41 protein-coding genes and 1 pseudogene (1 of these 42 cut by a window edge) are annotated in these 45,784 nt (G+C 72.8%); 28 read left to right on the top strand and 14 right to left on the bottom strand.

The annotated features are described in order from the left end of the window. Positions 1–297 (top strand): annotated as a pseudogene (locus DMB66_RS12840) (glutamate--tRNA ligase); the annotation flags it as partial. Between the two features lie 400 nt (positions 298–697). Next, positions 698–1,393 carry a hypothetical protein gene (locus DMB66_RS12835; RefSeq protein ID WP_370318365.1) on the top strand — a complete coding sequence of 232 codons (696 nt, stop codon included), beginning with the start codon at positions 698–700 and terminating at the stop codon, positions 1,391–1,393. A 50-nt stretch (positions 1,394–1,443) separates the two neighbouring features. Here DMB66_RS12835 and DMB66_RS12830 read toward each other — a convergent pair whose 3' ends face one another. The 4 genes from DMB66_RS12830 to DMB66_RS12815 all read right to left on the bottom strand — a co-directional run bounded on the left by DMB66_RS12830 (position 1,444) and on the right by DMB66_RS12815 (position 3,648). Then, complete coding sequence (locus DMB66_RS12830) at positions 1,444–2,208, bottom strand: hypothetical protein (protein WP_125804280.1); 765 nt, start codon at positions 2,206–2,208, stop codon at positions 1,444–1,446. Continuing rightward, a complete protein-coding gene (locus DMB66_RS12825; protein WP_125804279.1) occupies positions 2,205–2,729 on the bottom strand; it encodes a hypothetical protein in 525 nt (174 codons plus the stop codon). The genes DMB66_RS12830 and DMB66_RS12825 overlap by 4 nt, the downstream gene beginning before the upstream one ends. 47 nt (positions 2,730–2,776) lie before the next feature. Next, positions 2,777–3,337 (bottom strand): TetR/AcrR family transcriptional regulator, encoded by a 561-nt coding sequence (locus tag DMB66_RS12820; protein WP_125804278.1) that lies wholly within the window; start codon positions 3,335–3,337, stop codon positions 2,777–2,779. Positions 3,338–3,429: 92 nt separating this feature from the next. Next, positions 3,430–3,648, bottom strand: coding sequence for a hypothetical protein (locus tag DMB66_RS12815; protein WP_233624503.1), 219 nt, complete (start codon positions 3,646–3,648; stop codon positions 3,430–3,432). A gap of 409 nt (positions 3,649–4,057) precedes the next feature. Between DMB66_RS12815 and DMB66_RS12810 the strand changes: the two genes are divergently transcribed. The 6 genes from DMB66_RS12810 (at position 4,058) to DMB66_RS12785 (ending at position 10,427) form a co-directional block, all read left to right on the top strand. Next, positions 4,058–5,143 carry a CdaR family transcriptional regulator gene (locus DMB66_RS12810; RefSeq protein ID WP_199752285.1) on the top strand — a complete coding sequence of 362 codons (1,086 nt, stop codon included), beginning with the start codon at positions 4,058–4,060 and terminating at the stop codon, positions 5,141–5,143. Between the two features lie 165 nt (positions 5,144–5,308). Further along, positions 5,309–6,481, top strand: a complete 1,173-nt coding sequence (locus tag DMB66_RS12805) for an acyltransferase domain-containing protein (protein ID WP_125804277.1) — start codon at positions 5,309–5,311, stop codon at positions 6,479–6,481. Positions 6,482–6,512: 31 nt separating this feature from the next. Continuing rightward, positions 6,513–7,463 carry a beta-ketoacyl-ACP synthase III gene (locus DMB66_RS12800; RefSeq protein WP_125804276.1) on the top strand — a complete coding sequence of 317 codons (951 nt, stop codon included), beginning with the start codon at positions 6,513–6,515 and terminating at the stop codon, positions 7,461–7,463. Between the two features lie 57 nt (positions 7,464–7,520). Then, positions 7,521–7,763, top strand: coding sequence for an acyl carrier protein (locus DMB66_RS12795; RefSeq protein WP_023359558.1), 243 nt, complete (start codon positions 7,521–7,523; stop codon positions 7,761–7,763). 1 nt (position 7,764) lies between these two features. Next, positions 7,765–8,991, top strand: coding sequence for a beta-ketoacyl-ACP synthase II (gene fabF, locus DMB66_RS12790; RefSeq protein ID WP_125804275.1), 1,227 nt, complete (start codon positions 7,765–7,767; stop codon positions 8,989–8,991). 26 nt (positions 8,992–9,017) lie between these two features. Then, a complete protein-coding gene (locus tag DMB66_RS12785; protein WP_125804274.1) occupies positions 9,018–10,427 on the top strand; it encodes an acyl-CoA carboxylase subunit beta in 1,410 nt (469 codons plus the stop codon). 212 nt (positions 10,428–10,639) lie between these two features. Here the strand turns inward: DMB66_RS12785 and DMB66_RS12780 are convergent, their stop codons facing one another. Further along, positions 10,640–11,521, bottom strand: coding sequence for an NADP-dependent oxidoreductase (locus DMB66_RS12780; protein WP_125804273.1), 882 nt, complete (start codon positions 11,519–11,521; stop codon positions 10,640–10,642). 84 nt (positions 11,522–11,605) lie between these two features. On the opposite strand from DMB66_RS12780, the gene DMB66_RS12775 reads away from it, so the two are divergent. Continuing rightward, the gene (locus DMB66_RS12775; RefSeq protein WP_125804272.1) at positions 11,606–12,484 is read left to right on the top strand and encodes an AraC family transcriptional regulator; all 879 of its coding nucleotides are present in this window, start codon (positions 11,606–11,608) and stop codon (positions 12,482–12,484) included. 52 nt (positions 12,485–12,536) lie between these two features. On the opposite strand, the gene DMB66_RS12770 is transcribed toward DMB66_RS12775, so the two are convergent. After that, a complete protein-coding gene (locus tag DMB66_RS12770; RefSeq protein WP_125804271.1) occupies positions 12,537–14,264 on the bottom strand; it encodes a glycoside hydrolase family 3 protein in 1,728 nt (575 codons plus the stop codon). Positions 14,265–14,306: 42 nt separating this feature from the next. Further along, positions 14,307–14,798, bottom strand: a complete 492-nt coding sequence (locus tag DMB66_RS12765; protein WP_125804270.1) for a DUF3145 domain-containing protein — start codon at positions 14,796–14,798, stop codon at positions 14,307–14,309. 252 nt (positions 14,799–15,050) lie between these two features. Here DMB66_RS12765 and DMB66_RS12760 point away from each other — a divergent pair, with 252 nt between their 5' ends. After that, on the top strand, positions 15,051–15,380 hold the full coding sequence (locus DMB66_RS12760; protein ID WP_125804269.1) for a hypothetical protein: 330 nt from the start codon (positions 15,051–15,053) through the stop codon (positions 15,378–15,380). Between the two features lie 158 nt (positions 15,381–15,538). On the opposite strand, the gene DMB66_RS12755 is transcribed toward DMB66_RS12760, so the two are convergent. After that, positions 15,539–16,279: a carbonic anhydrase gene (locus DMB66_RS12755; RefSeq protein ID WP_125804268.1), complete on the bottom strand. Its 741-nt coding sequence runs from the start codon at positions 16,277–16,279 to the stop codon at positions 15,539–15,541. Between the two features lie 186 nt (positions 16,280–16,465). Between DMB66_RS12755 and DMB66_RS12750 the strand changes: the two genes are divergently transcribed. Both DMB66_RS12750 and DMB66_RS12745 read left to right on the top strand, forming a co-directional pair. Next, complete coding sequence (locus DMB66_RS12750; RefSeq protein WP_125804267.1) at positions 16,466–17,407, top strand: alpha/beta fold hydrolase; 942 nt, start codon at positions 16,466–16,468, stop codon at positions 17,405–17,407. A gap of 375 nt (positions 17,408–17,782) precedes the next feature. Next, on the top strand, positions 17,783–19,906 hold the full coding sequence (locus tag DMB66_RS12745; RefSeq protein WP_125804266.1) for an AAA family ATPase: 2,124 nt from the start codon (positions 17,783–17,785) through the stop codon (positions 19,904–19,906). On the opposite strand, the gene DMB66_RS12740 is transcribed toward DMB66_RS12745, so the two are convergent. Next, the gene (locus DMB66_RS12740; protein ID WP_125804265.1) at positions 19,903–20,823 is read right to left on the bottom strand and encodes a superoxide dismutase; all 921 of its coding nucleotides are present in this window, start codon (positions 20,821–20,823) and stop codon (positions 19,903–19,905) included. The genes DMB66_RS12745 and DMB66_RS12740 overlap by 4 nt on opposite strands. Positions 20,824–20,957: 134 nt before the next feature. Here DMB66_RS12740 and DMB66_RS12735 point away from each other — a divergent pair, with 134 nt between their 5' ends. The 5 genes from DMB66_RS12735 (at position 20,958) to surE (ending at position 25,163) form a co-directional block, all read left to right on the top strand. Beyond that, on the top strand, positions 20,958–21,872 hold the full coding sequence (locus DMB66_RS12735; protein WP_125804264.1) for a cation diffusion facilitator family transporter: 915 nt from the start codon (positions 20,958–20,960) through the stop codon (positions 21,870–21,872). Between the two features lie 74 nt (positions 21,873–21,946). Beyond that, entirely contained in the window at positions 21,947–22,258 is a 312-nt protein-coding gene (locus DMB66_RS12730) for a hypothetical protein (protein ID WP_125804263.1), read from the top strand. 43 nt (positions 22,259–22,301) lie between these two features. Then, positions 22,302–23,318, top strand: coding sequence for a methyltransferase (locus tag DMB66_RS12725; RefSeq protein WP_125804262.1), 1,017 nt, complete (start codon positions 22,302–22,304; stop codon positions 23,316–23,318). A 64-nt stretch (positions 23,319–23,382) separates the two neighbouring features. Then, positions 23,383–24,324, top strand: a complete 942-nt coding sequence (locus DMB66_RS12720) for a 1-phosphofructokinase family hexose kinase (RefSeq protein WP_233624502.1) — start codon at positions 23,383–23,385, stop codon at positions 24,322–24,324. After that, on the top strand, positions 24,321–25,163 hold the full coding sequence (surE, locus tag DMB66_RS12715) for a 5'/3'-nucleotidase SurE (protein ID WP_125804261.1): 843 nt from the start codon (positions 24,321–24,323) through the stop codon (positions 25,161–25,163). The genes DMB66_RS12720 and surE overlap by 4 nt, the downstream gene beginning before the upstream one ends. Positions 25,164–25,170: 7 nt before the next feature. On the opposite strand, the gene DMB66_RS12710 is transcribed toward surE, so the two are convergent. Together DMB66_RS12710 and DMB66_RS12705 are read right to left on the bottom strand one after the other, a co-directional pair. Then, a complete protein-coding gene (locus tag DMB66_RS12710) occupies positions 25,171–26,136 on the bottom strand; it encodes a serine/threonine-protein kinase (RefSeq protein ID WP_125804260.1) in 966 nt (321 codons plus the stop codon). Positions 26,137–26,213: 77 nt separating this feature from the next. Continuing rightward, positions 26,214–26,582: an STAS domain-containing protein gene (locus tag DMB66_RS12705; protein ID WP_125804259.1), complete on the bottom strand. Its 369-nt coding sequence runs from the start codon at positions 26,580–26,582 to the stop codon at positions 26,214–26,216. A 338-nt stretch (positions 26,583–26,920) separates the two neighbouring features. Here DMB66_RS12705 and DMB66_RS12700 point away from each other — a divergent pair, with 338 nt between their 5' ends. The 4 genes from DMB66_RS12700 (at position 26,921) to DMB66_RS12685 (ending at position 31,010) form a co-directional block, all read left to right on the top strand. Beyond that, a complete protein-coding gene (locus DMB66_RS12700; protein WP_125804258.1) occupies positions 26,921–27,400 on the top strand; it encodes a hypothetical protein in 480 nt (159 codons plus the stop codon). Between the two features lie 56 nt (positions 27,401–27,456). Then, a complete protein-coding gene (locus tag DMB66_RS12695; RefSeq protein WP_125804257.1) occupies positions 27,457–28,077 on the top strand; it encodes a YdeI family protein in 621 nt (206 codons plus the stop codon). Between the two features lie 138 nt (positions 28,078–28,215). Next, positions 28,216–29,793: a serine/threonine-protein kinase gene (locus tag DMB66_RS12690; RefSeq protein WP_125804256.1), complete on the top strand. Its 1,578-nt coding sequence runs from the start codon at positions 28,216–28,218 to the stop codon at positions 29,791–29,793. A 209-nt stretch (positions 29,794–30,002) separates the two neighbouring features. Then, positions 30,003–31,010, top strand: coding sequence for a hypothetical protein (locus tag DMB66_RS12685; RefSeq protein WP_125804255.1), 1,008 nt, complete (start codon positions 30,003–30,005; stop codon positions 31,008–31,010). A gap of 215 nt (positions 31,011–31,225) precedes the next feature. Here the strand turns inward: DMB66_RS12685 and DMB66_RS12680 are convergent, their stop codons facing one another. The 3 genes from DMB66_RS12680 to DMB66_RS12670 form a co-directional block, all read right to left on the bottom strand. Next, on the bottom strand, positions 31,226–33,028 hold the full coding sequence (locus DMB66_RS12680; protein ID WP_125804254.1) for a bifunctional UDP-sugar hydrolase/5'-nucleotidase: 1,803 nt from the start codon (positions 33,026–33,028) through the stop codon (positions 31,226–31,228). 99 nt (positions 33,029–33,127) lie between these two features. Then, positions 33,128–37,099, bottom strand: a complete 3,972-nt coding sequence (locus DMB66_RS12675; RefSeq protein ID WP_125804253.1) for a trypsin-like peptidase domain-containing protein — start codon at positions 37,097–37,099, stop codon at positions 33,128–33,130. A gap of 10 nt (positions 37,100–37,109) precedes the next feature. After that, positions 37,110–37,424, bottom strand: a complete 315-nt coding sequence (locus tag DMB66_RS12670; protein WP_125804252.1) for a CU044_2847 family protein — start codon at positions 37,422–37,424, stop codon at positions 37,110–37,112. Between the two features lie 320 nt (positions 37,425–37,744). On the opposite strand from DMB66_RS12670, the gene DMB66_RS12665 reads away from it, so the two are divergent. The 7 genes from DMB66_RS12665 to DMB66_RS12635 all read left to right on the top strand — a co-directional run. After that, a complete protein-coding gene (locus DMB66_RS12665) occupies positions 37,745–38,398 on the top strand; it encodes a hypothetical protein (RefSeq protein WP_125804251.1) in 654 nt (217 codons plus the stop codon). Between the two features lie 119 nt (positions 38,399–38,517). Beyond that, the gene (locus tag DMB66_RS12660; protein WP_370318364.1) at positions 38,518–41,511 is read left to right on the top strand and encodes a helicase HerA domain-containing protein; all 2,994 of its coding nucleotides are present in this window, start codon (positions 38,518–38,520) and stop codon (positions 41,509–41,511) included. A gap of 57 nt (positions 41,512–41,568) precedes the next feature. Next, positions 41,569–42,405, top strand: coding sequence for a hypothetical protein (locus DMB66_RS12655; protein ID WP_125804249.1), 837 nt, complete (start codon positions 41,569–41,571; stop codon positions 42,403–42,405). After that, a complete protein-coding gene (locus DMB66_RS12650; protein ID WP_125804248.1) occupies positions 42,402–42,989 on the top strand; it encodes a DUF4129 domain-containing protein in 588 nt (195 codons plus the stop codon). The genes DMB66_RS12655 and DMB66_RS12650 overlap by 4 nt, the downstream gene beginning before the upstream one ends. Then, the gene (locus DMB66_RS12645) at positions 42,986–44,338 is read left to right on the top strand and encodes a DUF4350 domain-containing protein (protein WP_125804247.1); all 1,353 of its coding nucleotides are present in this window, start codon (positions 42,986–42,988) and stop codon (positions 44,336–44,338) included. The genes DMB66_RS12650 and DMB66_RS12645 overlap by 4 nt, the downstream gene beginning before the upstream one ends. Then, positions 44,335–45,309 carry a MoxR family ATPase gene (locus DMB66_RS12640; protein WP_125804246.1) on the top strand — a complete coding sequence of 325 codons (975 nt, stop codon included), beginning with the start codon at positions 44,335–44,337 and terminating at the stop codon, positions 45,307–45,309. Before DMB66_RS12645 ends, DMB66_RS12640 begins: the two co-directional genes overlap by 4 nt. 7 nt (positions 45,310–45,316) lie before the next feature. Next, on the top strand, positions 45,317–45,784 hold the beginning of the coding sequence (locus DMB66_RS12635) for a DUF58 domain-containing protein (protein ID WP_199752278.1). The gene runs 852 nt beyond the window's last position; 468 of the gene's 1,320 nt are visible here — the first part of the coding sequence; its start codon is at positions 45,317–45,319; the stop codon falls past the right edge of the window.

The following is a 45,784-nucleotide window of genomic DNA, read 5'->3' as shown; positions in this document are numbered from 1 at the left end:
GAGCCGGTCAGCGACGAGCAGTCGTGGAACAAGGCGATGAAGGAAGGCGCCGGCGAGATCCTGGAGGCCACCATCGCGGCGTTCGGCGCGCTGGAGGAATGGTCCGCCGAGCCGCTGAAGGCCGCCCTCGAGCGGGTCGGCGAGGAGCGCGGGCTCAAGCTGGGCAAGACCCAGGCACCGGTGCGCGTCGCGGCCACCGGCCGCACGGTGGGCCTGCCGCTGTTCGAGTCGCTGGAGGTGCTGGGCCGCGAGCGGACCCTGGCCCGGCTCACCACCGCGCGGGGCCGGCTCGGCTGAGCCGACCCGCGGCGGAAGCCCAGGCGAGTTCGGTCATGAGGTTTCGTGACCATTTCGGTACGCGCGCGGCGGGATTACGGCGCGCGCGTACCGCATCGGGCAGGAATCCGGCCAGCACCACCCGTCCAAATGGGTACGAACGTCAGCTGCACGAGTGACCGCGGCACCCCCGACTTGCCTGCCGTGGGTACTATTCGCCCGCTGATCAGCGGCCATCGTTCGCCACCGCAGTCGATCCCAGATAGCTCCAATTCGTCCCGGTCCGAGATGCGGCCGGGACCATCTGCGGGCAGGCTGAGCAAACGATGCCGCGCCGGCGCCGGACCGACCTGGGCCCGCCGGCACGACCAGCGCACGGATGTCATTCACGGGGCGGGGAGGCCGGACGGTGGTTCAAGGGGTGATCGCCCGATTGCTGTCGGCGACCGGTGTGCTCGCGGTAGGTGCCGTGCTCAGCGCGGGGCTGGCTCCGGCCGGCGTCGCTCAGGCGGCCACTCCGGCCGGCCTGGTGACCGCCGGTTCCGCGTTGGCCGCGCCCAAGGCGCCGCCGAAGCCCACCGGCGTGCAGATCGCCGGCAAGTTCCCGGGCGGCAAGCTGACCGTGCAGGCCGCCGAGCGCCCCGAGCTGTTCAAGCGCCTGCTCAACGAGGTGAGCTGGCTGGCGACCACGACGCCGACCACCTCGAAACCCGCGGCCGACAAGCTCGGTCCGAAGTTCACGGTCACCGTCCTGATCAAGGACAAGGCAAACCAGACCTACGACCTCTACCCGAACGCCGCCGGCGGCCCGCGGGCCTACCGTCCGGCGAAGCAGCCGGCCGGCAAGAAGACGGCCGGCTGGTTCTACGGGCGACTGACCATGTCGGAGTCGCTACGGGTGAGCGGCGTGCCGCTCAAGGAGAAGCCGGACGTGGTCACCGGCGGCATCGGCGGCGGCATCGGCGAGGACGTCGCGGCCGAGGAGCTGGACCCGGTCGAGGGTGTCAACAGCGTGCTCGCCGACATGCGCCGGCTGTTCCTGCTCAACGGCGCGGTCCTGCTCACCATCCTGCTCGGCCTCGGTGGCATCGCGTTCCTGATCCGCCGCCGGGTCTGATCCACCCGATCCGCCGCCGGGGCCGAGCCACCGGCGGCGGGTCGCACCGGTCAGCCGGCCGGGCGCACCGGCACCCGCAGGATCGGGCAGGCCGGCGCGGGCACGTTGCACCGCTCGCCCAGCCCGAAGCCGTCCGGCAGCTTGGTGTTCGTGGCCGCCTCCGCGACCTCCGCCGTGGTCAGCGGCGGCTCGCCCCGCTCGGCGCTGCCGGTGCCCCGCTCGCCCGTGGCCATGACCGCCACCGTGCGGCCGTCGACCGCCCGGCGGGCGATCACCTCGTGCACCTGCCAGTCGACGTCGGCGATCTCGGCATAGCGGGAGTATTCGACCCCCGCCCCGGTCCGGTCCGGCAGGGCACAGGCGTCCGGCGCGGCCAGCACGGGCAGGCACAGCCCGGCCGGCGCGTCGTAGACGGCCACCTCCACCAGGCCCCGCGGCTCCCCTTCCGCGTTCAGCACCGCGTACCGCCGCCAGCCGGCTCCGGAGGCGGGCGGGCGCGGCTCGATCCGGTAGCCCTTCGCGTCGACCGGCGGCGCCAGCACGGCCAGCACCGGGTCCAGCACCGCCGACGGGCGTGGCTGGGGCACGGGCACGGCGGCGGTCGAGCGGGGCTTGGGGCCGGGCAGCAGGACGGTCGTGAGGGCGTACCCGAGCAGCACGACCAGCGCCACCACGACCAGGCCGGTCAGTACCACGCCGCGGGCGCGGCGACGGCGTAGCCGGTCGGCGCGGCGCACGATGTCGGGAACCGCGTCGCCCGGCGGCGGTTCGCTCTCGCAGGCCCGTTCCAGCACCGCGGTGAGCAGCGCGCTCATCGCACTCCCGCCAGCAACCCCGCGAACGCGCCCAGGCCCGTCGCCTCGAAGGCGAGCACCCGGCTGTCGTCCAGGTCGAGCGCGTTCGCGGTCTCGTCGATGGCCAGGCCGCAGAAGTGCCGCAGCACCAGCACGGCCCGGCAGCGCGGGGACAGGCCGTGCAGCGCGTCCAGCACCAGCACGGTGTGCACGGAGGCGCCGACGGGCGGTGCCGCGATCCGGGCGGGCGCGGCGGCGAGTTGCAGCCGGCCACCGCCGGAGATGTCGCCCGCCGCGACGGCGGCGGCTCGCGCCGGTTGGTCCGGGGCGACGAAGACGTGCTCCCGCCGGCCGCGGGGCTTCTTGAAGGCGGCCATCAGGTCGGCGAACGCCCACAGGTCCGGCTCGGGGATGTCGGGGTCGGCGAGCACGCGGGCGATGGTGGTGCGGGCGAGTTCGTCGGCGTGCCCCCAGTCGCCGCACATCAGGAACGCGGCACGGCGCAGCAGGATGTACCGCTCCAGAACGTACCCGTCGGACATAAGCCTCTTTATAGGGCACGACGCGCCGGCGGCGACGCGGAACGGCTTCACGCGACGCTAACGGTGACCTCCACGAGCCGCACCAGGTCGTCCAGATCGGCGTCGAACTCCGCCGCGTCGTCGTGGGCCGCCGCCTCGTCGACGGGCAGGCCGCCGGTGACCTCGCCGACCGTGTAGCCGAGCAGGAACGCGCAGATCATCCGGGTCAGTCGCGGCACCTGCCCGTCCGGCACGCCCGCGTCGTGCAGGCAGCCGCGCAGCGCGGCCGTCAGCCAGGACGCGGAGGCGCCGGCGGAGGGCCGGTTCAACAGCAGCGGGTACGCGCCGGGGTGCGCCCGGGACAAGGCCCGAACCGCGCGGCCCAGGGCACAGAGGCGCTGCCGCCAGTCGATGTCACCGGGGTCCTCGCCGTACCCGGTGCCCAGCTCCAGGTGCAGGAGGTCGACGAGCCCGTCGAGCAGGGCATCCTTGCCGCCGACGTACGGATAGAGCGCCATCGAGGTGAGCCCGACCCGCTCGGCGACGGCGCGCATGGACATGGCGCCGAGGCCGTGTTCGTCGACGAGAGCCAAGGCCTGGTCGAGGATGAGTCGTCTCTTGTCGTCCACCGGCACACCGTGACGAGGCCGGCTGGGAGATGGGACGGAACGAGCCCGCCACACCGCAGCCAGTCACCCGCGAGGGTGAGCGGGGCCGCCGATCAGCACCAGCGACCGGGCGGCCGGCCGCGGCTCACGGCCCGGCGCCGGGGGCGGACCGCGCCGTGCAGGTGGGCACCGGCCCAGCCGCGCAGCTCGGTGCGGCAACCGACCCGGTGTGGGACGTCGTCGACCGGCTCCTCGGTGGCCGGGGGGAACGGCTCCTCCGCGGCGGTCTGCTCCGCGTCGGCGTACAGCTGGCCGTCCTCGCGCTCCGTCATCCCTGCCTCCCCTCCTGCCCGCCATCCGGACTACCGGCTCTCATCGGCACCGCGCCGCCTGTCATTAACGCCGCCCACGGACCAGTCCGTTGCGGTGCTAGGACGACACCCTGCCAGGTCACCGACCGAAGTCGCGGTGAAGGCGCACCGCTATTTCGGACAAATAACCCAAAGTGTGCAGATGAAGAAAGCTCGGCAACGGGCGGAACGCTACAACCACCAGGCCAGCCGCTGCCATCAAAAGACGTGCCGCGGCACCGGCGACCGCCCGCGTGCCCGGCCGTGACAGGCTGGCCGGGTGGCGACGGAGGCGAAATCCGGGGGTACGGCGAAGCGGCCCCCGCTGGCCGCCACCCTGCGCCGGGTCGAACGCCGCGCCGGGGCCCTGGCCAGCGCCAGCGTCGCCCGGATGGACGAGACCCTGCCCTGGTTCCGGGCCCTGCCCGCCGACCAGCGCTCCTGGGTCATGCTGGTGGCCCAGGCCGGGGTCCGGTCCCTGGTGGAGTGGCTGCGCTCCGGCGGCACCGCGGCCGGCACCCAGGAGATCTCCGACGAGGTCTTCGCCGCCGCCCCCCGCGCGCTGGCCCGCTCGATCACGCTGACCCAGACCGTCGCCCTCGTCAAGGTCACCATCGACGTGGCCGAGGCCGAGGTCAGCAGCCTGGCCGCGGCCGGCGAGGAGGAGGCCCTCGCGCTGGCCATCCTCAAGTTCTCCCGGGAGATCGCCTTCTCGGCCGCCCGGGTCTACGCCCGCGCCGCCGAGTCGCGCGGCGCCTGGGACGCCCGGCTGCAGGCACTGCTGGTCGACGCCCTGCTGCGCGGCGACTCCTCCGACGTGCTCGCCAGCCGCGCCGCGGCACTGGGCTGGGCGGACGCCCCGCCGGTGGCCGTCGTCGTGGGCCGCTCCCCGGGTGGGGACATCACCGCGGTGCTGCACTCGGTCTACCGCGCCGCCCGCCGGGCCCGGGTCGAGGTCATCGGCGGGGTGCACGGCGACCGGCTCGTGGTCGTGGTCGGCGGCGCCGCCGACCCGCTGGCGGTGGCCGGGCACCTGGCGGCGAGCTTCGGCGAGGGCCCGATCGTGGTGGGCCCGGCCGTCCCCTCGCTGGACCAGGCCACCGAGTCGGCCCGGGCCGCGCTGGCCGGCTTCCGGGCGGCGCCCGCCTGGCCCGGCGCCCCGATCCCGGTGGGCGCCGACGATCTGCTCCCGGAGCGGGCGCTGGCCGGGGATTCCGAGGCCAGGCGCGCCCTCCGGCACGACGTCTACGGCGCCCTGTCCCGCGCGGGCGGCGGACTGCTCAAGACGCTGGACGCCTTCTTCGCGGCCGGCGGGGTGCTGGAAAGTGCCGCCCGGGAGCTGTTCGTGCATCCGAACACCGTGCGATATCGCCTCAAGAGGGTGGCGGAGGTGACCGGCTTGTCGCCGCTGGACGGGCGGGACGCGTTCGCCCTGCGGATGGCCCTGACCATCGGGCGCCTCGATCCTGCGAGCTAAATCACGGCCCGACCGGGAGCATCTTCACCAGCCACCAGACCCCCGATACCATGACCAATCTGGACGAAACATCGGGGTGTTTGTAGGAAAGCTACAACGCCGGTCGTAGGGTTTGGTCCCGTGCAGCAACCCCGGAACGAGCCCGCATCCGGAAGAGTCGAGTCCGTGCTCGCCGTACTCTCTCCTGGCCAGGGTTCCCAGAAGCCCGGCTTCCTCTCTGGATGGCTCGATCTTCCCGGCGCCGAGGCGCGCCTCACGTGGTGGTCCGCGCTCGCCGGCGTCGATCTGATCCATCTCGGCACCCGGGCCGACGCCGAGGCGATCAAGGACACCGCGCGCACCCAGCCGCTGCTCGTCGCCGCGGCCCTGCTCGCCGCCGAGCACCTGCCGATGTACGACGTCGGCCTGGTCGCCGGGCACAGCGTCGGTGAGCTCGGTGCCGCCGCCCTCGCCGGGGTGCTGCCCGCCGAGTCCGCCATCACGCTCGCCGGGGTCCGCGGTCGCGAGATGGCCGCCGCCTGCGCCCTGGAGCCCACCGGCATGAGCGCCGTGCTGGGCGGCGACGCCGACGAGGTGGTCGCCGCGATCGAACGCCACGGGCTGTATCCGGCCAACCGCAACGGCGCAGGCCAGATCGTCGCCGCCGGCGCGCTGGACGCGCTCGCCAAGTTCGCCGCCGAGCCGCCGGCCCGGGCCCGGGTCATCGCGCTGCAGGTCGCCGGGGCGTTCCACACGCCGTTCATGGCGCCCGCCGAGCGGGCCCTCGGCGCCGTCGCCGCCGGCGTCCCGGTGACCGACCCGGCCCGCATCCTGCTGTCGAACCTGGACGGCTCCGCGGTGATCCACGGCCGCGAGCTGCTGCAGCGCCTGGTCCGCCAGGTCACCGCCCCGGTCCGCTGGGACCTGGTCATGCGCAACCTGCGCGACCTGGGCGTCACCGGCATCATCGAGCTGCCCCCGGCCGGCACCCTGGCCGGCCTGGTCAAGCGCGAGCTCAAGGGCGACAACGCCCCCGAGATCGTCACCCTCAACACCCCCGACGACCTGCCCGCGGCCCGCGACCTGATCGCCCGGCACGGCACCGTGTCGACCCACGAGCCGATGCCGTTGTTCCGGGTGGTGGTGGCGCCCAGCGCGGGGCTGTTCCAGCCCGCCGAGGGGCTGGCCGAGGGCGCCGACGTGCGCACCGGGCAGGCCATCGGCCAGGTGGTCACCCGGCAGGGCCCGGTCGAGATCACCGCGCACGCGGCCGGCCTGCTGACCGAGTGGCTGGCCCATCACGACGACCCGGTGGCTCCCGGCCAGCCGGTGGCCCGCATCGGTGGGCAACAGCAGTGACCGTGTCCGTCGCGATCGAAGGAGCAACACGATGACCGCGGGTTCCCGCATCGTCGCGATGGGGCACTACCAGCCCTCGCGCATTGTCACCAACGACGATCTCGCCAAGATCGTCGACACCAACGACGCGTGGATCAAGGACCGGGTCGGCATCGCCGAGCGGCGCCTCGCGGAGACCGAGTCGGTCGCCGACATGGCCACGTTCGCCGCGGAGAAGGCCCTGGCCGGCTCCGGGCTCACCGCCGCCGACATCGACATGGTCGTCGTGGCCACCTGCTCCTCCATCGACCGCTGCCCGAACGTGGCGACCCGCGTCGCCGCCCGGCTGGGCATCAGCGCCCCGGCGGCGATGGACGTCAACACCGCCTGCTCCGGCTTCTCCTACGCCCTGGGCACCGCCGACCACGCGATCCGGGCCGGTGCCAGCCGCAACGCCATCGTCATCGGCGCGGAGAAGCTCTCCGACGTCACCGACTGGACCGACCGCACCACCGCCGTGCTCTTCGGCGACGGCGCGGGCGCGGCCGTGGTCTCCGCGGTCCCCGACGGCGAGCAGGCCGGCGTCGGCCCGGTGCTCTGGGGCTCGGCCCCGGAGAAGGGCGACGTGCTGCGGATCGAGGGCTGGCAGCCGTACATCCAGCAGCAGGGCCAGGCCGTCTTCCGCTGGGCGACCACCGCCCTGGCCCCGTTCGCGCTGCAGGCCTGCGAGCGGGCCGGCGTCCGCCCGGAGGAGCTGGCCGCCTTCGTGCCGCACCAGGCCAACACCCGCATCATCGACGGCATCGTCAAGCGCCTGGGCCTGGGCCCGGACGTGGTCGTCGCCAAGGACCTGGTCGAGTCCGGCAACACCTCCGCGGCAAGTGTGCCGCTGGCCCTGTCCAAGCTGGTCGAGCGCCGCGAGGTGCCCTCGGGTGCCCCGGTCCTGCTCTTCGGCTTCGGCGGCGGCCTCACGTACGCGGGCCAGGTCATCCGCTGCCCGTAGGGTTTCGCAGCGGTCCTGCCCGCGAGTTTTCCCCACCATCGAGAGGAACCACCGAACATGGCTACCCGCGCTGAGATCACTTCCGGCCTCGCCGAGATCCTCGAGGAGGTCGCCGGGGTGAACCCGGACGACGTCGCCGAGGAGAAGTCCTTCACCGACGACCTGGACGTCGACTCGCTGTCCATGGTCGAGGTCGTGGTGGCCGCCGAGGAGAAGTTCGGCGTCAAGATCCCCGACAACGAGGTGCAGAACCTCAAGACCGTCGGCGACGCCGTCTCCTTCATCGAGGCGAACCACTGACATGAGCTCGACAGACGTCGTCGTCACCGGGCTCGGCGCGACGACCCCGCTTGGCGGGGACGTCGCGTCCACCTGGGACGCCATGCTCGCCGGCCGCTCCGGGGTGAGTGCGCTCACCCAGGAGTGGGCCGCGCAGTTGCCCGTCCGCATCGCCGCCCAGCTCGCCGTGGAACCGTCCGAGATCATCGACCGGGTCAAGCTGCGCCGGCTCGACCGTTCCGAGGCGATCGCGCTGATCGCCGCCCACCAGGCCTGGGCCGACGCCGGCCTGAAGGACTCCGGCCTCGACCCGGAGCGCCTCGCGGTCAGCTTCGGCAGCGGCATCGGTGGCGCGCAGACCCTGCTCAACCAGGACGACATCCTGGAGGCCTCCGGGCCGCGCCGGGTCAGCCCGCACACCGTGCCGATGCTCATGCCCAACGGGCCGGCCGCCTGGGTCGGCCTCGAACTCGGCGCCCAGGCCGGCGTCCACGCGATGGCCAGCGCCTGCGCGACCGGCGCCGAGGCCCTCTCGCTCGGCCTGGACCTCATCCGGGCCGGCCGGGCCGACGTGGTCATGACCGGCGGCACCGAGGCGGTGATCCACCCGCTGCCGATCGCCGGCTTCGCCGCGATGCGGGCCATGTCGACCCGCAACGACGACCCGGAGCGGGCCTCACGGCCCTGGGACAAGGGCCGGGACGGCTTCGTGCTCGGCGAGGGCGCGGGTGCGCTCGTCCTCGAGCGCGCCGACCACGCCATCGCCCGCGGCGCGACGATCTACGCCCGGCTGGCCGGCGCCGGCATCACCTCGGACGGCTACGACATCGTCCAGCCGCACCCCGAGGGCGCCGGGGCGATCCGGGCCATCGCGAAGGCGCTGGCCGACGCGGGCGTCGCCAAGTCCGACATCAAGCACGTGAACGCGCACGCCACCTCCACGCCGGTCGGGGACATGGCCGAGATCGCCTCGCTGCTCGCCGCGGTCGGCGACCACCCGGTCCTCACCTCGACCAAGTCGATGTCCGGGCACCTGCTCGGCGCGGCCGGCGCGCTGGAGTCGATCGCCACGATCCTGGCGATCCGGGACAGCATCGTTCCGCCGACCATCAACCTGGACGACCCGGACGACGCGTTGACGCTCGACGTGGCGGCCCACAAGGCCCGCCCGCTCGACATCCCGGCCGCGCTGAACAACTCGTTCGGTTTCGGCGGACACAACGTGGCGCTGGTGTTCACCCGCGCGTGACCCGCACCCCGACCAGGGAGAACGCCGTGACCACGACCTCATCCTCGGCCGATCCGGCCGTCGACCACCGCGATCCGGAGGCGCGCCTGCGGGCGCTCTTCGACCACGGTTCGCTGCGCCTGCTCGCCCCCGCGGACGACTCGGGCGTGGTGTGGGCGCGTGGTGAGGTCGAGGGCACGGCGGCGGTAGCCTTCGCCACCGACGCCACCCGGATGGGCGGCGCGATGGGGCTCGCGGGGTGCCGGCACGTCGTCGACGCCATCGACACCGCCGTCCGTGAGCGGGTGCCGGTGCTCGGCCTCTGGCACTCCGGGGGTGCCCGGCTCGCCGAGGGCGTGGTCGCGCTGGACGGCGTGGGTCAGGTGTTCGCGGCGATGGTGCGCGCGTCGGGGCGCGTACCGCAGATCTCCGTGGTGCTCGGCCCGGCGGCCGGCGGCGCGGCCTACGGGCCGGCGCTGACCGACATCGTGATCATGAGCAAGGCCGGCCGGATCTTCGTGACCGGTCCCGAGGTGGTCCGCAGCGTCACCGGCGAGCAGGTCGACATGGAACGCCTCGGCGGTCCCGAGCCGCACGGCCGCCGCTCCGGCGTGGTGCACATCACCACCAAGGACGACGAGAGCGCGCTGGCCGAGGCCCGCAAGCTCACCGTGCTGCTCGGCCGCCAGGGCCGGCTGGTCCCGGCGGACGTCGCCGCGGATCTTGACCTCTCGCAGAGCATGCCGGCCGAGTTCAACCGGGCCTACGACGTGAAGCCGGTGGTCAGGGCGCTGCTCGACGAGCCCGGCGTGGAGCTGCACGCCAAGTGGGCGCCGAACGTGTCGACGACGCTGGGCCGCTTCGGCGGCCGCACGGTGGGCGTCATCGCCAACAATCCGCTGCGCCTGGGCGGCTGCCTGGACGCGTCCAGCGCGGAGAAGGCCGCCCGCTTCGTGCGGATGTGCGACGCGCTGGGCGTGCCGATGATCGTGCTCGTCGACGTGCCCGGCTACCTCCCCGGCCTCGGCCAGGAATGGGACGGCGTGGTGCGCCGCGGTGCGAAGCTGCTGCACGCGTTCGCGGAGGCGGTCGTGCCCCGGGTGACGCTGGTGACCCGCAAGGCGTACGGCGGCGCGTACATCGCGATGAACTCCCGCTCGCTGGGCGCCACGGCCGTGTTCGCCTGGCCGAACGCCGAGGTCGCGGTCATGGGCGCGAGCGCGGCGGTGAACATCCTGCACCGCAAGAAGCTGGCGTCGACCCCGCACGACCAGCGCGACGCGCTGCGCGAAACGCTGATCCAGCACCAGCTCCGGACGGCCGGCGGGGTCAGCAGGGCGCTGGAGATCGGCGTGGTGGACGACGTGATCACCCCGGAGCAGACCCGCCGCCGCATCGCGGAGGCCCTGGCAGCGGCCCCGGCCGCCCGCGGCGCGCACGGCAACATCCCGCTCTGACCGAGGGCCGGATCCCGCTCTGACTGAGCGCAACAATCCCGCTCTGACCGAGGGCCGGATCCCGCTCGAAGCCCGAGCCGACCGCCCGGCCCGCGCCGCGTAGCTCACCCGGGCGCCACCGGATCGCCATGCCCAGGTCCACCCCGCGCCGCCACCAGATCGCCACGCCCGGGTCCACCCCGCACCGCCACCAGATCGCCGTTCGCGACGCGCTAAAGCGTCACGATGATCTTGCCGCGGGTGGCGCCGGACTCCGCCAGGCGGTGCAGCTCCGGCAGGTCCGCCAGGGTGCGCCGGGCGGTGATGTCCAGGCGCAGGACGCCCGCGTCCACCAGCCGCACCAGCTCCGCCAGGCCGGCCGGATCATTGCGGGTGATCATGTGCTCCACGGTCACGCCGGACTCCGCAGCGGCCTCGATCGGGGTGGCGACCGTGACGATCCGGCCGCCGGGCCGGACCAGGGGCACCAGCGCCGCCGCGGCGGCCGGTGGGATCGACGCGCAGTTGAGCAGCACGTCCACCGGCGCCCCGACCGCCAGCGGCCCGGCGGTGTAGTCGAGCACCTCGTCGGCGCCGAGGCTGCGAACCATCGCGGCGCTGCGCGGGCTCGCGGTGGCCAGCACGTACCCGCCCGCGTGCCGGGCGAGCTGGACCGCGAAGCCGCCGATGCCGCCGCCCGCCCCGTTGATCAGGATGCGCTCGCCGGGCACGATCTTGGCGTGCTCGGTGACGGCCTGCCAGGCGGTCATCCCGGCCAGCGGCAGGGCTGCCGCGTCGGCGAGCGGGACCGTGGCCGGGGCGGGCACCAGGGCCGTGGCCGCAGCCACCGCGAACTCGGCTGCCGCGCCCGAGGCGAGCATCCCGATGACCGGTTCGCCGGCCACGGTGCCCGCGACGTCCCAGCCCAGGGTCAGCGGCAGGGTGATCGGCAGCAGCTCGGCCAGCCGCCCCGAGCGCAGGGCCGTCTCCGTCGGGTTGAACGAGGTGGCGGCGACGTGGATCAGCACCTCGCCGGGTCCCGGGGTCGGGGCCGGGATCTCGTCGAAGCTGATGACGGCCGGGCCGCCGTACCGGTGGATGCGTGCTGCTCTCATGACCACCGACCGTAGGCGGACCGGTGAGGACGCCCTATGCTTTTGAATCCCGGAAACCTTCGCGATCGTCTCGGCGGGTGTGGCATGGATGTGCTCAGTGACGTGCTCGCGGTGCAGCGGACCGGGCGGCCGCGCTCGATGCTGCTCGGCTGGGACGCGCCCTGGGCGCAGGAGTTCGCCGAGGTGCCCGGCGCGATGGGCTTCCAGGTGATCCTGCGCGGGTCGCCCTGGCTGCTCCCGCCGGGCGCCGCCGCGCCCGTCCGGCTCAACGCCGGCGACGTCGTGTTCCGGCCGCACGGTCGGGCGCATGCCCTCGCCGGTACGCCGGACGCCGTGCCCGCCCCGTGCACCGCCCCCGCGCCGGGGTCGCCACCGCGCGGGCAGGAGGTGGTCACGCTCTGCGGCGCGTACGAGATCGACCCCGCCCAGGTGCACCCGCTGGTCCACGACCTGCCGGAGCTGATCCGCCTGACCCCGACCGACGAACTGCGCGCGGCCGTCGGCCTGCTCACCGCCGAGCTGGAGCACCCGCGGCTCGGCACGGACGCCGTCGTGCCCGCCCTGCTGGAGATGCTCCTGCTCTACCTGCTGCGCCGCTGGTACGCCGAACAGCCCGCCGCGCCGACGGGCTGGGCGGCGGCCCTGCGCGACCCGGTGACCGCGGCCGCACTGCACGCCATGCACGGGGACCCGGCCCGGCAGTGGACGGTGGCGTCGCTGGCCGCGCATGCCGGGCTGTCCCGGGCGCCGTTCGCCCGCCGCTTCAGCGCCCTGGTCGGCCGGCCGCCGTTGAGCTATCTGACCTGGTGGCGGATGACCGTGGCGGCCCGGCTGCTGCGCGACTCGGACGCGACCGTGGCCACCGTCGCGCACCGGGTGGGATACACCTCGGAGTTCGCGTTCGCGACGGCGTTCCGGCGCCGGCACGGGTCAGCGCCGGGACGCTACCGGCGCCTCACCTAACGCCGGCACGCTACCGACCACTCACTCCACGCTGCCACGGCGCCGGGGCGGCTTACTTGACGCAGGCGCTGCGGGGCAGCTTGCCGGCCGCCACCGGCGACTTGCCCGGGGCCGCTGCCTTGCCGGCGAGCACCGCGGCCAGCGCGGTCAACGCGAGCGGACTGGACGAATAGGTCGCGAGCAGCGTCGGCGACCGCGACCCGGCCAGCAGGTACGGCGTGTCCATGATCACCGTGACCGCCGCGTCCGGGCTCAGGTCGGTCTGCTTGTCGCCGTACCCGACTAGGTGCACGACCGTGCCGCCCGCGGCCTGGACCTTGACGCCCGCGTCCTGGAGGGCCTTGACCAGGTTGGCCCGGGCCGTCTCGCGGCCGCCGGACGCGCTGACGGTGACCGGCCCGGTCACCAGCGGCCCGGAGCACGGGCCCTTGAGCAGGGTGACGGCGGCCGCGCCGGCGGCACCCACGGCCTTCTGGTGTGCGGCCGAGCCGATCGTGGACAGCTCCGGGCGGGCCTGGCCCGCGCGGAACTTCAGCGTGAGCACCCGGGTGACCGCCTCGACCAGGCGGGCCCGTGGCAGGCTGCCGTCCTTGAGCCCGGCCAGGATGCCGTCCCGGGCACCGGCCAGGTCCGGCGGCATGAGCAGGATGTCGTTGCCGGCGTTGAGCGCGCGGACCGCCGCCTCGCCCGCCGGCCACTTCATCGCCGGCGGCATGTTCATCGCGTCGGTGATCGCCACCCCGGTGAACTTCAGGTCGCCCCGCAGCACGTCCGTCATGATTTTGCGGGAGAACGTCGCCGCGACGCCCTTGTCCAGTCCCTCGACGTCGAGGTGCCCGGACATCACGACACCGGCGCCGGCGGTGATGCCGGCGGCGAACGGCGGCCGGTCCTCGGCGTCCCACTTCGCCCGGCTCTGCGCGACCACCGGGAGACCGTCGTGGCTGTCCCCGGTGGTGTGCCCGTGCCCGGGGAAGTGCTTGAGCGCCGCCGCCACGCCGGCGCCCTGGATGCCCCGCACGGCGGCCTGCACCTGGGCGGCGTTCGCCTTCGGATCGGCGCCGAACGAACGGGAACCGATCACCGAACTGCCCTGCGCTCCCAGCGTGTCGGCGACCGGCGCGAAGTCGAGGTTGATGCCCATCGCGGCCAGCTCCTCGCCCGCCGCCCGCCAGGCGCCCTCGGTGAGCCGCGGCGCGCCCGCCGCGCCGAACGCCATCGCGGACGGCAGCAGGGTCACCCCGTTCTTGACCCGGGTGACCACGCCGTACTCCTGGTCGGTGCCGATCAGCAGCGGCGCGCCGCCGGGCAGCCGGGTCGCGGCCTGCTGCAGGCCGTCGGTCAGCGCCCGGACCTGCTGCGGGCTGTCCACGTTCGTGGCCGGGTTGGTCGCCCCGGTCGGGTCGTCCGGGGCGAACGCGACCAGGATGAGCCCGCCGAGGCCGAACTTCGTGACCATCTCGGCGGGGGTGTCCACGCCGGCGATCCGCTGGTTGCCGGCCGCGGCCGTCCGGTCGACCTTGTCGGCGGCGTCACCGTAGGCGTAGGGCATCAACACCTGGCCGGCCAACTGCGCGTCGGTGAGGCTCCGGACCGCCTCCCGCGCCCGCGCGGCGGGATCGCCGGTCGCCTCGGCGGCGCTCACGGCCGGTGCCGGCCCGGCGGGCGACGCCGAGACCGGGGCCGGCTGCGGCGCCGCATCGCTGCCGCACCCCACCAGCGAGGACAGAGCCAGGGGTACGGTCACAGCCACGCGAAGCGCCCTATTCACGGCCGCCATTGGATCAGCTATCGACCGGGTAGACAAACCTGACCCGCGCGGTCAGCCCACTCGGGTCAGCAGCGTGACCGGCGCTCCGTCCCCGGCATAGCGGTAGGGCTCGAGCTCGGCGTCCCACGCCGTCCCGAGCGCCTTCTCGAGGGCATGCGAAAGCGCCTCGGGAGCCTTGACCTGGGCCATGATGGCCCGCAGCCGGTCCTCACCGATCTGGATGTCACCGGACGCGCCGATAGTGCCCCGGAACAACCCGCGCCCGGGGACATGCATGAAACGCTCCCCGTCAACGCCGGGGCTCGGCTCCTCGGTGACCTCGAAACGGATCATGGGCCACTGCCGGAGGGCAGCAGCCAGCTCCGCACCCGTCCCAGGCCGACCGGTCCAGCTGCACTCGGACCGCCGCATGCCGGAATCAACCGGCTGCTCAGTCCAGTGCAGATTGACCGGCGCGGTCAGGACGCGCGCGATCGCCCACTCGACGTGCTGGCACACGGCGAGTGGGGTCGAGTGGACGTATACGACGCCACACGTTGGCACGGTGACCTCCCGGAGACCGAGGTGCGTCTTCCCCTACGACCTCGACCGCGGTTGATCGTGCTCCATGATGCCGGGTGGTACGGATGGTGCGCCAGAGAAACCGCAATATCGACATGTGAATGGCCGTAGAGGCACACCCGACCTAACGGTCGAACCCCGTCCGGCGGCACGGCCAACGCTGGCTCGTGTAGGCTGGCTGCGGCATTTTCTGCCGACAACTTTGCCGAGGAATACCTAGCTAGGAGTACCGCCGTGGCCAGCAACACCTCAAAGACCGCCCGCGCATCAGTCCGCGCCGGCCAGGCCGGTCAGGGCGGGGCCCTGAGCGTGCTCGGTGAGTTCAAGTACCTCATCCCGCTCGCCGAAGGTCGCTTCGCCTACGTGCGCAATCTGACCAACGGCAAGACCAACCACCTCCGCACCGACTCGGACGCCTTCGTCGAGGAGATCCGTGTGCTGGCGGCCGCGGGCCACGGCGCCAAGATCCGCGCCGAGATCGAGGGCCTGGACGCGTCGTTCCCGAAGCACGGCTGGGCCACGATCGAGAAGCGCCTCGAGGACGCGGGCGTCTTCGCGAGCTGAGTGCTCTCCGCTTCACCGGCGCTCTCCGGCCCCTGCGGGCCGGAGAGCGCTTTTTCGCGCCCACTGAAGATCAAGACAAAGTTGATCAGCAACCGAGCCCGGGGCCGGCCGCCCAACCGCCCAAACCGGCCATCAGGTCGATCAGGTGATCAGGTCGATCAGGTGATCAGGTCGACCCAGCCGGTGTCGAGGTCGTAGACCGCGCCCGCGACCGCCACCTTGCCCGCCGCGATCGCCGCGGGCACCCCGGTGACGTCACCCAACCGGCGCACCGTCCGGGCCACGTGCGCGCGCATCGCCTTGGCCGTCACCTCCGGGTCGTCCAGGCCGATCGCCTGGACCGCCGGGGTGATCTCGTCCACCAGGTAGCCCACGTCGCCGTCCGGGCGGCTGCCCGCGCGCAGCGCCTGCACCGTCGCGTCCACCGCGCCGCACCGGACGTGCCCCAGCACCATGATCAGCGGCACGTTGAGCGCCGAGACCGCGAAGCCGACCGAGCCGAGCACCGCGCGGTCCACCACGTGGCCGCCGGAGCGCACCACGCAGATCGAGCCGAAGGTCTGATCGAAGATCGCCTCCAACGGCACCCGTGAGTCGATGCAGCCGAGCACCACGGCGTGCGGCAACTGCCCGCCGGATGCCGCAGCGGCCGCCGAGACCTCGTGGCCGTGCTGCGGGCGCCCGCTGACGAACCGGCGGTTGCCGGCGATGAGCGCGGCCAGCGCATCGGCCGGCCGCACGATCCGGGCCGCCGGGGCCGCCGGGGCCTCCGCCGCGCCGAGGTCGTGGGCATGCGACACCTGCCCGGGAACCTGGAGCGCGCCGGCCGGGGCCGATGGAACCGTGGCGGCGGCCGAGCGCGTCGGCGCGGCCTGTTCCGCAGGTGAGGAGCCCGTCATGACAGTGATTCTCTACGAGTGACCGGCCGCGAACAGCCTGTGCGAGGCAGATCACGTCCCTCCGCCCACCGACTGGGACGGGCCGCCCGGCGCAAGATCTCCGACAGATATGGCAATTTCCGCGATCACGCGTGATGCTTGCTACCCGTGGGTACGAACGGGGCCGTGCGGATCACGGAGGTGCCCATGCCCGAGCGGTCGGAGCTCACCCTCGCCGATGGCGTACGGCTGCATATCGAGACCAGCGGACCGGTGGACGCGCCGGTGACCGTTGTGCTGTTGCACGGCTGGTGTCTCGACCGGCGCACCTGGCATCACCAGGCGAAGGCGCTGGCGGAGGTCGACGCCCGGGTCGTCGCATACGACGCGCGCGGGCACGGCCGTTCCTCCTCGACCCGGCTGCACTCGGCGACCCTGACCCAGCTCGCTGACGACCTCGCCGAGGTGCTCCGCGAGCACGCCCCGGCCGGACCGATCGTGCTGGCCGGGCATTCCCTGGGCGGCATGACCATCATGGAGTTCGCCGAGGGATATCCGCAGGAGTTCGCCGGGCGGGTGGCCGGCCTGGTCTTCGTCTCGACCACCGCCGAGGGTGCGTCCCACACCCGTTACGGCCTGCCCACCCCGCTGACGCCGGTGCTGCGCGCCGCGGAGCAGGCCGGCGCCGGACTGCTGGCCCGGCTCGGCGCCTGGCGCCCGCACAGCGCGATGCTGCCCATGCTGCGCCCGACCGTGCGCTGGCTGCTCTTCGGCGCCGACTACGAGCCCGGCGATCTCGAGGTGACCATGTCGGCGTTCGGCCGGGCCTCGCTGCGGTCGATCGGCGGTTTCCGGGCCTCGGTCGGCGCCCAGCAGCGGCTGGAAACGCTGGCCGCGCTCGGCGACGTGCCGGCGGCGGCGCTGGTCGGTGACCGGGACAGGCTCACTCCGCCGCCGTGCGCGGAGTCGATCGCCGGCGCGCTGGCGGGCACCGAGCTGACCGTCTGCGCGGGCGCGGGCCACATGCTCATGATGGAACGCCCGGCAGACGTCTCCGCCGCGCTGCTGGCCGTCGTCGACCGCGCCGCGAAGAGCCGGCCGAGCCGCCGCTCCGCCGCTCGCCGCATCGGCTACGACCAAGCCGCCTAGGTCGGCTACGACCAAGCCGCTTAGCTCGGCTACGACCAAGCGCTTAGCTCGGCTACGACCAAGCCGCTAAGTGCGGCGGCGGGGAGCAAAGCAGGTCGCTCGCTGACGGCTTTGCTCTGCTTCCCTTCCCCATGGGAAACACACCAGGTGTCGATGCCGGGCCACGATCGAGGGTGCTTCCGATGGGGAAGCAGAGCAAGGCGGCAGGGTCGGGCGCCGGGCATCCGCGGGTGCCGCGAAAAAGCCCAGGCCAGAGCGGTACGGGCGAGCCGCCGTCGACGCCGGTACCGGAACAGGAGTAAGTTCGATTGCCCCCTGGCACCGGTGCCGGGCGGCGGCAGCACGCACACAGCACCAGCGGGGAGCACAACGGACTTGAGCGACGCCACCGTCCTGCAGCAGGAGATCGCCATCGAGCAGCAGCACGTCGACCGGGTATATGCCCGGCTCGCCGACCTGCGCAAGGACGCCTCCACGGCCGAGAAGGAGGGTTATCAGCTCGCCGGCGTCGGCACCTATGGCGCCCTGGTCGAGCGCGATGCCATGGTCTTCCACCGCGCCCGGCGCCGGCACGCCCTGGACGCCGAGTACGAGGGCCTGGTCTTCGGCCGCCTCGACCTGAACACCGGGGCCTTGCACTACGTGGGCCGGATGGGCATCCGCGACGAGGCCTCGCAGTCGCTGGTCGTGGACTGGCGGGCGCCCGCCGCGGCCGCGTTCTACCGGGCCACGCCGGCCGACCCGCTGGGGGTGGTGCGGCGTCGGATGATCCAGTCGACCCGGGAACGGGTCACCAACATCGAGGACGACCTGCTCGACCCCGAGGCCGCGCCCGCCGACATGCGGGTGGTCGGGGACGGCGCGCTGCTGGCCAGCCTCTCCAAGGCCACCGGCCGCGGCATGCGCGACATTGTGGCCACCATCCAGCGCGAGCAGGACGACGCGATCCGCTCCCCCGCCTCCGGCGTGACGATCGTCACCGGCGGCCCCGGCACCGGCAAGACCGCGGTGGCGCTGCACCGGGCCGCGTACCTGCTCTATTCGGACCGCGGCCGGTTCGCCGGCGGCGGCATCCTGGTGGTCGGCCCGTCCGGGGTGTTCGTCGACTACATCGCCACGGTGCTGCCCTCGCTCGGCGAGGACACGGCGACGCTGCGCTCGCTCGGCTCGCTGGTCGCCGGGTACGACGCCACCCGCACCGACCCGACCGCGGTGGCCACGCTCAAGGGCTCGCTGCGGATGCGCCGGGTGCTGGAGCGCGCCTCGCACGACGCGGTGCCGGGCGCGCCGACCGAGCTGCGGCTGCTCTACCGAGGCGCGCTGCTCCGCCTGGACGCCGCCGACCTGGAGCGGATCCGGCGCAAGGCGCTGCCCCGTGGGGCCCGGCGCAACGAGGTCCGGGGCGTCGGCTTCGACCGGCTCTTCGACGCGCTGTGGGCGCAGGCCAAGGGCTCGGTGAAGAGCCTGCCGGAGAAGCGGGAGTTCGAGTCGGAGTTGGCCGATCGCACCGACTTCCGAGACTTCCTGCGCGCCTGGTGGCCGCGGTTCACCCCGATGCGGGTGCTGCGCTGGCTGGCCGAGCCCGCGCGGCTGCGCGCGTACACCAACGGGGTGCTGTCGCGGGAGGAGATCGCGCTGCTGCAGGGCTCGTTCGACGGCCTCGACGAGCACGGGCCGACGATCGCCGACGTGGCGCTGCTCGACGAGCTGGACGAGCTGATGGGCCGTCCGCGCCAGCCGCAGCGCAAGAAGGGCAACAACCCGTTCCACGTTCGCGACGGCGTGCAGGAGGTCAGCACGTACGCGGACCGGCAGTCGATGGCCCGCGCCCAGGTGATCCGCGACGAGGACTATCGCGACTACGCACACGTGGTGGTCGACGAGGCGCAGGACGTGACGCCGATGCAGTGGCGGATGATCGGCCGGCGGGGCGCGTACGCGTCCTGGACGATCGTCGGCGACCCGGCGCAGACCGCCTGGTCGGGCGACACGGAGGAGCTGGACCGGGCCCGCGACCGGGCGCTGGGCTCGCGGCGCCGCAACACATACTCGCTGACCACGAACTACCGCAACTCGTCGGAGATCTTCGCGGTCGCCGCCCGGGTGATCCGCTCGATCATGCCGGACCTGCCGCTGCCGTCCGCGGTGCGCAGCACCGGCGTGGAGCCGGTGGACCTGATCGTCGGCGCCGCGCAACTGCCGGAGGCCGTACGCGAGGCGGCCGAGAAGCATCTCTCCGACGTCGACGGCACGATCGGCGTGATCACGCCGGTGTCGCGCCGGGACGAGCTGGCCGGGTGGGTGGCCGGGCTGCCCGAGCGGGTCCGGGTGGTCACCGCGCTGCAGGCCAAGGGCATGGAGTACGACGCGGTGGTGCTGGTCGAGCCGGCCGAGATCGCGATCGACACCAGCGGCACCCGGACCCTGTACGTGGCCCTGTCGCGGGCCACCCAGCGCCTGACGACGGTGGGGACCCGCGACTGGAGCGGCGCCCGTTAGGGGCGTCGCACGCCGACCGCGGTGTATTCGGTCTCCGGGGTCGGCGGGGTGGTGAAGCGGGCGTTCGGCAGGTAGAAGCGCTTGCCGTACTCCGCGATGGTGGTGGGCACGTCGAAGCCCGGGTCCGTGGTGCGGCTCACCACCGTGCCCTTGGTGGCGTGCTTGTCGAGCTGGATCCGGGTGATCACGTTGAGCCGGTTCTGCACGACGTACAGCGTGCTGCCGCGCAGCCACAGGCCGTCGCCGCCGGGCACGCTTTCGCCGCCGAGGTCGATCTCGGTCGTCACGCCCGAGTACGACGTCCGGAAGAGCTTGCCGAGATTGGACTGCACGATGATCAGTCCCCGGCCGTCCGGCGACGGCGCGATACCGTTCGCGTTGTTGCCGGTGGTGTAGGCGATCTCCCCGGTCAGCGGCACCCGGACCGCCTCGGCGGGCAGCTTGCCCGAGCGGCCGAGCGGCAGCTTGAACAGCACCGGGTTGGTGGAGTCGGTGTACCAGGCGGCGCCACCGGTCAGCGTCACGTCGTTGATGAACGACGGGACGGTCTGCAGCTGGTAGGACTTCAGCACCGCGCCGGTGGCGGTGTCGAGCACGCGGGCGTTGCCGCCGTTGCCGCCGGAGACGAAGAGCCGGCCCCGGCGGTCGATCTTGAGGCCGAGCGATTGAGTGCCGGGTCCCTGACTGATGACCTCGCCGCGACCCGTACGCAGGCTGGCCCGGTAGATGTCACCGTCGACCCGGGAGCCGAAGTAGGCGTACGGGGACTGGCCGATCGCGATGCCCTCCGGCTGGAAGCCGTTGGGCAGCTGGATGGTCGTCGGCAGGGCGCCGCGGTGGGCGGCCTCGGCGGGAGCCGCGCCGAGCACGACGGCCAACGCGGCCGTGGTGGCTAGCGCGAGAGTACGTCTGGACAAGGGTGTTTCCTTCCCGTAGCGAGCGGTCTGTCCCACCTCTCTACCCCGGGAATGGCAATCGAGTTCAAGTTGCATACATAGCGATGTGAACATATATTGGCCGAGGCTCAGCGCGACGACGGAGGGTAGGGCTCATGGGAGCCGGGCACGACCACGGAGGCCAGGCGTTACGCGCCGGCGAGCGGCATCGCACCCGGCTGTGGTGGGCGGCCGGCCTGCTGGCGGCGTTCATGTTGGTCGAGACCGGCGCCGCGCTGGCCACCGGCTCGCTGGCACTGCTCTCCGACGCCGGGCACATGTTCACCGACGTGCTGGGCATCGCGATGGCGCTGGCCGCGATCCACGCCGCCGGGCGGGCGGCCACCGACTCCCAGCGCACGTTCGGGCTCTACCGGCTCGAGGTGCTGGCCGCGCTGGCCAACGCCCTGCTGCTGACCGGCGTCGCGATCTATGTGCTGATCGAGGCGGTGCGGCGCTTCACCGACCCGCCGCACGTGCCGGCCGGCGCGATGATGCTGGTCGCGGTCGGCGGCCTGTTGATCAACATCGTCGCCTTCCTGCTGCTGCGCTCCGGGGCCAAGGAGAGCCTCAACGTGCGCGGGGCGTACCTCGAGGTGATCGGCGACCTGCTGGGCTCGGTCGGCGTGATCGTCGCGGCCGGGATCATCGCGGTCACCGGCTGGTCCTACGCGGACCCGATCATCGCCGTGGTCGTCGCCCTGATGATCCTGCCCCGCACCTTCGCCCTCGGCCGCGCCGCGGTCCGCATCCTCGTGCAGGCCGCCCCCGAGCGCCTGGACGTGGGCGAGGTGCGCACCCGGCTGGCCGCCGTGCCGGGCGTCTGCGATGTGCACGATCTGCACGTCTGGACGCTGACCTCGGGCATGGACGTGGCCTCGGCGCACCTGAGCCTGGAGCCCTCCGCCGAGTTGGGTGCGGTGCTGGCCACCGCCCGCGAGGCGCTGCACGAGGAGTTCGCCATCGACCACGCGACGCTGCAGGTCGAGCCGGTCGGCGCCGGCGGGCCCTGCACGCCGGCGGGCTGGTAGAAACCCGGCGAAGCGCTCCGGACGGCGGTAAGCTCCATGGACTCTTTGTGACGTCCATCACGGAGGTGACTGTCATGACCCAATCCGTCATCCACCAGCCCCGGGTGGCGTGGGATGCCGCGCGCGCGTTCGTCCGGATGGCCGGTGGCCCCGGCTACGACGCCTACTCCGGCCGGGTGCTCAGCCGGCTCGGCACCGAGGTGTACGGCGAACTGGCGAACACCCGCCGGCGCCTGCTCGAAGGCTCGGTGGAGAGCAGCGACAACGACCGCTTCACCGCCGACGTCGAGGCCGCCAAGTGGCGGGTCCGCATGGAGGACCTGCTGCGGACGAACCCGGCACTGGTCACGTCGGTACGCGAACTGACCGAGGCCGCCGCCCGGTAACCGCCCGGCTGGGCCCCGGGCGCCCTTTGCCATGATCTGCGTCATGTTGACGCCGACACCCCTGATGGACCTCGTCACCGGCTTCTGGAGCTTCAAGACCTTCGCCGCCGCCGTCGAGCTCGACCTGTTCACCCGGCTCGCGGGCGGCCGCACCCTGACCGTCGCCGCCGCCGAGCGGGAGATCGGCCTGCCCGACCGCCCGGCGGACCTGCTGCTCACCGCCTGCGCCTCGCTCGGACTGCTGGAGCGCTCCGGCGACGGCTACCGCAACACCGCGCTGGCCGAGGAGTTCCTGGTCCGCGGCAAGCCCTACTACTTCGGCGGGCAGGTCACCTACTGCGACCGCCGCACCTACCTGCCGTGGCACCGGGTCGGCGAGGCGCTGCGCACCGATCGCCCGCTGACCTGGGATCCGGACACCCAGGAGTCGATGTTCACCACCGCGGACCCGGACCTGCTGGCGACGTTCTGGGAGGCGATGTACTCCACCTCGATCTTCACCGCGCGGGCGCTGGGCGGCGCGGTGGACCTGGGCGGGCGCGGCCGGCTGCTCGACGTGGGCGGTGGCTCCGGGGCGTACGCGATCGAGCTCTGCCGGCAGCAGCCGGAGCTGACCGCGACCGTGCTGGACCTGCCGCACGTCTGCGAAATCGCCGCGGCCAAGGTCGACCTGGCCGGGCTCGGCGACCGGATCGGCACCCGGGCCGGGAACTTCCTGACCGACGCGGCGCTGCCCGGGGGCCACGACGTGCTGCTGTTCAGCATGATCCTGCACGACTGGGACGAGCCGACGAACCGTGAGCTGCTGGCCAAGGCGTATGCGGCCCTGCCCACGGGCGGCCTGGTGATCGTGTCGGAGCTGCTGCTGGACGCCGACCGGACCGGTCCCGCCCCGGCCGCCCTGATGGGGATGAACATGCTGGTCGAGACCGTCGGGGGGCGCAATTACTCCGACGCGGAGTATGCGGACTGGCTGGCCGGCGCCGGCTTCGGCCAGGTCCGGACGGTCCGGTTCGACGCGCCGGGCGCCAACGGGGCGGTGCTCGCCGTCAAGCCCTGAGCGCCGAAGCCGCCTAATTCAGCGATCACGCCCGCGGCGCGGGCCCGTCCGTAAGACTGTGCTCATGAGCCACAACGGCGTCATGGTGTTCGTGCCCGCGCCCCAGCTGACCGTGACGCTCGAGCAGCAGAACGACAAGGCCGAACTGCACGTGCACCCGGGTGGGCAGGGCGTCTGGCAGGCCCGGATGATCACCTTGCTGGGTGCGCGGGTCACGCTCTGCTCCGCGACCGGCGGCGAGGTCGGCCGGGTGCTGGAACCGCTGCTGGAGTTCCACGGCGTGACCCTGAAGACGATCCAGCGCGACTCGGGCACCGGCTGGTACGTGCACGACCGGCGCAGCGGCGAACGCCAGGAACTGGCCGAGGACCCCGGTGATCCGCTGTCGCGGCACGAGATGGACGAGCTGTACAGCCTCGCGCTCGCCGAAGGGCTGCGGGCGGGCATCGCGGTGCTCAGCGGGCCCGCCCACCCGTCCGTCGTGCCGGCCGAGGTCTACCGCCGGCTCGCCACCGATCTCGGCGCCAACGGCTGCAAGGTCATCGTCGACCTGTCGGCGGCGCACCTGGTCGCCGCGCTGGAGGCCCGCCCGCACGTGGTCAAGGTCAGCCACGAGGAGCTGATCCGCGACGGCATGGCCGCGGACGGTTCCACCGAGTCGCTGACCCGGGCGCTGCACAAGCTGCACGACGACGGGGCCGGGACGGCCCTGGTCTCGCGCGCCGACGAGGGCGCGCTCGCCCTGATCGAGGGCCGGGTCTACAAGGTCGACATGCCGCGGATGGTGGCCGCCGAGTCGCGCGGGGCGGGTGACTCGATGACCGCCGGGGTGGCTGCCGTCCTGGCCCAGGGCGGCACGCTGTGTGACGCTGTGCGCACGGGTGCCGCCGCCGGCGCCCTCAACGTCACCCGCCACGGTCTCGGCACCGGACGCGTCGACGCGGTCCAAGTGCTGACAGAGCGGGTGAAACTGACCCCCGTCCTCGACGCGAAAGTACCCGCATGACCCCACGGATCCTGATCACCAACGACGACGGGATCGACGCGCCCGGGCTCCGGCACCTGGCCCGGGCCGCCGCCCGCCAGGGGCTCGACATCGTGATCGCCGCGCCGCTCACCGAGGCGAGCGGCACCAGCGCGGCCATGACCGCGGTGGAGAAGAACGGCAAGATCGTGGTGGAGCAGCGGGAGCTGCCCGGGGTGCGCAACGTGCCCGCGTACGGGGTCGCCGCCTCCCCCGCCTTCATCGTGCTGCTCGCGCTGCGCGGCGCCTTCGGGCCGCCGCCGGAGATCGTGCTCTCCGGGATCAACCGCGGCGCCAACGCGGGCGCGGCCGTCGTGCACTCCGGTACGGTCGGCGCCACCCTGACCGCCTCGCACGCGGGCCTGCACGGCCTCGCGGTCTCCCTGGACGTGCTCTCCCCGGCCAACGGCACCGCGGCCAGCGGCGGCCAGGCCATCGCCGACCTGGAGCACGCCGACGACGAGAACCGGCACTGGGACAGCGCGGCCGGCCTGGCGATGAAGCTGCTGCCCACGCTGACCCACACGCCACCGGGCACGGTGCTCAACCTGAACGTGCCGGACCTGCACGTGGACGGGATCCGCGGACTGCGCCGGGCCACGCTGGCCAAGTTCGGTCAGGTGCAGATGAGCATCGCGGAGGCCGGCGAGGGCTTCGTGCGAACCGCGGTGCAGGCCGCCGACGAAGCGCTCGAGCCGGGCACCGACCTGGCCGCGCTGGCGGAGGGCTTCGCGGTGGTCACCCCGATCCGGTCGCCGGCCGAGGCCACGGACGTGAAGTTCAACCTCGAGTCGATCGTCGTGCAGACGCCCGCGATCTAGGCCGTCCCTAGTTGACCGACGGTTCGGGCAGGCGTACCCCGTCGAGGATCCGCCAGAGACCGAGCGCGACGTCCGCGCTGCGCGGGCGATCCTCGGGCCGCTTCGCCATGCAGGCGCGGACCAGGTCCCGCAGCGGCGGCGGCAGGCCCGGGATGGCCAGGACCGGCGTCGGCGCGAGGTGCCCGACCCGGCCGGCGGCCAGGATCACGGCCGCGATCGCCGGAGGGTACGGCGACCGGCCGGTCAGCATCTCGTAGAGCAGCACCCCGAGCGTGTAGACGTCGTCCGCCGGGCGGGCGAACGCCGTCTTCGGATGCGAGGGCAGCTCGCCGCCTTCTCCACGGGCCAGGCGTCCGTGGGCCGCGCGTGCGTCCTCGCGGGCCAGGCGTCCGCGGGCCGCGGGCCTGTGGAGTGCGCCTTCGCGGGCCAGGTGGCCGCGGGGCGCGGTCGGGTGGGTGCCGGAGTCGTCGGCCTGTAGTGCGGCCGTGGCCAGGCCGAAGTCGATGATCTTGACGCCGGCCGGGCTGACCATGACGTTGCGTGCGGTCAGGTCGCGGTGCACCACGCCGCGGCGGTGCGCCACCGCCAGCACGTCGGCGGCCGTGGCGGCGATCCGGACGGCCTCCGGCCATTCCAGGCGCCCCCGGGCCAGCCGCTCGGTGAGCGGCCGCCCGGCCAGCAGTTCGAGGACCACGTACGGCACCACGCTGCCGTCGGGCAGCGGGGCCTCGCCGTACTCGAAGACCCGCGGCACGCTCGGGTGCCGCAGCCGATCGGTGATCAGCGCCTCGCGCCGGACCTGCTCGCGGGCCTGCGGGTCGTCGGCCAGGCTCGGGGCCAGCACCTTCACCGCGAGCTTGCGGCCCTGGCGGGCGTCGACGGCCGCATAGACGGTCGAGACGCCGCCCTGGCCGATGGCGCCGATCAGCACATATCGCCGGAGGATGGCGGTGCCCATCGGAAGTCGCGCCACGGAAGGGCACTATTCCCTACCGCCGAGCGTCCGGACAAGCCGCCTCAGGAAGGCTTAACCTCGCAGGTCACTCGCGGTCAGGCCCCGGACACGAGCGGCTGATGAGACGGCTCCTCGCAGTCGGTGCAAGGCGCCGGCGCGCCGAAGAGGCCCAGCAGGCCGGTCACCCAGAGCTGGCGGTGGGCGAAACGGCTGGGGCGCGTGACGACCAGCTTGACGTCGCTGACGCTGGCCAACTGGAACGCCGCTACCAGGGCACTGATGCCCACGGAGTCGATAAAGGTCACGCCGTGCATGTCGAGTTCGATGCGCTCGGGGCGTCCGGCGGCGAGCTGGCTCGCCACGGCTTCCTTGATCTCGTACGCGTTCTCGACGTCGATCTCACCCATCGGGGAGAGCTCCACCACCCCTGAGGGGAATGTCGACGTCGTTATCGACAGCGTCACGCCAATACCTCCACCCGCCCGGGATGTCCCAGGCGTCTTCTCCTCTGTACGACTGCGGCCGGACTTGCTGCCGCAGTCGTCGGGGGTGGCGTTGACTACCCCCGTCGGGTTCGGTGAAACTGACCGAACCGTAGTGCGTGAACCTGGTAGGGACCTGTGGGCCCCGTGTGAACCGCAGCAAGAGTACCCAGTGATGTCCACCGTTTTAGCCCACGTGACGCTGTCCACACCCGACCCACCCCGGGTGTTCACCGATACGTTTGCTTTACGTTGCCGTTGGGCACCCTCCCTGGAGTCGACCCACCGCCGGCACCGACGATCGCAGGAGGTACCGAGAAATGCTCTCTCGTAAGAACACAGCCGAGCGCACAGCCGCGCAGGCCTGGGACTACCTGTCGTCCGCGATGGCGGGCGCCGGCGAGAGCGCCAAGGACGCGGGTAGGCACACCGCCGACCTCGCCAGCGCCAAGGCAGCCGTGGCCACCGCCACCGCCGCCAAGCTGGGCAAGCAGAGCGGCAAGCTGGCCGGTAAGGCCGGCAAGCAGAGCGGCAAGCTGGCGGACAAGGCCGGCGCCAAGCTCAACCGGGTCAGCGACGAGGCGCTCGAGCGGGCCACCCTGGCCGCGAACGCGCTGGCCGGCCGCAAGCCCGGCGTGCCCTGGGGCCTGATCGCCGGCGCCGGCCTGTTCGGCATCGCCCTCGGCTGGGTCGCGGCGGCGACGGCCCGGGCCGCGATGGAGCGCCAGGCCGAGAACGAGCAGCTGGAGCTGGCTGAGGCGGACCCGGGAGCGGTGGTCACACCGACCTACGGCAGCTGACCGGCGGCGCCCCTCGGCCCCGATTTCTGTCGTACCGCGCGCCTAGGCTCCTCGGTATGGAGCCCCTGTTCTTCGCCGATGCCGCCGAGCTGCGTGCCTGGTTCGTCGAGCACCACGCCGACGCCCCGGAGCTGCTGGTGGGCTACTTCAAGAAGCACACCGGCAAGCCCACGGTGCGGCACACCGAGGCGATCGAGCAGGCGCTCTGCTTCGGCTGGATCGACAGCATCGGCCGGCGCATCGACGAAGATCGCTACCAGGTCCGGTTCACCCCGCGGCGCGCGGGCAGCGTCTGGAGCGCGATCAACATCGCCAAGGTCGCCGAGCTCACCGCGGCGGGGCTGATGCATCCCGCGGGCCTGCAAGCCTTCGAGTCCTCAGGCCGGTCAAGGGTGGCGGCGGGGAGTTCGGACGGGGAGTTCGGTAAGTCCGAACGGGTGGCTGTGTACTCATACGAGCAGCCCGCTGACGCGGTGCTGAACGACCAGCAGACTGAGCTATTCCGCAGTGAGGAGGCAGCATGGCAATGGTTCTCGGCGCAGTCCGCGTCCTATCGCCGTGCGGCCGTGCACTGGGTGGTCAGTGCCAAACGGGAGGAAACCCGACAGCGCCGGCTCGCCCAGCTGATCACCGACTCGGCGGCGGGCCGCACCGTCCCGCCGCTTACCCGCCGCTGACCGGGCACCGCGCCCGGGCGGCATCCGACCGACCTCGCCGGGAGGTGACGTGAATCTGTACAGTTGGCCCCGGCTCGTCGCCGGGCCGCAGGCCCGCACCGTCCGTCCGTGGCAACACCCGAGTAGATAGGTCCGCTGGTGCTCAGTTCGGGAAGTCTCCTGGACAACCGCTACCGGTTGGACGAGCGTATCGCCACGGGTGGCATGGGTGACGTGTGGCGTGGCACCGATGTGGTGCTCGGCCGCACGATCGCCGTCAAGGTGCTGCGCACCGCCATGCTGGCGGATCCGGAGTTCGCCGCCCGCTTCTACGGCGAGGCGCGGATGATGGCCGCCTTCCGGCACCCCGGCGTCGTCGAGGTCTATGACTACAGCGCCGGCGACCGCAACGACGAGGACAACTGCGCCTACCTGGTAATGGCGTACGTGGACGGCGAGCCGCTCTCGGCCCGGCTCAAGGACCAGGGCCGCCTGGGCGTCGCCGAGACCATGTCGATCGTGTCGCAGGCCGCCGAGGCCCTGCACGCCGCCCACGAGAACGGCACGGTGCACCGCGACGTCAAGCCCGGCAACCTGATCGTCAAGCCCAACGGCACGGTGATCCTGGTCGACTTCGGCGTGGCCCGCTCGGCCGCTGTGACCAGCGTCACCGGCCTCAACGCGATCGTCGGCACCGCCCTCTACATGGCGCCCGAGCAGGTCGCCAAGGGCAACGTCACCCCGGCCACCGACGTGTACGCGCTGGGTGCGGTCGCCTACCACTGCATCGCCGGCAACCCACCGTTCGACGGCGACAACGCCCTGCAGGTGGCGCTGCGCCACCTGGAGGACGAGCCGGAGCCGCTGCCGGAAAACCTCGTGCCGCCGGCCGTCCGCGAGCTGATCAGCCGCGCGATGGCCAAGCAGCCGGAGGACAGGTTCTCCAACGCCGCCGAGTTCGCCGCGGCCGCGCAGATCGCCGCCGGCCCGCTCGACTGGCGTGCACAGACCGGCACGTCGATGACCGGCACGTCGATGCGCCGCCCGTTGAGGAGCCCGGCGACCGGCACCGCGCTGGGCGGCACCACGATGGGTGGCACGACGTTCGGCGGCGCCGGAGTGAGCAGCGCCGGGCTGAGCGGCACGGCGCTGGGTGCCTCCGGCCGGACCGGCACGGGGATGAGCGGGACGTCGCTGACCCGGCCGATGAGCCCGGCCGGACCGCGCCCGCTGCTGCCCGGCCAGCGCAACCTGCTCGAGGCGGCGCCCCCGGCGATGCCGGCCCCGCCCCGCAAGCGCGGCCGGTCCAAGAACGAGATCGTCGTCCTGCTGACCGTGATCGGCCTGTTCATCCTGGCCGGCGGGCTGGCCCTGGCGATCGCGATGCAAAACAGCAGCGCCGACGCGGACGAGCGCCCCAACCCGGTCGTCCCGAACGTGACGGCGGACGCCAGCGAAGAGCCGGATGAGCCCGTCGAGACCACCCGGCCCCCCGCGACGGCTCGAACGAACAACCAGCAGAACAACAACACCCGCAAGCCCACCCCGTCGGCGACCCCCAGCAAGTCGGTCACCCCCTCGGCCACGCCGCCCTCCTCGCCGGCAACAACAAAACCGACGACGACGCCGCCGACCACCGCACCGACCACCGAACCGACCACCACCCCGACCGTCGATCCGACCGAGGGCGGCGGCCCCGGAGACAACGGCGCCATCATCGGCATCGGCACCAACTGAGCCCGAACGGCCGCCCCGGGGCGCGGCGGCGGGCAGAGTAGGTTGCCAGATAAAAGCGATTTATCAGTATCGGTCGACCGCCTGGGCTCCTTGGCCGCAGCTGACCAGCGCCCGCAGTGACCGGGTAATTCTCAGGTCGGTGACGGGCGGGCCGATTTGATGGGCTCTGGCACGGCACTGCTCCCGAGCAGCCACCGGAAAGGCCCCGAATGAACACTCAGGTTCCCCCCGGCCCCGAGAACGCGGTCGCGCCCCAGGAGTATCCCCAGTTCGCAGCCGGCTACGCACAGTACCCGCCGGCACAGTACTCATCCCCGCGGGAGCTTCAGGCGCAGCGGCCCGTCTCCGCCCCGCCCGCCGGATACCCGGTCGAGGGCGTTCCGGCCGGTGACTATCCGGCCGTCTCGTATCCGCAGGAGGGCGCGGCCGGCTATCCGGTGCCCGTACCGTATCGGCAGCCCAGCACCTATCCCACGCCGTCCACGTATCCGACCGCGCCGTCCACGTACCCGGACGCGCCGTCCACGTACCCGACCGCGCCGCCGTGGGCCACGCGGCCCGCAGACCAGGGCGCCGCGCCTGCCGTCGCTCCGGGAACGCCGCCGGGGCGTCCGGGGAACCCGTCAGATCATGCGGGCACCCCGCAGCTGCACGCGGGTGGCTCGGCAGAGCGGCTGGGCACCCCGCAACAGCACGGGGGCATCCCGCCGGAGCCGCTGCCGCAGTACGGCGGCCTGTTGGTGCCGTTCCCCGACGAGATGCGGCACGCCTCCCGGGCCCAGGCGCCCGCGGTCTGGCCGGTCGCCGCGTTCACGATGCTGTTCGGCGTCCTCGGGGCCATCTCCGCCAAACGCCGCGCCGACCAGGCCCGGCGGACCCACAACAGCACCGCGCCGTACTGGATCGCGTTCCTGATCTCGGTCGCCGCCGGCACCTTCTGCTGGTTCGTGCTCGCCGCCGTGGCGGTCGTACCGATGCTCGCAGAGATCCGGGAGACCAACAGCCTCGAAGCCGTGCAGCGCAACGTCGTCGCGGACGGCCAGCTCAAGGATGCCCGGATCACGGTGACCGCGGCCCATTGCCGGGCGGTGACCGACCGCGACGCCGCGGGCATGCGTGGCTATCTGTGCCGGCTGACCCTGGAGGGCGGGCGCACCGGCACCCTGGCCCTCACCGCGGACGAGTCCGGCCAGTGGCACCCCGAGCCGACCGGCTGAACACGCATTGAGCTCCCGGCCGCCAGCGTGGTCGGCCGGGGTGGGATGGGCCGTCGTGATGCTCCGGGGGGAACATCACGACGGCCCCCGTCCATCCGAGGAAGACAGACAAGGACGGTTCCCGTCCTGAACGAGGAAGACGCCAAGGACGGGTCCCCGGCCTGAACGAGGAAGACGCCAAGGACGGGTCCCCGGCCTGAGAACGGACCGGGATGTCAGAAGACCGGGACGCCCGCGCGGACCAGCCGCCAGTTGTCCACAGCGAAATCGGCCGGGTTGATCGCGCCCTTGGCCTGCGCCCAGTCGATCAGCAGCTGGCGGATCTCCTGCTGCGCGTTGTAGACCTGGGTCTTGACGATGCCGGGGAAGTTGCCGCCGCCGCTGCGCCGGTAGTTGTTCACCGCCACCACGAACTGGGCGTCCGCCGCGACGGCCACACCGGCGATCTCCAGCCGGGTGATCCGGTCGCCGACCGGGCGGCTGATGTCGATGTCGTAGTCGATGCCGGAGAACACGTCATAGTTGTAGTCCGGCACGGCGGGGTCGCTGATCGACGCCGGGACCGGGGTCGCGCCGACCGGCAGCGTCACGAAGTACTTCGCCGAATACTCCAGGTATGCCTTCACCTCGGCGCCGGTCAGCACGACCGCCTCGAGCGTGTTGTCGTAGATGTACAGCCCCGCCACGTCCTTGATCTTGACGTCGCCCTGCGGGAAGACCGCCGTGCGGCTGAACGGCGCGGCGATCGACAGCACCGGCAGCGTCGCGTACTGGGTGCCGGCCAGGGCCGCGGTCACCGTGTCGGTCTGCACCTTGTTGATGAAGTCCAGGATCGGCGTGTCCTTGTATCGCGACTCGGCCGCGGACAGTTCCACGGTGGAGGCGGCGACGACCTGGTTGATGTACGCGACCGTCTTGGCGTGCTGCGACCGGACCGCGGCCAGCACCTTCGGGTCCTCGGTCACCGTGTTGGTGTTCAGCAGGTCGGCCTTCTTCGCGGTGATGCTCCACCGGCCGCGGTCGCGGGTCAGCGTGAAGTCCATCCGGCTGAGCCGCTGGCCCCACTTCGAGGGCTCGGAGAGCAGCACCTGCACGCCGGTCTTGGCGTTGGTGACGAACCGCTGCGGCACGTTGGCGTGCGCGTGCCCGAACAGGATCGCGTCGATGCCGGGCACCTGCTCGGCGATGAGCGCGCTCGGGTTTTCGATCGGCAGCTCCGGGCCGTAGCTCGACGTGCCGCTGTCGCCACCGTGCGCGGAGATGAGCACGACGTCGGCGCCGCGCGCCCGCATGACCGGCACCCACTTCGCGGCCGAGGCGATCATGTCCTCGAAGATCAGCTTGCCCTCGACGTTGGCCTTGTCCCAGATGGCCGAGCCCGGGTTGGTCAGGCCGAGGATCCCGACCCGCAGCGTCGGTGCGCCGTGACCGAGGGAGACCTTCTTGATCACGTACGGCGTGAAGGCCGGCCGCTTCGTGCGCGCGTTCAGGGCGTTGGCGGCGAGCGCGGGGAAGCCGAGCTGGCGGATCCACAGGTTGAGCAGCGGCAGGCCGTAGTTGAACTCGTGATTGCCCAGCGTGACGGCGTCGTAGTGCAGCACGTTCATGGCCTTGGCCATCGGGTGCTTCTCGCCGGTCTCGGTGATCGGCTCCTGCTTGGCGTAGTACGTCGCCAGCGGCGTGCCCTGGATGGTGTCCCCGGCGTCGAGCACCAGCGTGGCCTTGCCCCGCCGCTCGGCCCGGATCTGGTTGACGAGCGCGGCGAGCTTGGCGACGCCGACGTCGTTGTGCGCGCTGTCGTCGTACTCCAGGTCCTTGTAGTAGTCCCAGTTGTAGACGTTGCCGTGAGTGTCGGAGGTGCCGAGCACGGTCAGGTCGTACGTCTTCGGGGTGTGGCCGTGGCCGGAACGCGTCGCGGGAGCGGCGCCGGCCGCGTCACCGAGAACGAACGGAACGGCGGCACCGGCAGCTGCGGCGGCGAGCACACCACGCCGCGAAACGCCTGCGGGAAGGGTCATCAGGAACCTTTCGGAGGAGAAAGCGCACAGCGCCTCGTGGGCGCTCAGGAGGCACCATAACCGCCGATGCATGCCCAGGCGAGAACGGCTGCGAGACCGTTACTGGACGGTCAGCGCCAGCAGGCCGCGGTCCAGCCCCACCATCAGGACGTCGCCGACGTACCGGCAGGCCAGCGCGCGGTGATGCACCGGAATGGACCGCAGCCCCCGGCCGGTGACCGGGTCCCACAGCCGGACCGTCCGGTCGAGGCTCGCCGAAGCGAGCACGATCCGGCCGCCGGCCGGCACCGGGCATACTCCCGTCACCGGTGCCGTGTGCCCGGTGAGCACCCCGGCGGGCGCGCCGTCGGTCAGGCTCCAGATCCGGATCGTGCGATCGGCGCCGGCCGAGACGAGCACGTCCCGGCCGCCAGCCGAGAGCCCGGTCAGGGCGTTCACCGCGTCGTGGTGCCCGTGCCGTTCCCAGAGCAGTTCCCCGGCCGGGTCCCAGAGCCGGATCGTGCCGTTCTTGTCCGCGGATACCAGCAGATCGCGGCCGTCGCGGCGGACGGCGGTCAGCGCGGTCACCCAGTTGGCGTGGCCGAGCAGCGGCCGGGCGCCGTCCTTGTGGATGTCCCAGACCCGGACGATGAGATCGTCGGCACCCGAGACCAGCAACGCACCGGCCCCGCATACCGCGTTGACCCGCTCGTGGTGCTCCTTGAGCTCCTTGAACAGCTCCCCGCTGTCCACATCCCACACCCGGACCGCCCGGTCCTCGCTGGACACCGCGAGCAGGTGCGACTCCTCGTCCCACAGCGCGCAAACGTCGGTGACCGTGGTGCCGTGCACCGAGAGCTCCAGACGCTGCTCGCCGGTCGCCGGCTCCCAGAGCCGCACCGTGCCGTCGCTGCCCGTGGTGGCGACGAGCGTGCCCCCGGCGGTCGGGACCTCGGCCAGGGCGGCGACGGCGCCGAGCCGGCCGCCGTCCATCACCGTCTCCGCGCGGCCGGTGGCGGCGTCCCAGAGGCGTACGGTGCCGTCGTCCCCGGCCGTGGCCAGCAGGTTCCGCTCGCCGACCGGCAGTTCGCAGATGGCCCGGATCCAGCTCGCGTACCCCTCGATCGGCGGCCGGCCGGCGCCGGTGGTCATGTCCCACAGCCGGATGACGCCGTCCTCGGCGGTCGCGGCGAGCAGCAAAGTGCCGTCCACTTCGAGCGTGCAGAGATCCGTCAGCGGGCCGGCGCCGGTGTCGATGGAGGCCACCTCCTGCCGCGACCGCGGGTCCCAGAGCCGGATGGTGCCGTCGTAGCCCGCGGTGGCCACCATGCCGTTCACCGCGCACAGCGTCGTCACCCAGCCGGCATGGCCGCTGAGCACGGCGTACGCCGCGCCGGTGACCGGATGCCACAGCCGGACCGTGCCGTCGTAGCCGGTGGAGGCCACGAACTCGTCGACCCGGCAGACCGCGGTCACCCAGCCGGTGTGTCCACGCAGCGTGTGGACCAGCGCGCCGGAGGACGGGTCCCAGAGCCGCACGGTCCGGTCGTCGCCGGCCGAGGCGAGCAGCTCCCGCCCGTCGGGCAGCGGCACCGCGCAGAGGTTACGGACCCAGTCCTGATGGCCGGTCAGCGTATGCACCAGCTGGCAGGTGCGCGGGTCCCACAGTTTCACCGTCGTGTCGTGACTGGCGGTGGCGAGCAGCCAGACCCCGCCGGCCCGGACCGCGGCCAGCCCCTGGATGCAGTCGGCATGGCAGTCGATGACGTGTTCGGTCTGGCTGGTCAGCGGGTCCCACAGGCGGACCGTGCCGTCCTCACCCGCCGAGGCCAGCAGGCTGCGGCCGTCCACCGGAACGGCGGCGACGTCGTAGACCGCGTCGGAGTGGCCCTCCAGGACGGTCCGTTCGAGCCGCCGGGGCGTCCGGGCCCAGCGCGCGGCGTACGGCGGCGCGACGTGCGGGCGCAGGTTGCTGGCCAGGCCGTCCAGCTTCTCCACCACCGAGAAGAGCGCCGCGCGTTCCAGGGCCGGAGCCTGCAGCGCCTGCGGCGTCCGCTGCAGGAGCTGGGTGCGGGCGACGCCGAGCTCGGTCCGCGCGGCGTCGGCGGCGGGCAGCAGCCGGTCGAGGTGGGCGTAGAGCAGATAGTCGTCCTCGGCCAGCAACTCGTCGACCAGCCCGGCCCGGACGGCGTGCTGCGGTAGGGAGCGCAGCAGGTAGTCGGGCACCGCCTGCCAGCCGATGAGCCTGGCGTGCCCCAGCCACGCGGTGAACAACAACCGCTCGTCGTCGGCGCGACCGATCAGCAGCGCCTCGTTGAGGGCCTGGTGGAAGAGCCGGTAGGTGGGGGTGGTGGTGGCGCTGCTCTCCACCAGGAAGTTGGCTGCCGACGTACGCGCGAAGACGCCGAGCTCCTCCTCGGTGACCTGGCCGCCGAGCGCTTCGACGGCCACCTGCCAGAGCGAGACTGGCAGGCCCGGGGTCGCCGCGTGGGCCAGCGCGGTGAGCGCCAGCCGCGCCGGCGTCCAGCCGGCGGACGGAAGCCCGTCGACGTAGCGGTCCAGGGCGTCGGCCACCGTCGCCGCGAAGGACACCTCACCGGGGTGCACAGGATGCTCGTCCTGCAGGCCCCGGGCCCGGGCCACCAGGCCGGCCACCAGGAAGTTCCGCTGGGATCCCGCGGCGATGCGGCGGGCGACCGGCGCGGCGACGCGCTCATCGGCGTAGGGGTTGTCCGGCCGGTCGGCGCCGGTCAGCGTCGCGAGTGCGTAGTCGGCCAGATCCGACTCGGCGAAGTACTCCGAGCCGTCCAGGTCGATGATCTCCGCGGCCGCGCCGAACTCCGCCAGCAGGTCACCCTTGTCGTCGGCCCGCCGGGTGCCCACGACCACCTGCACCCCCAGCGGGGCGAGGTTGCGGGTCAGCGGCAGCACGACCTCGGTGATCAGCTTGCGGGCCTGCGCCGGGGAGGCAGCCTCGTCGAGCGCGTCGATGACGAGGTTGAACCGGGCCGGGCGCCGCGTCAGGCGGTTGCGGAGCGCGGGCATCACGTCGGCGGGGTCGGCCGGCAGCCCGACCGCCGCGGCCCGGGCGATCTCGGTGGCGATCTCCAGGGCGCTCTTGCCCTTGGCGTGCACGGCGCAGGAGACCGAGCCGGCGGTGGCGGACTCGGCGCTGTCCGGGACCGGCAGCGCACGATGGACGGCGTGATCGGAGGTGGTGACGATCCGGCCGAGCACAGCCGACTTGCCGACCCCGGGTGAGCCCGTCACCAACAGGGTCCGGCCCGGTGCCGCCGGGGCGTCCAGCCATGCCTTGATCATCCGCAGGGCCGCCGTCCGGCCCCGGAACCGCGAGCCGCGTTCGGTGTGCACGGCGACGCCGCGGGCGCGCGGCAGCCAGTGCCGTTCGGCCTCGTCGTCGCCGGCCAGCGCCCAGCCCCAGGCGGCCAGGGCGGCGTCGTCGGAGTCGCCCACCTGCCATCCGGCCAGGACCGAGAGCTTGAGCTCCGGGAGCTGGTCGTCGGCGTGGTGCAGGGTCAGGGCATGGCCGTCGCCGTCGCCCGCCGCCGCGACGACGAGACCGACGACGGCCTCGTACTCGTGCGACCAGAGCGCGCCGCCGCTGTAGCCCTGCTTCAGCCCGGGTGCCGAGGAACTGTCCAGGTGGATCAGACCGTAGCTGCGGGGGTCGCCGACGCTGCCCTCGGCGGAGCCGCCGTACTCGTTGCCGCCGGGGAAGCCGAACGCCCACCAGGAGCAGCCGGTCAGCTCGCCCGGTGGGGTGCAGCGGAGCCGGGCCGGCCGCACCGCCGGGGGCACCGGCTCGGCGAGTTCGAGCAGGGCGATGTCGACGTTCTTCTCCGCCATACCGTCGTGGGTCAGCCGGGCGCGGCGCCGGACGCCGTACCCGATGCCGGGCGCCTTGGGGAAGGCTATCCAGACGTCGGGCCGCGTCGACTCGCCGGAGCGCAGCACGTGTGCGCAGGTCAGCACCTGGTTGCGATCGATGACCACCCCGGTGCCGAGCGGCGCGGCGTCGTTCTCGGTGGCGTGGATGGCCACGGTCCAGGAGTCCGCAGGCGCTTTGATCATGAGGACCCGGTCAGCTCCGGCCGTCCGGGACGTCCGGCCGCCAGATCATGGTGACCTCGAAGTTCGCCTCGGTCGCGGCCTTGGCGACCACCCAGTTGGCGGTCCCGGTGACCTTGATGCCGAACTTCACCTCGACCGAGTCGGGCGCGATCTCGCGGACCTGCGCCAGCAACTCCCTGGCGGCGGCCAGGGCCGGACCGGCGGAATCCCTGATCGTGCCGGCGATGTCGCCCGCGCCCGCCGGGCGGAAGCCCGCCACCGGTTCGATCTCGAACTGGGCCACCGTCTGGTCATCGACCCGATAGCGGACAACGTCGGACGACATCGGTGCCGGCCTCCAGGAAGGATCACGAATGGACGCCGGGAAGGGCGCCGCAGGCAATGTCGCACGGGCCGCGGGCAAGGGCAATACGCCTTTACAAGATCGCGATCAGCGGTTCCGAACAGGCGTTCCAACGGCGTGCCGCGGGCTGGATTCCTGAAGATCGACAATGCTGATCACTGTCGGATATCCGAATCAACAGAGTGGACCTTGCCAGTGCCGCCCGGCATCGGCAGAATCGGGCCCATCGCCGGGTCCATTGTGATCAAGGACGTCGTGAATGGCGCCCTGACGCCACCGCCGTAAACCTGAGGAGCGCCGGAATGTCGGACGAAAAGCTCAAACTCGTCGAGACGTGTGCGCTGCTGATCCTGCTGAAAGAGGGGCAGGAGATCGCCAACGCCGACCTCAAGAACGAGCGGGGCCTGGAGCTCAAGCGCGACAGCCGGGAACGCCTGGTCGAGCGCGGCCTCGTCGACGTCCGCAAGGAAGGTCAGCGGATCTATCTGGGCCTCAGCGACGGGGGCTGGCGCAGGGCGCTCACCGCCATCGGCAGCGAGCCCCCGGCCCGGTCGGGCTACGCAGGAGCCACCATCTACGCGCAGGTCGACGCGCTGCGAAACTACCTGCAGGCCTCCGGCCTGGCGCTTTCCGACTACTACGTGCCGCAGGGCGACGCGGCACCGGCGAGCGCGACCCTCCAGAAGCCGACCACCGACGATGTCATCGCGCAGATCCGCAAGGCCTACGACGGCATCGCGGGAGCGCCGGGTGACGCCGTGAAGCTGGTCCGGATCCGCGAGGCGCTGCCCGACGACATCGGCACGGCCCAGGTCGACGAGGCCCTGACCGTGATGAACCGCGGCAGCGATGTGCGGATCTTCGCCGAGGCCAACCAGAAGACGCTCACCGCGGCGGACCGGGCCGCGGCGGTCACCATCGGAAATCAGGACAAGCATCTCATCGTCCTCAAATGATCAGCGACGACGAGCGAAAAGCACTCTCGGCGCTGCGATTCAATTGGGCGCCCACGGCGGACGACGTTTGGCAGCATTCGCCATATCACGTTCCCGGCCTGCACGAAACAGCTCTCCGCATGGTTCTGCAGGGTTTCGCCGAGGCCGCCGAACACCGCGAATCGAGCCCGGTCGGCGTCGCCCTGCTCGGTGAGCGGGGCACCGGGAAAACGCACCTGCTGGGCTCCGTCCGCGAGGAAGTGCAGGCGCGCGAGGGATATTTCTTCCTGATCAGCCTGCTGGACGCCAGCGCATTCTGGCGCAGCACGGCCCTGTCGATCGTGGAGGGCCTCACCCGCACGCCGGAGGATCAGCCGAGCCAGTTGACGGTCTTCCTGCGCCGGCTCGCCGACAACGCCGGGGCGCCCCGCAGTCTCCGGCGCGCGATCACCGGCGAGGGCGAGACCTCGCTGTCCCGGGCCTCCCTGGACGCCTTCATCGACCACGTCCGCAAGCTGAACAGGCAGGTCGGCATCGAGGCGCAGGACACCGCCCGCGCCCTCGTGCTGCACGCCTCCGACGACTCCCGGGCGCAGAACATCGGCTACGACTTCCTCTGCTCCAACGACGAGGAGGAGCCCGGTGAACGGGCTGGCTGGGGCATGCGGCGCGGGCGGCGGTCCGCCCAGGAGGTCGTCCGGGACGTGTCCCGGTTGCTGGCCCTCACCGGCCCCACAGTGATGGCCGTCGACCAGATCGACCCGCTCGTCTATCAGTCCGCCAAGTCCAGCGCGACCGACGACCAGCCGGACTGGAGCGGGTCGCTGCTGCTCGAACACATCGCGGGCGGGCTGATGTCGCTGCGCGAGACCACCCGCCGCACGCTGTCGATCGTCAGCTGCCTGCCCACCGTCTGGGAGCTGGTGAAGACCCAGGCGACCAGCACGGTCCAGGACCGCTTCCGGGAAGCGATCGACCTCAAGCCGATCCCGTACGCCGAGCTCGGGTACGAGCTGGTGGCGAAGCGGTTCGCCGCGAAGTTCGCCGAGGTCGGCTTCTCCGCACCGCACGAGACCTGGCCCGTCGCGCCCGGCGCCTTCGCCGAGTCGGTGGACTTCACCCCGCGTGAGCTGCTGCGCACCGTGGACGCCCACGTGCGGGAGTGCCTCACCACGGGAGAGGTCGACGAGCTTCTTCAGCTACGGCACCGCGATCGTGCGCTGCCCGACAAGCCCACCGAGCGCGTCCCGGTCCCGGAGGGCGAGCTGACGGTCTTCGACACCCGCTACGCCGAGCTCGTGAAGGCGGCCGACCCCGCGCCGGCGTTGCACCCCGCGACCGAGGACACGGTCGTGCCCGCGCTCGTCCGCGCCGGCCTGGAGGCCTGGATCGGTGCCCGCGACGAGCCGGAGGGCACGTTCGGCATCGACCCGCCCCCGGGCGTCAAGCCCGCGCTGCATGCCCGGCTCCGCCGCAGCCTGGACGAGGAGACCGAGGACGAGGCGCACTGGGCCTTCCGGGCGATCAGCGCGCCGCACCACATCGCGGTGCTCAACCGCATCCGCAACGCGCAGACCGCGGCCGGCCTCATCCCCGGTCAGCGCAAGCGCCGGCTGTTCCTGCTGCGCGGCGCCGAGTGGTCGAAGGGTGCCCGCACCCAGGAGGTGGTCCGAGCCCTGGCGGACGCCGGCGGCATGCGCGTCGATTTTCCCGAGTCCGACGTCCGCCAGCTGATCGGCCTGCGGTCGCTGATCGACGAGTACGGCTACGACAAGCTCAGCCAGTGGTTCCGCAACCGCCACCCGGCCGCCTCGATCCACTTCCTCCAGGAGGCGTTCGCGGGGTCCGAGGAAGAGTTCGCCGAGCCCGCCGCCGAGCGGGCACCGGCGGTCAGCGACGAGCCGACCGGCCGGATCGTGCTGGGCTCGGCCATCAGCGACGGGCACCCGGTCGGCGTCGACCTCGCTGCGCTGCGCAAGCACACCGCGATCTTCGCCGGGTCCGGGTCGGGCAAGACCGTGCTGATCCGCCGGCTCGTCGAGGAGTGCGCGCTCAGCGGCGTCTCCGCGATCGTGCTCGATCCCAACAACGACCTCTCCCGGCTCGGCGATCCCTGGCCGGCGCCGCCCCCGGGCTGGAACGCGGCGGACACCGCCCGCTCGGCGGAGTATCTGCGATCCACCGAGGTCGTCGTCTGGACGCCCCGCCGCGAGAGCGGGCGGCCGCTCAGCTTCCAGCCGCTGCCCGACTTCGCGGAGATGTTGGACGACCCGGACGCGTTCGCCGCGGGCATCGACGGTGCCGTCGCCGCGCTCGCGCCCCGGGCGAAGGTGGACGGTTCGACCGCGAAGGCCCAGCTCGGGCAGGCCGTGCTGCGGGAGGCGCTGCGCGGCTATGCCCGTACCGGAGCCAGCGATCTTCGGGGTTTCATCGGGTTGCTCGGCGCGCTGCCCGAGGGCATGAGCCAGATCCCGGAGGCGGAGAAGATCGGCTTCGGGATGGCCCAGCTGCTGACCGCGACCGCGATCAACGACCCGCTGTTCGGCGGGGGCGGCGAGCCGGTCGATCCGGGCCTGCTGCTGACGCCGGGGCCGGGATACCGGGCCCGGGTCTCCGTGATCAGTTTCGTGGGGCTGCCCGACGACACCCAGCGGCAGAGCTTCGTCAACCAGCTCCAGCTGGCGCTGTTCGCCTGGATCAAGCGGAATCCGGCCGGCGACCGTCCGCTCGGCGGCCTGCTGGTGATGGACGAGGCGCAGACGCTGGCGCCCTCGGGGCCGATGACGGCCTGCACCCACAGCACGCTGGTGCTCGCGTCGCAGGCCCGCAAGTACGGCCTCGGCCTGGTCTTCGCGACCCAGGCTCCCAAGGGCCTGCACAACCGCATCCCGGGCAACGCCGCGACCCAGTTCTTCGGCCTGCTCAACCATCCGACCCAGATCAGCACGGCGCGCGAGCTGGCCCGGGCGAAGGGCAGCGACGTGTCGGACATCGCCCGGCTCCGGGTCGGGCAGTTCTACGCCGCGATCGAGGGTGGCGAATTCGTGAAGATGCGGGCGCCGTGGTCGCTGTCGTACCACCCGCAGAGTCCGCCGACCGCCGAAGAGGTTCTGGAGCGTGCCCGGGCCGGTTGAGGCCCGGGCACCCCGGCAGATGACACCGGCAAGCCGTCATCTCGTAGGATCGCCGCCATGCCCGCGCAGCCGGAACTGCCGCTGCGTCCGATGACTCTCGGTGAGTTGCTGGATGCAGCCATGGCGCTGCTGCGGGCGCGGGCCGTGCCCCTGCTCGCCGCCGGGGTGCTGCTCGGGCTGCTGGAGCAGGCTCTCCTCGTCCCGTTGCGGGCAGCTGCCCTGGTCACCCCGCCCTACTACGGGCCCGCGTCCGGGCATTTCGGGCAGTGGTGGAGCATCACCGCCATCGGGTTCGCCAGCGAGCTCGTCATCCTCACCCTGCTCGGCGCCCTGGCCTCGGCCGCTGCCGGGCCGGCCCTGCTCGGGCGGGCGGTGCCGCACCGACAGCTCTGGTCGCGGACCCGGCCGTTGTCGACCGTCGTTGTCGCGGTGCTCCTCGGGGCCGTCGGTGTGGTCGGCGCCTTCGCCGGGCTGTTGCCCTGGCTCCTCCTCTATGGCCTGTTCAGCCTCGCCCCCGCGGTGCTGGTCATCGACCGCTGCGGCAATCCGTTCAGCGCGCTGTGGCGCTCCGCGCAGCTCACCGCGCGCGGCGGGATGCGCGGGTTCTGGACGCTGATCTGTGCCTATCTGACCTGGTTCGTCATCCGGTTCGCGCTGGGCAGCGGGTGGGTGTGGGTCCTGACCCGGCTCAGCGACGGCGAGCCGGCCTGGCTCGCCTGGCTGAGCCCGGCCGCCTGGGCGCTCGCCAACGCCGTCGCCTACGCCGCGCTGGCCTGCGTCGCCGCCGTGCTGCTGCTGGAGACCCGGATCCGGACCGAGGGGCTCGACATCGCCATCGGCCGGGCCCGCGGTCGCGGTGAGGACGACGCCGCCGCCCTGGTGTACGCGAGGTGACCCGGGTCTGGGACGAGTTCGCGGCGGCGGTCTTCGACGTCGTGTCGCCGGGGGTCCTGCTCCTGCTGGCGCTGGCCCTCGCCGGGCTGGTGGGCGCGCTCTGGTACTGGTTCCCGGCCTGGGTGCCACGCCGGCTGCCCCGGCTGCGGCTGCCCCGCTGGCGACTGCCCCGCTGGCGGCTGCCGAAGTGGCGCCGTACCCGGAAGCCGAAGGCCGGCCGGAAGGCGAAGACCAAGGTTGAGCCGGTCTTCGCCCCGACGGTGGTGCTGCCGGACGGCACCCTGCTGGCCGACCGGCTCGCCGCCGAGGGCCGCTACGCCGAGGCCATCCGGCAGCGGTTCCGCGACGTGGTCGGTGATCTCACCGCCGCCGGCGTGGTCGCGCCGCTGCCCGGCACGACCGCCGCCGAGGTCGCGGCCGCCGCGGCCGCCCAGCGCCCGGCCGTCGCCGGCCCGCTCGCCGGGGCCACCGACCTGTTCTCCGAGATCTGGTACGGCGACCGCACCGCCCTGGGAGTGCACGACGAACGCATGCGCGCCCTGACCGGCGACGTCCGCACCCGGATGCGGGGAGTCACACCGTGAAGTCCCGTCGCTGGCTGCGGTTCGCGCTGCCCCTGGCTGTCGTCGCCGGGCTGGCCACGATGACCGGTGTCGCCCACGTGGTGCAGCAGCCGGATCCGACCGACGCCTCCTTCCTCTCCCCCACCAGCGACGCCGGCGACGGCGCCCGGCAGCTCGCCGACGGCCTGGCCGGCGCCGGGGTACGGGTGACCGTGCGCACGAGCAGCGAGAAAGCGATCGCCGACGCCAACGCCCGCGCCAACGCCGGCGGGCCGGTCACGGTCTTCGTCACCACCCCCGGGCTGGTGCACCCGTCCTACCTGGAACGGATGGCGGCGCTTCCGGCGCAGGTCCGTGTGGTGCTGGTGGCGCCCGGCCGGAACGAGCTCGACTTGGCCGGCATCGACGTCGACGTCCTCGGGCCGCGCTGGACGGCCACGGCGCCGCAGCCGGGGTGCTCCGCCGGCTTCGCGTCCGACGCCGGGCCCGCCGCGGTGTGGCGCTGGCGGTACGGCGCGGCCGCCTACCCGGCGGTGCGCTGCTACGACGACGGCCTGATCGAGTTCGACACCGATCGGGCCTCGATGACCCTGGTCGGCGCCGCGGACCCGTTCCGCAACGACCGGGCCGACGAGCACGGCAACCGGGCGCTGGCCCGGGGCCTGCTGGCCCGCGCCCCGACGGTGATCTGGCTGGACCTGCACAAGCGCGAGCCCGACCCGGACGACGAGACCGGGCGGCCCGACCCGGCCAGCCCGGATTCCGGCCGGGAGGGCGACGGCGAGGGCGACCAGGGCGGCGGTGATCAGCCCGGCGGCGACTTCCCGCAGGATGACCCGGAGGGCGACCCGCAGGACGGCGGGCAGGCCAACGGTGGATCGCAGGGCGGCAACGGCGTCGCGGACAGCCCGCTGGCCCGGGCGTTCCCGCCGGCCGTGTGGGCCACCCTCGCGCTGCTGGCCCTGGCCGCGCTCGCCCTGGCCGCGGCCTCGGCGCGCCGGCTCGGTGCGCCGGTGGCCGAGCCGCTGCCGGTGCGGGTCCGCGCCGCCGAGACCGTCCGCGGGCTCGGCGGGCTGTACCGGCGGGCCCACGCGCGCAGCACGTCGCTGGCGACCCTGCAGAGCGCGGCCCGGGCCCGGCTCGCCGAGCACTACGGGCTGGCCGCGGACGCCCCGGCCGACGAGGTGGCGGAGCTCGTCGCGACGACCGTCGGGCGGCCCTTCCTCGAGATACGGCAGATACTCAGCGGCGCCGTCGAGGACAGCGACGAGGAACTGGCGCGCGCCGCCACAACCGTGCAGAACCTGGTCCGGTTCGTGACGGGGCAGCAGAACTGGCAACAGGGACCTGACGAGGGGAATGTGACGTGACGTCTTCCGTAGGTGTGGAGGCCCAGGCGGCCCGCGAAGCACTGCAGCGCCTCCGGGTCGAGGTCGGCAAGGCGGTCGTCGGCCAGGACGCGGTGGTCGGCGGGGTGGTCATCGCGCTGCTCTGCGCCGGCCACGTGCTGCTCGAAGGCGTACCCGGGGTGGCCAAGACGCTGCTGGTCCGGGCGCTCGCCGCCGCGCTGGACGTCGACACCAAGCGGGTGCAGTTCACCCCGGACCTGATGCCCGGCGACGTGACCGGCTCGCTGGTCTACGACGCGCGCAGCGGCGCCTTCAACTTCCGGCCCGGGCCGATCTTCACCAACCTGCTGCTCGGCGACGAGATCAACCGGACCCCGCCGAAGACCCAGGCGGCGCTGCTGGAGGCCATGGAGGAGCGCACGGTCAGCACCGACGGCGAGACCCGCCGGCTGCCCGAGCCGTTCATCGTGGTCGCCACCCAGAACCCGATCGAGTACGAGGGCACGTACCCGCTGCCGGAGGCGCAGCTGGACCGGTTCCTGCTGAAGCTGACCGTGCCGCTGCCGCAGCGCGACGAGGAGCTCGGCGTGCTCAAGGCGCACCACAACGGCTTCGACCCGCGGGACCTGAAGGCCGCCGGGGTCAGCCCGGTGGCCAGCGCCGCCGACCTGGCCGCGGGCCGGGAGGCGGCCCGCCGGGTCGCCGCCGCCGAGCCGGTGCTGGAATACATCGTGGACCTGTGCCGGGCCACCCGGGTGTCGCCGGCGCTGGAACTGGGCGCGTCGCCGCGGGGCACGACCGCGCTGCTCGCGGTCGCGAAGGCGCGGGCCTGGCTCAGCGGCCGCGACTACGTGCTGCCCGACGACGTGAAGGCCTTCGCAATCCCGACCCTGCGGCACCGGGTGCGGCTGCGCCCGGAGGCGGAGCTGGACGGCGTGTCCACCGACTCGGTGCTGCGGACCGTGCTGGGCGCCGTGCCCGCGCCCCGCTGAGCCGACCGTGATCACCAGGCGCTTCGCGCTGCTGCTGGCGCTGGGCGTACCGCTGCCCGCCCTGCTGCCGGCCCCGTGGCTGCTGACCGCGGCCGTGCTGGGCCTGGCCGCCCTGGCGGCCGTGCTGGACGGGCTGACCGCGGCGCCGCTGACCGGGGTCACGCTGCGCCGCTCCGGCGAGGCGACGGTGTGGCTGGGCGAGACGGCCAGCATGCCGCTGACCGTGCACAACGGCTCGCGGCGGGTGCTGTGGCTGCGGCTGCGCGACCGCTGGGTGCCGTCGGCCGGCGCCGACAACACCGAGCACCGGCTCAGCCTGCTGGCCGGCGAGGAGCAGGAGCTGACCACCACGCTGACGCCGACCCGGCACGGCGACCGGGTCGCGGTCCGGGTGACGCTGCGCTCGTACGGGCCGCTGGGGCTGGCGTACCGGCAGCGCCGGCAGCAGTGGAACCAGGCCGGCACGCCGGCGTCG

The organism is Actinoplanes sp. ATCC 53533 (genome assembly GCF_003947245.1).
Note: the sequence above shows the minus strand (reverse complement) of the source record. Positions and strands in the feature narration are given on the sequence as shown.

What these genes read in the sequence shown, in the direction of transcription:
- DMB66_RS12685 (WP_125804255.1), top strand. Translation starts at nt 30,003, where the DNA reads ATGAACACTCAGGTTCCCCCCGGCCCCGAGAACGCGGTCGCGCCCCAG.
- DMB66_RS12720 (WP_233624502.1), top strand. Translation starts at nt 23,383, where the DNA reads ATGAGCCACAACGGCGTCATGGTGTTCGTGCCCGCGCCCCAGCTGACC.
- DMB66_RS12730 (WP_125804263.1), top strand. Translation starts at nt 21,947, where the DNA reads ATGACCCAATCCGTCATCCACCAGCCCCGGGTGGCGTGGGATGCCGCG.
- DMB66_RS12830 (WP_125804280.1), bottom strand. Translation starts at nt 2,208, where the DNA reads ATGAGCGCGCTGCTCACCGCGGTGCTGGAACGGGCCTGCGAGAGCGAA.
- DMB66_RS12695 (WP_125804257.1), top strand. Translation starts at nt 27,457, where the DNA reads ATGGAGCCCCTGTTCTTCGCCGATGCCGCCGAGCTGCGTGCCTGGTTC.
- DMB66_RS12750 (WP_125804267.1), top strand. Translation starts at nt 16,466, where the DNA reads ATGCCCGAGCGGTCGGAGCTCACCCTCGCCGATGGCGTACGGCTGCAT.
- DMB66_RS12755 (WP_125804268.1), bottom strand. Translation starts at nt 16,279, where the DNA reads ATGACGGGCTCCTCACCTGCGGAACAGGCCGCGCCGACGCGCTCGGCC.
- DMB66_RS12815 (WP_233624503.1), bottom strand. Translation starts at nt 3,648, where the DNA reads ATGACGGAGCGCGAGGACGGCCAGCTGTACGCCGACGCGGAGCAGACC.
- DMB66_RS12735 (WP_125804264.1), top strand. Translation starts at nt 20,958, where the DNA reads ATGGGAGCCGGGCACGACCACGGAGGCCAGGCGTTACGCGCCGGCGAG.
- fabF (WP_125804275.1), top strand. Translation starts at nt 7,765, where the DNA reads ATGAGCTCGACAGACGTCGTCGTCACCGGGCTCGGCGCGACGACCCCG.
- DMB66_RS12665 (WP_125804251.1), top strand. Translation starts at nt 37,745, where the DNA reads ATGTCGGACGAAAAGCTCAAACTCGTCGAGACGTGTGCGCTGCTGATC.
- surE (WP_125804261.1), top strand. Translation starts at nt 24,321, where the DNA reads ATGACCCCACGGATCCTGATCACCAACGACGACGGGATCGACGCGCCC.
- DMB66_RS12675 (WP_125804253.1), bottom strand. Translation starts at nt 37,099, where the DNA reads ATGATCAAAGCGCCTGCGGACTCCTGGACCGTGGCCATCCACGCCACC.
- DMB66_RS12655 (WP_125804249.1), top strand. Translation starts at nt 41,569, where the DNA reads ATGCCCGCGCAGCCGGAACTGCCGCTGCGTCCGATGACTCTCGGTGAG.
- DMB66_RS12680 (WP_125804254.1), bottom strand. Translation starts at nt 33,028, where the DNA reads ATGACCCTTCCCGCAGGCGTTTCGCGGCGTGGTGTGCTCGCCGCCGCA.
- DMB66_RS12800 (WP_125804276.1), top strand. Translation starts at nt 6,513, where the DNA reads ATGACCGCGGGTTCCCGCATCGTCGCGATGGGGCACTACCAGCCCTCG.
- DMB66_RS12670 (WP_125804252.1), bottom strand. Translation starts at nt 37,424, where the DNA reads ATGTCGTCCGACGTTGTCCGCTATCGGGTCGATGACCAGACGGTGGCC.
- DMB66_RS12725 (WP_125804262.1), top strand. Translation starts at nt 22,302, where the DNA reads ATGTTGACGCCGACACCCCTGATGGACCTCGTCACCGGCTTCTGGAGC.
- DMB66_RS12660 (WP_370318364.1), top strand. Translation starts at nt 38,518, where the DNA reads ATGGTTCTGCAGGGTTTCGCCGAGGCCGCCGAACACCGCGAATCGAGC.
- DMB66_RS12700 (WP_125804258.1), top strand. Translation starts at nt 26,921, where the DNA reads ATGCTCTCTCGTAAGAACACAGCCGAGCGCACAGCCGCGCAGGCCTGG.
- DMB66_RS12780 (WP_125804273.1), bottom strand. Translation starts at nt 11,521, where the DNA reads ATGAGAGCAGCACGCATCCACCGGTACGGCGGCCCGGCCGTCATCAGC.
- DMB66_RS12795 (WP_023359558.1), top strand. Translation starts at nt 7,521, where the DNA reads ATGGCTACCCGCGCTGAGATCACTTCCGGCCTCGCCGAGATCCTCGAG.
- DMB66_RS12770 (WP_125804271.1), bottom strand. Translation starts at nt 14,264, where the DNA reads ATGGCGGCCGTGAATAGGGCGCTTCGCGTGGCTGTGACCGTACCCCTG.
- DMB66_RS12825 (WP_125804279.1), bottom strand. Translation starts at nt 2,729, where the DNA reads ATGTCCGACGGGTACGTTCTGGAGCGGTACATCCTGCTGCGCCGTGCC.
- DMB66_RS12810 (WP_199752285.1), top strand. Translation starts at nt 4,058, where the DNA reads ATGGACGAGACCCTGCCCTGGTTCCGGGCCCTGCCCGCCGACCAGCGC.
- DMB66_RS12775 (WP_125804272.1), top strand. Translation starts at nt 11,606, where the DNA reads ATGGATGTGCTCAGTGACGTGCTCGCGGTGCAGCGGACCGGGCGGCCG.